The organism is Mesorhizobium sp. P2_A12 (assembly GCF_056405075.1).
In genome coordinates this window covers 1-55,610 of record NZ_JBFUCU010000013.1, presented here as the reverse complement: position 1 = coordinate 55,610, position 55,610 = coordinate 1, and the positions used below count along the sequence as shown (strand labels likewise).

Genomic DNA, 55,610 nt, shown 5'->3' with positions numbered 1-55,610 from the left:
CTCGACATCGCCGCCATGGATGCCGTGACGGTCTTCGATTTCGGTGTACATGCCGGCCGGGCGGCCAAAGCGCTGCCAGCTGGTCTTCACCGCCAGCATGTTTTCGCGCACACGCAGTTCGCGCGTGACGATGCCCATGATCTCTTCATTGCCGCCATGCGAATTGACGACGATCAGCTTTCGCACGCCCGCCCGCGCGATCGACAGGCCAAGTTCGGTCCAGGCCTCGACCAGCGTCGTTGCCGGCAGGGTGAGCGTGCCCGGTGCGTGAAGATGCTCGTTCGACTTGCCCACCTCCTGCACCGGCACGATGCGGATGTCGAGATCGTCGGGCAGGCGGGCAATCACCGTGTCGAGCATGCCGTTCATGATCGAGGTGTCGGTCGAGACCGGCAGATGCGGACCATGCTGCTCGATCGCCGCCAGCGGCAGCACGGCGATCGTCGCCTCCGGGTCGATCGATGCGTATTCGGTCGTGCGGTAGTCGCCCCACCACACGCGTCTTTTTGCAACGGTCATGTCACGCCTCTTCGATAATAGGTCAGACCTAGCGCGGCAAGCGCGGCCTGTCGATCACCCAGCCGCGATGGCCTCGACCTCGACCTTGAATTCAGGCCGGGCGAAACCGGAGACGATCATCAGCGTCGAGGCCGGCGCCGGGCTGGAAAACAGCCGGTCGCGGACATCCATATAGGGCCGCAGATGTGCGCGGTCGGTGACGTAGGCGTTGATGCGGACGATATCCTGCAGCCCCAGACCGGCCTCTCCGAGCACTGCCGCGATGTTGCGGAAGCAGAGCTCGGCCTGCGCGCCGGCATCTTCGGGTATCTGGTCGTCCGCCGTGATGGCGACCTGGCCCGAGCACAGCACCAGCCGCTTGCCGGCGGGCACCTCGACGCCGTGGCTGTAGCGGGCAAAGGGCGGCTTGATCGACTTCGGGGTGAGGAACTTGAACATGGCAATCTCCGGTTCGTCGGTAGCCTAAGACCGGATGCACCGTACCTTCAAGATGGCGGTGCATGTCGCTGGGGCGATTGTGGACAGGCGTTCAAAAAATAGGCACGATGCCTCTGGTGCAGCACGACCCGTCCGGCTTCGCAGATGGCTGTGGTGCAAGCGGGCGGTCCCGGCGCAAGACGCCGGTGGCATGTGTCTTGCTTCTTGAATCTCTGGTGTCGAGCCTGGCGCGTGGCGTGCCGGAGCAAACAAAGGGTGATGTTGATGTACGGAAAACAGAAGATCTCGGTGGCGGTGGTGGCCCTGCTTGCGGCCAGCACGCTCGGTGCCGCGGCGAATGAAAAAGTCACCTTCGGCACCAACTGGTTGGCCGAGCCGGAGCATGGCGGATATTATCAGGCGGTGGCTGACGGCACCTACGCCGCCTGCGGCCTCGACGTCACCATCATGCAGGGCGGTCCGCAGGTCAGCGGCCGGCCGATGCTGCTTGCCGGCAAGATCGATTTCTACATGGGCGGCAATCTGCTGTCGGCGTTCGATGCCGTCCAGCAAGGCATTCCGATGCGCGTGGTGGCGGCGGATTTCCAGAAGGACCCGCAGGTCATCATGTCCCACCCCGGCGAGGGGCTCGACAAATGGGAGGATCTGAAGAACGCCGACCAGTATATATTGGGCGACGAGGGCGTGCAGACCTTCTTCCAATGGATGGTCATCGAACTCGGCTTCGATGCCGCCAAGCGCGCGCCCTACACCTACAACACCGCCCCATTCCTCGCCAACAAGAAGTCGATCCAGCAGGGCTATGTCACCTCCGAGCCATTCGCGGTCAAGAAGGAAGGCGGCTTCGTACCGAACCAGTTCCTGCTTGCCGACTATGGCTGGGATACCTACTCGACGACGATCGAAGTGATGCAGGACACGATCGACAAGAAGCCGGAAGTGGTCCAGTGCTTCGTCGATGGCTCGGCCAAGGGCTGGTACAAATATCTCTACGGCGACAACAAGGCCGCCAACGACATGATCAAGAAAGACAATCCTGACATGAGCGACGAGCAGATCGCCTTCTCGATCGAGCAGATGAAGAAGTTCGGCCTCGCCGATTCAGGCGACACCGAAAAACTCGGCATCGGTGCCATGACCGACACGCGCATCCAGAGCTTCTACGACAAGATGGTCAAGGCCAAGGTCACGCCAGCCGGCATCGACATCAAGAAGGCCTACACGCTGACCTTCGTCAACAAGGGCGTCGGGCTCGAGCTGAAGAAGTAGGCCGTTCCGGCATGATGCAGGAGAATGTGGCGCAAGCGCCAGCGAGCGCGTCGGATGTCGCTCCGACATTGCTGGCGCTGCGTGGCGTCGGCAAGGCCTTTTCCAACGGCGTGACGGCGCTCAGCGATGTCGATCTGACGATCCGGGAAGGCGATTTCCTCAGCCTGCTCGGACCGTCCGGTTGCGGCAAGTCGACGGCGCTACGGCTGATCGCCGGCCTGTCGACGCCGACCTCCGGCGTGCTCGACTGGCGCGGCGGCGGCTCGCTTGACCGCTCGAACATCGGCTTCGTCTTCCAGGAGCCGACGCTGCTGCCCTGGGCCAGCGTCTTCGACAATGTCTGGCTGCCGCTCAGGCTGAAAGGCGTTTCCCGCGCCAAGGCGGCGCCGGCGGTGACGGAAATGCTGGCGCGGGTTCACCTGACCGGCTTCGAAGACGCAGTGCCGCGCGAACTGTCCGGCGGCATGAAGATGCGCGTCTCGATCGCGCGCGCCATGGTGACGAAACCGCGGGTGCTGTTGATGGACGAACCGTTCGCCGCGCTCGATGAGATTACCCGCTTCAAGCTCAACAACGATCTTCTGGAGTTGTGGCAGGACGAGCGCTTCACCGTCGTCTTCGTCACCCACAGCGTCTTCGAAAGCGTCTTTCTCTCCAACCGTGTCGTCGTCATGGCGGCGCGGCCGGGCAGGGTGTTCGACGAACTCGCAATCGAGGCAGCCTATCCGCGCGACGAGGCGTTCCGGACCTCGCCCGACTATGCGGCGTTGTGCCGGCAGGCCTCCGACGTGTTGGTCAAGGCCATCAATTCAACAGCAGGCGCGCACCATGACGGCCATTGACGAGGGCGTGCTTAAGCTCGATCCCGAGGAAGCGCGCCGCGTGCGCCAGGAGCGGCTCGAACGGATCGGCCGTTGGGTGCTGCCGCTGGCGATCATGATCCTGGCGATCTGGCTGTGGGATCGCATCTGTGTGTGGAATGCAATCCCGCAATACATCCTGCCGCGCCCCGGCGTGGTGCTATGGACGCTCTACAACGATGCCGGCCTGCTGTTTTCCGCGCTGCTGGTGACCTTGCGCATCACCTTCCTCAGCCTGGCCTTGGCCGTCATCGGCGGTGTCGGGCTGGCGGTGCTGTTCGCGCAATCGAAATGGGTCGAGATGTCGTTCTTCCCGTTCGCCATCGTTCTGCAGGTGACACCGATCGTGGCGATCTTTCCGCTGATCAACATCTATGTCGACAACCAGACGACGAAGCTTCTGCTCTGCGCCTGGATCGTCGCCTTCTTTCCGATCCTGTCCAACACCACGCTCGGCCTCAACTCGGTCGACCGCAACCTGCGCGACATGTTCAAGCTCAATGGCGCGACGCGCTGGCAGCAGTTGCGCTATCTCAGATTGCCGGCGGCGATGCCGTATTTCCTGGGCGGGTTGAAGATCGCCGGCGGCTTGTCGCTAATCGGCGCCGTGGTGGCCGAGTTCGTCGCCGGCGCCACCGGCCAGTCTTCGGGGCTTGCCTCACGCATCATCGAAGCCGGCTACCGGCTCAACGCGCCGCGGCTGTTCGCGGCGCTGTTCCTGATCTCGCTCACCGGCATCCTGATCTTCCTCGTGCTGTCGCTGATTTCGCATCTCATTCTAAGGCGCTGGCACGAAAGCGCGCTGAAGCAGGAGCGCTAGTTCCTTGGTACCGAACACAGGTTCCTATTGCCTCGCCAACGCGCGGCTTCACGCGTCCCTGACGCCGGGATTCACCGCTGTTTTCGACAGCGATGGCTTTGCGCTTGCGGACATCGCTGTCGCCGACGGCAAAATCGCAGGCATTGTCGCACATGGCCGTACAGCACTACCGGTGGACGCCGTCGACCTCGGCGGCCGCATCATCCTGCCGTGCTTCGTCGACTGCCATACACATATCGACAAGGGCCATATCTGGCCGCGAAAACCCAATCCCGACGGCACCTTCATGGGTGCGCTGAACGCCACCGGCGCCGACCGTGCTGCGCGCTGGAAGGCAGAGGACGTGGCACGGCGCATGGATTTCTCGCTACGCTCAGCCCATGCGCATGGCACCAGGGCGCTGCGTACTCATCTCGACAGCGTCGCCCCGCAAGAGGAGATCTCCTGGCCGGTGTTCGAGACGATGCGTGAGACATGGCGCGGCCGCATCGAGTTGCAGGGCGCGTGCCTGATCGGCATCGAGGGCGTGCGCGACAAAAAATGGTTCGACAGGCTGGCAAAAAGGGTTGCCGCGGCCAAGGGTGTTCTCGGTGTCGTCACCTATATGGTGCCGGACCTGGAAGAGCTGCTCGACCATGTCTTCGCGCAAGCGATCGCGCATGGGCTCGATCTCGATTTCCATGCCGACGAGACCGACGACATCGCCGCGATCTCGCTGAAGAAGATCGCCGAGGCGGCACTGTGGAACGGCTTCGAGGGCAACATCCTCGTCGGCCATTGCTGCTCGCTGGCGCGCCAGCCCGACCTCGATGTGCTCGACACGCTGGACAAGGTGGCGAAGGCCGGGCTCGCGGTCGTGTCGCTGCCGATGTGCAACCTCTATCTGCAGGATCGGCGCGGCGACCTCACCACGCCGCGCTGGCGCGGCGTGACGCTGCTGCACGAGATGAAGGCGCGTGGCATTCCGGTCGCCGTTGCCTCCGACAACACGCGTGACCCGTTCTATGCCTATGGCGATCTCGACATGCTGGAGGTCTACCGCATGGCGACGCGCATCCTGCATTTCGATCATCCGGTCGCCGACTGGCCGCAAGCGGTCACCGCGACACCTGCCAGGGTGATGCGGCTCGACGGTTTCGGCACGCTTGTTGCCGACGGTGATGCCGACTTCATCGTGTTCAAGGGCAGGAGCTGGACGGAATTGCTGTCGCGGCCCGAATCGGATCGCATCGTCGTGCGCAGCGGGCGCGCGATCGACCGGCAATTGCCCGACTATGCCGAACTCGACGAACTGATGGTGGAATGATGGACGTTTCGGCGCTCAAACGCGATCTCGAAGGCCTGAAGCTCGACGACAATCCGGCCATCGTCCAGCAGAAGAGCCGCGACTTCTACTGGTACAGCCCGGTGCTGAAGCGGCAGCTCGACCATATCACCGGCGACCTGATCGTGACGCCGAAGAACGAGGCCGAGCTGATCCGCGTGCTTGCGGCCTGCCACAAGCATGGCGTGCCGGTGACGCCGCGCGGCAGCGGCACGGGCAACTACGGCCAGGCCATGCCGCTCTCCGGCGGCGTGGTGCTCAATCTTGCCGAGATGAACGAAATCAAGTCGATCGCGCCGGGCCGAGTGGTGACCGGACCGGGTGCGGTCCTGGCCGACATCGACAAGGCAACGCGGGCGCATTCCGGCCAGGAACTCCGGCTGTCGCCGTCCACCTACAACACCGCCTCGATCGGCGGTTTCATCGCCGGCGGCTCGGGCGGCGTCGGCTCGATCAATTTCGGCGGCTTGCGCGATTTCGGCAATGTCCTGCGGCTGCGCGTGGTGACCATGGAGGCCGAGCCGAAAGCGCTCGAACTCACCGGCGAGGATTTGCACAAGGTGACCCACGCCTATGGCACCAACGGCATCATCACCGAAGTCGAGATGCCGCTGACATCAGCCTATGACTGGGTCGATGTCATTGTCGGTTTCGACAGCTTCATGAAGGCGGCCCGCTATGGCAATGCGCTGGCTTGCCAGGACGGCATCCTGACCAAGCTGATCACGCCGATAGCGGCGCCCGTGCCGCAGCTCTATTTCAAGCGGCACCAGAAGTTCCTCAAGGAAGGGCAGAGCATCTGTGTGGTCATGGTGGCGCAGCATGGCCTCGACGCCTTCCTGGCCTTCACCCGCCGAGCCGGCGGCGAGGTGATCTTCAATGCCGCCACAGCGACGCCGGAGGACAAGAAGGGCCTGCCGCCCGCCTATGAGCTTGCCTGGAACCACACGACGCTCAGGGCGCTGCGCGTCGATCCCTCGATCACTTATCTGCAATCGCTCTATCCCTTTCCCAAGCAGCTGGCATTGGTCGAGAAGATGGACGCGATGTTTCCTGGCGAGGTTTTTTCGCATCTCGAATTCGTGCGGCTGGACGGCAACATCACCTGCTTCGGCCTGCCGCTGGTCAAGTTCACCACCGAAGCGCGGCTCGACGAAATCGTGCGCCTGCATGAGGAGAATGGCTGCCCGATCTTCAACCCGCACCGCTACACGAAGAGGGCGGCATGAAGCAGACGGATGCGGTGCAGCTTGCCTTCAAGCGCGAGACCGATCCGCAGGGCCTGCTCAACCCCGGCAAGATGATCGCCTGGGAGAACCCGGACTATGACTACCGTTCGGGCCGGACATTCCTGTTCAAGGGGCTGCAGAAAGCCGGCTGATGAACATCCTCGTCCTCCACGCCCATCCGGTCGAGACCAGCTTCAATGCCGGCCTGCACCGGATCATCGTCGAGCGGCTGGCGGCAGCGGGCCATGAGGTCGACGACTGCGATCTCTACGCCGAGGATTTCGATCCGCGGCTGACGCGCCAGGAGCGGCTGAACTACCACAATCAGCGCGGCCCGGCCGACCCTGCGGCCCCCTATGTCGAGCGCCTGCTGCGGGCCGAAGCGCTGGTTCTTTCCTATCCGGTCTGGAATTATGGCTTTCCGGCGGTCCTGAAAGGTTTCTTCGATCGCGTCTTCCTGCCTGGCGTGTCGTTCAAGCTGGTCAACGGCAAGGTGCAGCCGTCGCTGCACAACATAGTCAAGGTCGCGGCGGTGACCACCTATGGCGGCAGCCGGTTCCGCGCCATGCTGATGGGCGACCCGCCGCGCAAGCTGATCAAGCGCATGCTGCGCGCCACGGTAAAGCCCGGCGCGCCGGTGAGCTATCTCGCGCACTATGCGATGAACCTCTCGACCACTGAAACGCGCAGGGCCTTCATGGCGAAGGTCGCGGCCAGCATGGACGCCTTCTGATGCGGGCACTGGTGGTCTACTGCCATCCGGTGCCGGAGAGTTTTTGCGCGGCGATCCGCGACACGGCCGTCGAGGTGCTGAAGGCGCGAGGCTGGGAGGTGCGGCTGCTCGACCTCTATGCGGAAAAGTTCGACCCGGTGATGGGTTGCGACGAGCGGCGTTCCTACAACGACCAGGCGCCGCAAGACCCGGCGCTGAAGCCGCATTTCGAGCTGCTTAACTGGGCCGAGGCGATCCTGTTTGTCTATCCGACCTGGTGGTACGGGCTGCCGGCGATGCTGAAGGGCTGGCTCGACCGGGTGTGGGCGACGGACGTCGCCTTCAAGCTGCCGGCGGGCAAGGGGCGGATCAAGTCGCTGATGACGCATGTGACCAAGGTCGGTGTCATCACTACCTGCGGTGCACCGACCTGGTGGAGCGTCGTCGTCGGCCAGCCCGGACGCAAGACCCTGCTGCGCGGCATGCGGGCGCTGTGCGCGACGCGCTGCCGGACTTTCTTCCTGGCGCACTATCTGATGGATGCCTCGACGCCGGCGACGCGGGCAGCGTTTCTGCTCAAGGTGCGGGCGAAGCTGGAGCGGTTCTGAGGGATTAGCATCTTCTCCCCGTGAAACGGGGAGAAGGGTAAGACGCTACATCCTCGTCCGCTCCGACTTCGGATCATACATCGGCTTCAGCGATGCTTCCGCGGCGAAGCGTTCGCCGGCGATCTCGATCTCATAGGACGAACTCAGCACGTCAGCCTCACTCTCGCCCTGGCACGGCACATAGCCCAGCCCAACGGCGCCGCCGAGGTGATGACCGTAATTGCCCGAGGTTATCGGGCCGACAATCCTGCCGTCGCGCAGGATCGCCTCGTTGTGGAAGAGCAGGGGTTGCGGTTCCTTCAACCGGAACTGCAGCAGCCGGCGTGACAGGCCGGCCTCCTTCTTCCGCAGCACCGCATCGCGACCGATGAAGTCGCCCTTGGCCGTCTTCACGGCAAAGCCGAGGCCTGCTTCCAGCACATTGTCCTCATCGGTGATGTCGTGGCCGAAATGGCGGAAGGCTTTTTCGATGCGGCAGGAATCCAGCGTGTGCAGGCCGCAAAGCTTCAAGCCGACATCCGCACCCACATCGTCGATCGCCTCGAAGACATGGGCTGCCTGGTCGGTCGAGACATAGAGTTCCCAGCCGAGTTCTCCGACATAGGTGACGCGATGGGCGCGGGCCAGGCCCATGCCGATCTCGATCTCCTGGAACGTCCCAAACGGGTTGGCTTCGTTGGAGAAATCATTCGGGCTGACCTTCTGGACCAGCTTTCGTGAGTCCGGCCCCATCAGGCAAAGCACGGCTTCAGCGGCGGTGACATCGGCGACGACCACGAACTCGTCGGTCAGATGCTTGCGCAGCCAGGCGAGGTCTCGCTGCAGCGTCGCGCCGGGAACGACAAGGAAGAAAGCCGTTTCCGACAGCCGCGAGACGGTGAGGTCGCTTTCGATGCCGCCGCGCTGGTTGAGCATCTGTGTGTAGACGATCTTGCCCGGCGCCACGTCCATATCGTTGGCGCAGAGCTTTTGCAGGAAGGCGCAGGCATCGCGGCCCTCGACGCGGATTTTGCCGAACGAGGTCATGTCGAACAGGCCGACCTTGTTCCTGACCGCCAGATGCTCCTCGCGCTGGTTGTCGAACCAGTTCTGCCGCTTCCAGGAATAGCGGTATTCGCGCTCCTGGCCCTCGCGAGCGAACCAGTTGGCGCGCTCCCAGCCGGCGACCTCACCGAAGACGGCGCCACGCGCCTTGAGATGTTCATGCAGGGGCGAGCGACGGACATTGCGCGAGGTCGCCATCTGCCGATAGGGGAAATGATCGGCATAGAGCAGGCCGAGCGTTTCGGAGACGCGCTCCTTTAAATAGCGGCGGTTCTTCTGGAATGGCTGGGCGCGGCGAATGTCGACTTCCCACAGATCAAAGGGTGCTTCGCCGTCATTGATCCACTGCGCCAGCGCCATGCCGGCGCCACCGGAGGAGACGATGCCGATCGAGTTGTAGCCGGTCGCCATCCAGTAGCCGGACAGCTCCGGCGCCTCGCCGAGATAGTAGCGGTCATCCGGCGTAAAGCTCTCGGGACCGTTGAAGAAGGTGTGGATGCCGGCGGTCGCCAGCATCGGCATGCGGTTGACGCCCATTTCGAGGATCGGCTCGAAATGGTCCATGTCCTCGGGCAACTGGTCGAAGCAGAAATCCTCGCGGATGCCGTCCATGCCCCAGGGTTTTGCCACCGGCTCGAAGGCACCCAGCATCATCTTGCCGGCGTCTTCCTTGTAATAGGCGCACTCGTCCGGAACGCGCAGCACCGGCAGGCGGGTAAGGCCCGGGATGAGCTCGGTGACAAGGTAAAAGTGCTCGCAGGCGTGCAGCGGGATGGTGACGCCGTTCTGGGCGCCAAGCTCACGCGCCCACATGCCGGCGCAGTTGACGACGATGTCGGCTTCGATCGTGCCTTGTTCTTCACCTTGCACCCACGACACGCCGGTGACGCGGCCGGCCTTGGTATGGACCTTGGTGACTTTCACATTCTCGACGATGGTCGCGCCGCGCTGGCGCGCACCCTTGGCCAGTGCCATCGCAATGTTGGCGGGGTCGCACTGGCCGTCGAGCGGCAGATGCACGGCGCCGACGACGTCGGACACATTGAGATGCGGGTACATCTCCTTGACTTCATTGGGCGAAATCTCGCGCACGTCGACGTCGAACGCGCGGGCGAGAGACGCCTGCCGGTAGATTTCATGCTTGCGCTCTTCGGTCAGCGCCACGGTGATCGAGCCGACCTGGCGCATGCCGGTGCCGACCTCGGTCTCGGCTTCAAGCTTGACGTAGAGGTCGGCCGAGTATTTCGCCAGCCGGGTCATGTTCTGCGAGCCGCGCAACTGGCCGATCAGGCCGGCAGCGTGCCAGGTCGTGCCCGACGTCAGTTGCTTGCGCTCCAGGAGCACGATGTCGGTAAAGCCGAGCTTGGCCAGATGATAGGCGACAGAACAGCCGGAGACGCCGCCGCCGATGATGACAGCCCTTGCCTTGGTGGGGATGGCCTTGGCGGTCATGCGGCCTCGCGGCGATAGCTGGAAGCAAAACGGCGCAGCCGAAGCGCTGCTTCCTGCAGCACGGGCTCCGGCTGGCAGAGGCTGATGCGGATGTGGCCGGCGGCGGCCTCGCCGAAGCTGGAGCCGGGCATCACGCCGACCTTTTCCTTGTCGAGCAAAGCCCAGGCGAATTTCTCGTCGTCGGGTTCGACGGCCGATACGTCGAGCATGACGTACATGCCACCTTCAGAACCGCGCACGGTGACATCGTTCATGCCACGCACGGCGTCGAGCAGGATGGTGCGGCGCGCGGCGTAGCGTTCGGCGATTTCCTTGACGCCATAGCGGTTCTCGAGCGCTTCGGAGCAGGCAATCGAGATGAAGGCCGGCAAGCCATAGGTCGTCACCAGATTGAGATTGACCAGCAGCGAGATCATCTCTTGCGGGCCCGTCAGCCAGCCCATGCGCCAGCCGGTCATGCCGTGGCTCTTCGACATGGAATTGATGACCAGAGTGCGCTCGGCCATGCCGGGCAGCGAGCGTGGCGAGACGTGCTCGCCGCCGCCTAGTGTCCAGTAGACCTCGTCCGACAACAGCCAGAGGTCATGCTCCCTGCAGACCTCGGCCAGTTGTTCCAGCCGCTCGCGCGAATAGACCGCACCGGTCGGGTTGTTCGGCGTGTTGATCAGGATGGCGCGGGTGTTGGGCCGAAGTGCTGCGCGGATCATGTCGGCATGCGGCTGGAAGCCATCCTCGGCCGGCGTCTCGACTACGGTGAAGTTCGCGCCGGCGGCGCTGAACGTGTTGGGATAGGTGGCGTAGTAGGGCGCCACCACGATGGCATGATCGCCCTGGTCGAGAACGGCCTGCACGGCCGCATAGAGAGCGGCCTGGCCGCCCGGCGTGGCGATGACCTGGTCCGGTGTCGTCTCGACGCCGGTGCAGGCGCTCGATGCCGCCGCCATGGCCTTGCGCAGGCGCGGCAGGCCGGGAAGCGGGGTGTAGTGGTGATTGCTGCCGCGAACCGCTGCCACACAGGCTTCGATCGTTTCCGAGGGCGTATCGAAATCATGGTCGCCGACCGACAACATGATGATGTCCTCGCCGGCCTCCTTGCGGGTCCAGGCGGCGAAATGGACTTCCCAGCCATCCTTGCCCGAAGGCACGATGCCGGAGATGCGCGATGATGGTCTAGGCATGTATATCTCCCGAAATTTCATAGCCGGCCCGTTCGAGCCGGTCGCGCAGCGCCGCGATATGTGCCGGTCCGACTTCGCAGCAGCCGCCGACGATGTCCGCGCCGGCCTCCACCCAGCCGATCGCGTGGTCGGCATAGGCGTCCGGACCGAGGTCGTGGCGGGCATGCAGGACATCGACGGTGCCGCCGTGCTTGAGCGCTTCGGTGGAGGTGAAGCCATTGGCATAGGCGCCGACCGGGCCGCCCAGGTCGATCAGTTCAGGCAAAGCCGCGGCGATCGCTTCCGGCCGGCAGCAGTTGAGCAGCCGCGCGGCGACAGTCAGGCCGTCGAGCGCGCTTGCTGCGGTGGCTATTGTCTCGCCGCTGCGAAGGTGTGGCTTGCCGTGATCGGCCAGTGTCCAAGATACCCATATGGGTTTGCCGCTTTCCGACGCGGCTGTGACCGCCGCGCGCGCTTCCTCGGCCGACGCCATGGTCTCGCACAGGAACAGGTCGACGCCATCAGCCTGCTCGGCAACGATGCGGCGATAGATGTCGAGCGTATCCTGATATGAAATGGTCAGCGCGGGCGCGTAGCTGCCGAAAAGCGGCGACAGGCAGCCGGCGATCGCTGTATCGCCGGTCTGGTCGCGGGCCTGCTTAGCCAATTCGATGCCGCGCTTCTGCAAAGGCTTGAAGAGGTCTTCCGCACCCTCACGCGCCAGGCGTTCGGGTGTCGCCGAATAGGTGTTTATGGTGATGACGCGGGCGCCGGCACGGATAAATTCCGCGTGCAGGTCGCGCACGAGATCCGGCTCGTCGATCAGTACCCTGGCCGACCATAGTGGCGTCGGCTCGGATTTGCTGCGGCGGACCAATTCCTGGCCCATGCCGCCATCCGTGAGGATGATTTTCTTCACGCGCGCAGCCTCTCGTTCTTCGGATCCCACAAGGGCTCGTCTTTCTGCACGACCGCCTGAAAACGGTCGCCGAAGATTTCGACCTCGATCCTTGTTCCCGGTTCCGCCAGATCGGCGCGCAGCATGCCGAGCGCAATCGATTTGTCGATCCGATGACCCCAGCCGCCCGATGTCGTTTCGCCGACGATCTTGCCGTCGTGCCAGAGTGTGGAAACAGAAGGGGCGTCGCAGTCACCGGGGTTCTCGACGACCAGCGTGACGAAACGCTTCTTTACCCCTTGCTGCTTCTCGTTCAGCAGTGCCGCCTTGCCGCGGAAATCCGGCTTGTCCCATTTGACGAAGCGCTCCAATCCGCCTTGGAGGATCGAATAGTCGGTCGTCAGGTCACCCTTCCAGGTGCGGTAGCCTTTTTCGAGCCGCAGCGAATCCAGCGCGTACATGCCGAATGGTCTCAGGCCATGCTGCTCTCCGGCCGCACAGATGGCGTCAAAGATGGCCGCGGTGTCGTCGACCCTGGTGTGGATTTCCCAGCCGAGTTCGCCGGCGAAGGAGACGCGTATGAGTTTCGCCCAGCGTCCGGCGATCTTCGTCTCCTGATGCGTCAGCCACGGCAAAGTGAGGTCGGCCCCGCAGACATCGGCGAGGATTTTTCGCGAGTTCGGGCCGGCCAGGATCTGGGTGGAAAATTCCTCGGTGCGGTCGACCAGCCTGAACGGCGCGTCCTTGGGCATGCGCGATTTCAGCCATTCGAAATCATGCCATTGCGCGACCGCAGCGGTGATCAGCGTCATCAGGTTCTCGTCATGACGCACGACCGACATTTCGGTGACGATGCGGCCCTTGTCATCGGCGAAATAGACGAGGCCGATGCGGCCAGGCTTCGGCACCAGACCGGTGACCTGCAGGTTCAGCCATTCGGCGGCACCCGGGCCGTCGAGGTTGAAGCGCGAGAAGCCCGGCAGGTCCAGGATGCCGGCCGCGTCGCGAACGGCCAGACATTCCTCGCGGACGCGATGCTGCCACGGCCCTTCGCGACGGAAGGTCAGTGTCGCTTCCTCGGAGATGTCGTCGCCGTCTTTCGCGTACCAGGTGGCGCGTTCCCAGCCATTATAGGCATCGAAGCGGGCACCGAGCGCCTTGATGCGATCATGGATCGGCGACAGCTTGCGCTCGCGGCCTTCCGGCCAGGCATGGCGCGGGAACTGGATGGCGTATTCGTTGCCGTAGATCTCCAAACCCTTGGCGACGCAGTAGTCCGGCGCCGCGGCAAAGGAGGTGAAGCGGCGCGGATCGCATGACCACATGTCCCATTCGGTCTGGCCCTCTGTCACCCATTCGGCCAGCACCTTGCCGGCGCCGCCGCCCTGGGCGATGCCGAAGGTGAAGACGCAGGCCTCGAAGGCGTTGGGAACGCCGGGCATCGGCCCGATCAGCGGATTGCCGTCCGGCGTATAGGGGATCGGCCCGTTGATGACCTTGGACAGGCCGGCGGTGCCCAGGATCGGCACGCGGGCGACCGCATCGGCCAGATAATGCTCCAGCCGGTCGAGGTCGTCGGGGAACAACTGGAAGGAAAAGTCCTCGGGCATCTGATCATTGTGGGTCGCCCAATGCGCGCGGCAGTTGCGCTCATAGGGGCCGAGATTCATGCCGTTCTTTTCCTGGCGCAGATAGTAGGAGGTGTCGACGTCGCGCAGCAGCGGCAGTTTCTTGCCCTGTTCCTTCGACCATGCCGCCAGTTCGGGGATTTCCTCGAACAATATGTACTGATGGCTCATCACCATCATCGGCACCTCGCGGCCGAACATCTTGCCGACTTCGGCGGCGCGGTAGCCGGCGGCATTGACGACGATCTCGCAGCGGATTTCGCCTTGCGCGGTCTCGACCACCCATTCGTCATTCTCGCGGCGCACGCCGGTGACCGGGCAGAAGCGGATGATCCTGGCGCCCATGTCACGCGCGCCCTTGGCCAGCGCCTGGGTCAGCTGCGCCGGATCGATGTCGCCGTCGCTCGGATCGTAGAGTGCGCCTTTCAGATCATGCGTCTCGATGAAGGGGTAGCGGCGTCTGATCTCGTCGACGCCAACGACGTCGATGTCCATGCCCTGATAGCGGCCCATGCCCTTGGCGCGCTGGAACTCCTGCATGCGCTCGACCGAGTGGGCGAGGCGCAGCGACCCAGTGACGTGGTAGTTCATGGGATAGTCGACCGCTTCGGCCAGCCCGCGGTAAAGCTCGGTCGAATAGCGCTGCATGTTCATCAGCGACCAAGACGAGGAGAAGGTCGGCACATTGCCGGCGGCATGCCAGGTCGAGCCGGAGGTCAGCTCGTTCTTTTCGAGCAGCACGCAGTCGGTCCAACCCGCCTTGGCGAGATGATAGAGCGCGGACGTGCCGACGGCACCCCCTCCGATGATCACCACGCGTGCCGTGCTCGGCAAACCCGCCATGTTCTTCTCCCTGACAAACCCAAAGCGCGTTGCGCTTTCCATTTTTGTTTTTGATGCCTGTCGTTGTCCCAAACCGCTGCACGCTTTTGGGCGACATGCATTCAATAGACTGGCGGGGCAACCACCCAGATGACAACCGCCGGCTCGGTACCCGGATTGCGCCAGCGGTAGGGTTTGCCATCGAAGCGAAAGGAGTCGCCTTCGCCGAGCCGATGCCAGACGCCCGATATCTCGATGTCGAACAGTCCCGACGCGACGTATCCGGCCTCCTCGGTCGGCCGGCGCGCCTCGGTCTTCAGCTCCGCGCCCGGCGCGAAGACCGAACGCACCATCTCGAAGCTACCGCCGAGATCGGGCGACAGAAGCTCCTCCACCAGGCCGGATTCGCTTGTGCCAAGCGTGCGGCGCCTGCCGGCACGCACAACCACGCCACGCTCGCTTTCGACAGGCACCTCATGGCTGAAGAACAGGCTGATCGGCACGCCGAACAATTCAGCGAAGGCTCTGAGGTCGCTGAGCGATGGCGTCGAGAGGCCACGTTCGACCTGGCTGACCCAGCCGACCGAACGGCCAAGCTTCAGGCCGATCTCGGCAAGCGTCAGCCCGCGCGCCTTGCGCAGCGCCCTGATATCGCCGGCCAGAACGCGTTCGTCAGGTCCCTGCAATGTTCGTGCGATAGGTGAAGGCAAAACGCTCACTTCATGAAAATTTGCATCCGAATTTCATGAGAAATGAAGCTCATGAAAAAATCAAGTGGATTTTCACAGATGCTCAAGATTTGCTTGCAGGATTTTGGCGGTTCATGCAAAGGCTCGGGCACGAACGGCGAGTGGGGACGTCTGGTCGAGACGGGGGTTAAAGGACGGCCCATGCTTGAAAAGAACACCCGAATTGCGGACGAGGCCGAGATTGTCGACGAGGCGATCCTGTCGCGCCGCTCGGTGCGCGCATTCCTGCCCGACATGGTCGACGACGACACCATCCGCGCCATTCTGTCGGTTGCGGCGCGCGCTCCATCCGGCACCAACATGCAGCCGTGGAAGGTCTACGTCACCAAGGGCGAGACCAAGCAGCAGATCACCGACGCCATCCTCAACTCGGGCATCCGCGCCGAAAAGGCCGATTGGGACGAGTACCGCTACTATCCGACCCAGTTCTTCGAGCCCTATCTGACCCGACGGCGCGCCAACGGCTTCGGGCTCTATGGCGCGCTCGGCATCGGCCGCCGCGAGGTCGACAAGATGCGCGCCCAGCACGATCGCAACTTCGTCTTCTTCGATGCGCCGGTCGGCATGATCTTCACCATCGACCGCCGGCTCAACCAGGGTTCATGGATCGACTACGGCATGTTCCTGCAAAACATCATGGTCGCGGCGCGGGGCAGGGGTTTGCACACTTGCCCCCAAGCGGCGTTCGCCCCCTATCACCGGCAGATCAGGCCGGTGCTCAATATTCCCGACGAGGAGATCGTCGTCTGCGGCATGGCGCTTGGCCATGAGGACATTTCCAAACCCGAAAACGCCTTCCGCACTGACCGCGTACCGCTGGAAGAGTGGGTGACGTTCAGCGAGTAAGCCGGCCGCCTTGGCCAGAACCGGCCAACTGGGCGTCGAGCACTATTCCGTGTTCATCTGCGCGCCGTGGCCGCTGACATGGGCGCCGTCCTGCGGCGTCAGCTTGAGATAGGCGAGCAGCGCAGACAGCGTGATGACGCCCTCGATCACGAACAGGATCCGAAAATCGTTGGCGATCGCCGGACCGCCGCCGGCGAGAAACGACAGTGCCGCGGCGGCGAGGCCGACGCTGATCGCCACCGCGAGCTGCCACAGGATGTAATAGAGCGCGCTGAAGCGGGCGAGTTGCTCGGGTGCGATGTCGGAATAGGCGAGGTTGCCGGTCGACGCCCATTGCGCGGAGCGGAAGACGCCGAAGACGAAGATGTAGGCAAGCACGATCCAGACGGGTGTGGTTGCCTGCATCAAGGCAAAGCCGGCGACCATGGCTGCGACGATCGGCGTGTTGCAGACCAGCACGCGGCGGAAGCCGAAACGGTTGAGGACACGCGGCATGAAGAAGCGCATCGCCACCGAACCGACCGCGGCAACGAAAGTCAGCGATCCCGCCTGCACCGCGCTCATGCCGAAGCCGAGCTGGAACATCAGAGGCAGCAGGAAGACGACCGAGCTGAGGCCGATCGTGTCCAGGCCGCCGCCGGTCAGGAACGAGATGCGGAAGGTGCGGATGCGAAGGAGCTTGAGATCGAGCAGCGGATTGCGCACGCGCAGGCAGTAGAACGAGGCAATGGTCAGGATGACGAGCGCGAGCGCCAGTTCACCGGCGATGACGCTGCCGGCAGCGTCCTTGGCGGCAAGCGAGTCCATGCCGAACACTAGAAGCACCATGCCGCTGCCGACCAGCAGAAAGCCCGGAAAATCGAACGGCGTGCGCACCGGCTTGGTCACTGTCGGAAACAGCGAGGCGGCAAGGAGAGCCGCTGCCAGGGCGAATGGCACGTTGATGAAGAAGATCCAGCGCCAGGAAATGTAGGTGGTCAGCGCGCCGCCGACGAGCGGGCCAACCAGCGGCCCGGACTGGCCGGCCAGCGAGATGTACATGTTGATCTTCAGCGTGCGGCTGCGCGGAAAGGTCTGCAGGATGACGACCTGGCCGAGCGTGCCCATCAGCGCGCCGCCGAACCCTTGCAGCGCGCGGGCGCCGACCAGCATCCAGATGTTGTCGGACAACCCGCACAAGGCCGATGCGGTGGCGAACACCAGCAAGGCAAAGCAATAGACATTGCGCAGGCCGAAGCGATCGGCGGCCCAGCCTCCCAGCGGCATCGAGATGATCAAGCTGGCGACATAGACGGTGATCAACAGGCCGAGCTGGCTGGGCGGGCGGCCGAGGCTTTCGCCGATACCAGGCAGCGCCGTCACCACGACATTCTGGTCGAGGCTGGTCATGAAGACGCCGCAGGCAACCGTCAGTGGCAGCAGGAGCATGGCTCTGGCCGACACATCGGCGCGATCGGTGACGCCGGCGGATATTTCTGCGGTCATGGGGATGTTCGAACCAAACGAATGTGCCGAGTCTGAGACGGGATTCTCATATCCCTTGGGCCGGTCTGGCGGCCACGTTTCCCATCATGGCCACCCGCGGCGCGATTCTCTAGCGGCAGAACCGGCTGGCCTTGATGCCAGAAGCAGAGGCGTTGCGGCTATCCGGCCGCGCCGCCTACTGCACCTCGTAGCCGACTTCCTCGCTGGCATGGCAGAGCGCCTTCCAGAACGAGCGCGCGAACGAGCGAAAGACATAGATGTCGAACTGGTCGGAGCCGGTGCGCTGGATCTGGGCGAAGACATCGTGATGGGCGGTCGAGCGGCCGGCGCCGACCGGAAAGGCCGGCAGTGCGAAGTCGATGGCGAAGAACTTCGCCAGCACCCATTCGGCCTTCGGCCCGGCAATGCGAATGGCGGTGCGGCCATGCGACAGGTCGGTCACCGTGCCGATGGCCGGGGTGACCACCTTGGCAAAGGGGCCGGCCAGACCTTCGGCTTCATCGGCAACGGTGAACTTTCCCGGCGCGAAGCCGAAGACCGACTTCACGCCGTCGCTCAGGCCGCCGCCTGCGCCATCGGGTAGCGCAAGCCCGGTAACGGTGCGAATGGCGGCGATCAGCTTCTTCTCCTCGCCCGGCCAGGCTGCCAGCTGCACGATCGAACCGGGCCCGGTCTCGGTCAGGATGATCTCGACGCCATGTTCGAAATTGCCATGCGAGCCAACGTGAAACTCCGGCTCGAGCGGTGATTGACGCTCAACCATGCATGCGGCTCCCGTCAGGATCAAAGAAGTGGTTGGAGACGATCTCGACCGGCCCGAATCGGTTGCGCAACGGATCGGAGACATTCGCGCGCGTGCCGTGCCTTGCCTTGCCGCCCTTGACCAGCGCCAGCGCAATGTGTCTGCCGAGCGCCGGCGAATAGCAGCAGGCGGTGATGTGGCCGATCGAGCCGTGCGGATTGGCCTCATCGAGTTGCTCGACAATGTGCGCGCCGCCATTGAGTGGCCGGTTGTCGAGCGCGATCAGGCCGACGAGTTCCAGGCGGTCAGACGCGATCAGGCCCTCGCGGTCCATCATCGCCGAGCCGATGAACGGCTTTTTCTTCGACAGCATCCAGTCGAGGTGCAGGTCGCGGGCCGTGGTGCGGCCGTCGATCTCGGCGCCGGTGACATGGCCCTTTTCGATGCGCATCGTGCCCAGTGCCTCAAGCCCGTAGGTGACCAGCCCGAACGGCTTGCCGGCCTCGATCAGCGCCTCCCAGACATGGGTGCCATGGCCGGCACCGGAATAGACCTCGAAGGCCATTTCACCGGAGAAGGAGAGCCGGCAAATCATCACCGGGACACCCGATATCTCGCCGCGCACGATGCCCATGAAGGGCAAGGTAGCATTGTCGACCGATGTGCCGGTGACGCAAGCAGCGAGGATCTGCCTGGCCTTCGGTCCGCCGATCGCGGCGCCCGCCCATTCGTCGGTCACCGAGGTGACGTGCACCTTGAGCTCCGGCCAGATCACGTCGAGGAAATATTCCAGATGCTGCATCACCTTGCCGGCGTTGGCCGTCGTCGTGGTCATCAGGAAATCCTGCTCGCCCAGCCGCCAGGTGGTGCCGTCGTCGAAGGCTAGGCCGTCCTCGCGCAGCATCAGCCCGTAGCGCGCCTTGCCGACGGCCAGCGTCGAAAACATGTTGCTGTAGACGCGGTCGAGGAATGCGGCGGCGTCGGGCCCTTGCACGGCGATCTTGCCCAGTGTCGAGACATCGACGATGCCGGCGCTTTCGCGCGTCGCCTTGGCTTCGCGCACATAGGCCTGCTCGACCGTCTCTCCGGCATGGCCGTAGATCATCGGACGGTACCACAGGCCGGCCGAATACATCGTCGCGCCATTGGCGAGATGCCAGTCATGCATCGGCGTCAGCCGCTCGGGTTTCAGGTCACCGAAGCGCTCTGCCGCCAGCGAGCCGATCGATACCGGCGCAAAGGGCGGGCGGAAGCGTGTCGTGCCGACCTCGGGGATCGGCTTGCCCAGCGCCTCGGCCATGATGGCAAGGCCCGGAACATTGGAGCTCTTGCCCTGGTCGGTCGCCATGCCGAGCGTGGTGTAGCGCTTCAGGTGCTCGACCGAGACAAAGCCTTCGCGGTGTGCCAGCCGCACATCCTCCGCAGTCACGTCGTGCTGGAAATCGACAAAACTCTTGCCTTTGGCCCTGATCTCGAACACCGGCGCCGGATCGGGGTCGCCAGGAACGGCTTCGACAGTGGGCAACGCCGCCGGCGTGCTGGTTCCGCCGGCCGCGGCAAGGCCAGCGGCGCGGCCTTCGGCGATGGCTTCAGTGGTGGAAAAACTGCCGGTGAAGGCGCCGGCGCCGATCCAATGCTGAGTTGGCCCTTGCTGCGTCGGCTTCGGCGGCAGGAAGGCCTGCCGCGCGGCGTTCCATTCCGCCTTGGCGCCGGCCTGGCTGGCCAGATGGATGGTCGGCGACCAGCCGCCCGACATCAGCAGGCAATCGGCATGGATGCTGCGGGCGTCGCCGGTGAGCGAGCCGTTGGCCATGTCGAAGCGTTGCAGCTTGAGGCCGGTCAGCGCCTTGCCGCCCTCTGTGGCGACGACGGCATGACCGGCGAAGATCTCGGCCTCGGCCTCCGTGGCCAGCTTGCGCATTTCGGCTGAAGGCTCTGGCCGGACGTCGACGATGGCAACGACCGCCGCACCCGCCTTCTTCAGGGCGACGGCCGCTCGGTAGGCGCTGTCGTTGTTGGTGAACAGCGCGATCCGTTCGCCCGGCAGCACGCCGAACTCGTTGGCGTAGCGCTCGGCGGCATGCGCCAGCATCACGCCCGGCCTGTCATTGCCCGGGAATACCAGCGGCCGTTCGAATGCGCCGGTGGCGAGCACCACGGAGCGGGCGCGGATCGCCCAATAACGATGGCGCGGCTCGCCCTTGCCGGGCTGCTCCTTGTGGTCGCTGACCCGTTCGAGCGCGGCAAGGGTGTTGTTGTCGTAATAGCCCCAGACCGTGGTGCGCGGCAAAAGCCGGACATTGTCGCGGCCTTCGAGCTGGGCGACGGTGCGGCGGGCCCAGTCGGCGGCCGGTGCGCCATCGATGGTTTCGCCTGACCAGTTGGCAGCGCCGCCGAAACGCGGCTCGAGATCAGCCAGCATGACGCGGGCGCCCTGATCGGCAGCGGCCTTGGCGGCCATCAGCCCGGCCGGACCGGAGCCGACCACCAGCACGTCGCAAAAGGCGTTCATGCGCTCGTAGCGGGCCGGGTCCTTCGCCGATCCGGCGCTGCCAAGACCGGCGGCGCGGCGGATGAAATGTTCGCAGAACATCCAGAAGCGCGTGCCCTTGAGCGGACCGATCACCGGCCCCATGAAGGTCTTGTAGTAGAAGCCGGCCGACAGGATCTTGCCGCCAAGCTGGTTGACGGCGTTGACGTCCCAGGCAAGCGAGGGAAAGCGGTTCTGGCTGATGACGACCAGCCCGTCATGGATCTCGACCATGGTCGCCGGAATGTTGGGCTCGCGAACCTCGCCCTTCAGCACCGTCACCAGCGCGTTGGGCTCCTCGACGCCTGCGGTGAGCAGGCCGCGCGGGCGGTGATATTTGAATGAACGCCCGTAAAGGGTGACGCCCCTGGCCAGCAGCGCCGACGCCAGCGTGTCGCCGGCATGGCCGGTATAGGCCGCTCCGTCGAAGGTGAAGCGGACGGTTTTCAGCCGGTCTATGCGGCCGCCGGTGTCGGTGCGGCGCGGGCTCATGACTTGTCCTCCGCCTTGCGGCGCGCGGTCGAGGTGTGAGCGCCGCGCATGAAGGCGACGCTCAAAATCTCATGTGTCAGCGTGTTGCGCACGACCCTCAGATGCGCGCGGCAACCGCCGGAATGCTGCCAGATTTCGTTGTGGTCACCGGCCGGGTTCAGCCGGTCGTAGACATAGGCGTTCCATGCCTCGAAATTCTGCGAGGCGGGCTCGGGACGCTCGCGGTTGCCGTCACCTTGATAGGTAAATTCGACGACGTCGCGCGGGCCGCAATATGGACAGGTGATCAACATGGGACCTTACCTAATGCAGCCGCGGGTTTGCACCCTGGCCCTTGTCGTCGATCACCAGGCCGCGGTGGAAGCGGTCGAGCGTGAAGGGGGTGTTGAAGTCGTGCGGCTGATCCTTTGCGATGGTCCAGGCAAAGCACCAGCCCGAGGCCGGCGTCGCCTTGAAGCCGCCATAACACCAGCCGCAGTTGAGATACATGCCGGGCAGGGGGCCGGTGGTGATGATCGGCGAGCCGTCCATCGACATGTCGCAGACGCCGCCCCAGGAGCGCAGCATGCGCACGCGGGCAAGGCCCGGAAACAGCGCCAGCATCTCGCTCATCACCTCGTCGACGATGGGCAGGTTGCCGCGCTGGGCATAGCTATTGTAGCCGTCGATGTCGCCGCCATAGATGAGGCCGCCCTTGTCCGACTGCGACATGTAGAAATGGCCCATGCCGAAGGTGACCACGGTGTCGATGAAGGGTTTTAGCGATTCGGTGACGAAGGCCTGCAGCACGTGGCTTTCGATCGGCATCGTCGCGACGCCGGCCAACTGCATGACGCGCCCGGTGCTGCCGGCGACCGCTACGGCCACCTTCCTGGCGCGGATGTCGCCGCGCGAAGTCGTGACGCCGGTGACGCGGTCGCCGTCGCGCAGGAAGCCGGTGACCTCGCAATTCTCGATGATGTCGACGCCGCGCCGGTCGGCGCCACGCGCATAGCCCCAGGCCACCGCATCGTGGCGGGCGGTGCCGGCGCGCCGCTGCATCAGGCCGCCGACCACCGGGAAGCGTGCGCTGTCGGAGATATCGAGCGCCGGGATCAGGCGTTTGATCTGCGCTGGCGTCATCAATTCAGCATCGACGCCGAGATGGCGCATGGCGTTGCCGCGCCGTGCATAATCGTCGAACTGGGCCGGCGTGTGGGCCAGGTTCAGGCAGCCGCGCTGGGAGAACATGACATTGTAATTGAGGTCGTGCGACAGGTTCTCCCACATCTTCATCGAATGCTCGTAGAAGCGGGTGTTGGCGGGCAGCAGATAATTCGAGCGCACGGCCGTCGTGTTGCGGCCGACATTGCCGGAGCCGAGCCACCCCTTTTCCAGCACCGCGACATTGGTGATGCCATGTTCCTTGGCGAGATAGTAGGCCGTTGCCAGCCCGTGGCCGCCGCCGCCGATGATGATGACATCATAGGACGCCTTCGGATCCGGCTTGCGCCAGGCCGGCTTCCAGTCCTTGTTTCCCTTGAGCGCGTTCGCAAGCAGCGAAAAGGCCGAGTACTCTGCCATCATTGTCATCCGGTTCGGGCGATGCGGCAGACTATAGAGCAGGCCGCATCCGCAAAGCCAATATTGCGCCATCGCCTTTCGACTGGCCGACGCCCGCGATCGGATGAGTCGAGCGATCGGATGCGACGGCTTGCCCCATGATATGGCCGTCTTTATCAATGACAGGCTTTTTAGATGCCTTTGCCGCTCGTGAGTCGCCAACAAATCATGCTTTTCCGGTTGCTTCGCCTCATTTTGATCCTAGCGCTTGTCGTCTCGGCGCCGCCTTCGTTTGACGCGATGGCGCAAGCGCTCGGTCAGGGCGCTGCCGGATTGATCACCGATCAGCAGAAAGTCATCCAGGGCCTGACGGCCAAGACTGACGACCTCGAGAAGAAAATACAGCAGGACGGTGAGGACGATGCCTCACTTGTCGATATTCGTCTGCAACTGGAGGACGTGTCGCGTGCGGCACTTACCAGTGCGCTGGCGTTTCGTTCGCGCCTCACCGACATCAACAATCGGATCGAGGTGCTGGGCCCGCCACCCGCGGCGGGGCAGCCGCAGGAGCCCGACATAGTGACAGGCGAACGCCAGGCGTTGGCGTCGGAAAAGGCCGAGATCAACGCAGTCGTCGCCAGCGCGCAGAACCTGTCGATCCGCATCAGCGGGCTGGTCGACAAGATCGGCAACATGCGCAGCGCGCTGTTCCGCAACCTTTTGACCAAGCGCTACGTGCTGTCCGATGCCCTGAGCCCTGAGGTCTTCTCCGACGCCCATGACGAATACGCCAACCTGTACAAGGCGGTGTCGTCCTGGCTGATCTTCGCTTTCAAGTTCAAGTTCAAGGCCATCCTGGCAGCGACCTTCGTGGCGCTCGGACTTGCGCTGGTGCTGCTGGTCGGGGGCAGGCGGCTGTTCGGGCGGGTCTTCGAAGCCGACCCGACGGTCGAGGAACCGTCCTATCTCAGCCGTCTGTCGGTGGCGTTCTGGTCGACTTTGCTGCCGTCACTGGCGGTCAGCGTATTCCTGGCCTCCACGGTGTTCTTATTTAACTATTACAATGTGTTGCGCGGCGACATCGGGGTCTTCCTGAACGCGCTGGCGGCTGTCATCGCTGTGGTGTTCGGCGTCAACCGGCTGACCAATGCGGCGCTCGAGCCGCGGCTACCGAACTGGCGGCTCATTCCCGTCGAAACCGGCCCGGCGCGCTGGCTGGTGCGGCTGACAACCGCCATGGCAGTGGTCATCGGCGTCAACTATTTCCTGTCCATCGTCAACGACAAGATGGGCTCGCCGCTGTCGCTGACCATCGCCCGGAGTTTCGGCGCCACGATCATCTTTGGCGTGATCCTGATCCTGATGGCGATGCTGCGGCCGTTCAGGGCGCGTGATGGAAGCTGGCGGCCGTGGCCGGCATGGCTGCGCTACATGGCGCTCGCGCTCGGTCTGTTCACCATCGCTGCGGCCTTGCTCGGCTATATTGGCCTTGCCATCTTTGTCTCGGTGCAAGTGTTGGTCACCGGCACCATCCTCATCACTTCCTATATCGGCTTCCTGTCGGCGCGGGCGATCGGCGAGGAGGGCGCTTTCGCCGACACGTCCGTTGGGCGCTGGCTGTCCGCCAATTCGAGTTACGATGACGCCGCCCTCGATCAACTCGGCCTCGCCGTCAGCGTCGCCATCAACCTGATGATCGTGCTGGTGTTCCTGCCGCTGATCCTGTTGATGTGGGGCTTCCAGCCCGGCGACATCGAGGCCTGGGCCTACAAGCTGGCAACCGGAGTCACCATCGGCTCGGTGACGATTTCGGTCGTCGGCATCCTCTCCGGCATCGTCGTCTTCATCATCGGCTATTTCCTGACGCGCTGGTTCCAGGGCTGGCTCGACGGCTCGGTGATGGCGCGCGGCAAGGTCGATACCGGAGTACGCAATTCGATCCGGCTGGCGGTCGGCTATGCCGGCGTTGCGCTGGCGGCACTGGTCGGCATATCGGCTGCAGGCATCGACCTGTCCAGTCTTGCGCTGGTCGCAGGAGCGCTTTCCCTTGGTATCGGCTTTGGCTTGCAGAATGTGGTGTCCAATTTCGTCTCCGGCCTGATCCTTTTGGCCGAGCGGCCATTCAAGGTCGGTGACTGGATTGTCGCCGGCGATGTCAGCGGCACCGTCAAGAAGATCAGCGTGCGCGCCACCGAGATCGAGACGTTCCAGCGGCAGTCGGTGATCCTGCCCAATTCGAACCTGATCAACAACGCCGTCGGCAACTGGACGCATCGCAACAAGCTTGGCCGCGTCGACATCAAGGTCGGCGTCGCCTATGGCAGCGACGTCAAACAGGTTCACGCCATCCTGCTGGACATCGCACGCAGCCACCCCATGGTGCTGAAGAATCCGGAACCCTTCGTGCTGTTTTCCAATTTCGGCGCGGCAGCACTGGAATTCGAGATCCGCGTGTTCCTGGCCGATGTGATGAACGGCAATATCGCGCAGAACGACATCCGCTTTGCCGTGCTCGAGAAATTCAACGGCGAGCATATCGAGATTCCTTCGACGCCACGCGCTGTCGTCGAGGTCCGCAAGCCAGAGGCCTGGCCGACCGACGACGACAAGATCGAGGCCGACTTCGCTGAACAGGAGCAGGCCAAGGTGGAAGCCGCGGCCGAGGCGAAGCGGCTCGCCAAATCGGGACGCAAGGTGCGCAAGCCCGATCCCGACTAGGGGGTGCTGACAGTCAGCTGGCCCTCGCGCTCCCAACCAGCCAAAGCCAATTGCGGCATGAATGCGGCATTCAGTTGCGGTTCAGCTTCCATCTCATATAAGCTCCCATGCAAAGGCGAAAATGCCTTGCGAAATGCAACAGAGGCGGTGGGAACACCGATATTGCAACATGTGGAAGTCTCTCGTCGCTGCCGTCGCTTTGGCCGCTGCCATCGGCTCGACCCATGCCGCCAGCGCGGTCAACAAGGACGCCGAGACCCGCACGCTGATCGTGACGGAGGGCGGCAGCAAATCCGACCTTGCGCTGGCCGCTGGCGAAACCGTTGAATTCTGCCCGAACGGTTGCTTCGTCACCTTGCCCAATGGTGATCTCGAAGCCCTCACTGGCTCGGAAACCGTCGAAATCTCGGGCGGCGTTGCCCGCATCAAGTAATTCCGGCGACATGACGAAAAAAGGCCGGGCATTTGCCCGGCCTTTTATTGTTCGCGGTAGCGTTTGCTTAACAATGACGCTGGAAATACCGCCGCGACAACCGCCTGCATCCGGGCGTTTTAACGTTCGCTATGCCGTTCCCGGCTATACCAGCTTCAAGACGCCGAAACGCGGCGCGCAACGAGGCTCCGGTTTTCCGGATCATACGGTGGCAGGGCAGGACGGGCTATGGATGCGCGGTCGGACAGGAACGCAATACCGTTTGCGGTCGATCTCGACGGCACGCTGATTGCTACCGACCTGTTGTGGGAAGGGCTGTTCATCCTTCTCAAGAAGAACCCGCTCTATATCTTCCTCGTGCCTTTCTGGGCCGCCCGAGGGCCGGCCCGGTTGAAGCAGGCGATCGCCCAGCGCATCGACATCGATCCGGCAACGCTGCCCTATCGCGAGGCGTTGCTCTGCCGTCTCCGGACCGAGCACGCCGAAGGCCGTAAGATCGTGCTGGCGACGGGCACGCCGCGCAAATTCGCCGATGCCATCGCTGCCCATCTCGGAATTTTCGACCGGGTGCTGGCCACCGACGGTTTCGACAATCTCACCTCCGGCAAGAAGCGCGCCTCACTGATCGCGGCCTATGGCGACGGCGGCTTCGATTATGCCGGCAACAGCCGACACGACCTCCAGGTCTTCGACTCGGCGCGTACGGCAATCGTCGTAGCGCCCGACCGTCATGCCGCGCGCTGGCAGGCAGCCCACGGCGCCGAGACGATGCCGACGCCGAAGCCGACATTGCGGACCGTCGTCAAGATGTTGCGGGTGCATCAGTGGCTCAAAAACTCGCTGATCGCCGTGCCGATGGTGCTGTCGCATGAATATTTCAACACCGACATGATCTGGGAATGCCTGCTGGCATTCGTTTCGTTCAGCGCCGTGGCCTCGGCCATCTACATCCTCAACGATTTCTTCGACCTTGCGCTCGACCGCAAGCACGCCACCAAGCGCAACCGGCCGTTCGCCAGTGGTGCGCTGTCGATCCCGTTCGGCCTTGGCGCGATCGCGGTGCTGCTGGCGATCGGCTTCGCCACCGGGTTGCTGTTGTCGCCCGAATTCCTGGCCGTGCTTGGCGGCTACATGGTGGTCACGACGGCCTATTCGCTGTCGTTCAAGCGCATGCTGCTTGTCGACGTGCTGACGCTTGCCGGCCTCTACACGATCCGTGTCCTGGCGGGTGCGGCCGCGACCGGTGTCGACGTCTCGTTCTGGCTGCTCGCTTTCTCGATCTTCTTCTTCCTGTCGCTGGCGCTGGTGAAGCGCTTCGTCGAACTGCGCACCACCGCCAATCCGCCCGGCGAACGCATTGCCGGCCGCGGCTATCGCACCGAAGACCAGGAGATCGTCGCCCAGGCCGGCATGGCTTCGGCCTTCTCCTCGGCGCTGGTTCTGGCGCTCTACATGGACAGCGTCGCGGTGCGCGAGCTTTATCCGCATCCGTGGCTGATCTGGCCGCTGGCGCCGATCGTGCTTTATCTCACCATGCGCGTCTGGATCCTGGCGCGCCGCGACGAGATGCATGACGACCCGGTCGTCTTCATCATCCGCGACTGGCGCAGCCAGATCGTTGTGCTGATCGGCGCGGTGATGCTGGTCATCGGGGGCTGGTAGGGGATGGCCGAACGCTTCCAGAGCTTTGGTCTTGCCACGCCGCCGGCGCCACGAGCGATCGGTGCAGATGACGGCATTGCCTTGCTGAAGGGCGGCCAACCCAAGCCGGCGTCGCTGCTCGCCTATGGCAACGGGCGTTCCTACGGCGATTCCTGCCAGAACGAGGCCGGCACGGTCGTCGACATGCGGTCTTTGAACACCATCCGCGCCTTCAATGCCGAGACAGGCCTTCTTGAAGCCGATGCCGGCGTGCTGCTGTCCGACATCATCGCACACGCTGCCCCTTACGGCTTCTTCCCGGCGGTTGTTCCAGGCACGCAATTCGTCACGCTCGGCGGCGCGATCGCCAATGACGTGCATGGCAAGAACCATCATCGGCGCGGCACCTTCGGCTGCCATGTCGAGACCTTGACGCTGCTCAGGTCCGACGGAAAGACCCGTCACTGTTCGACGACCGACAATGCGCGGCTGTTTCGGGCGACGATCGGCGGAATGGGGCTGACCGGCCTCATCGTGTCGGCCTCGATCCGGCTGATGCGAGTGCCTTCGCTCGACATCGTCGAGAGGGCGACGCCGTTTCGCGATCTCGGCGAATTTTTCGGTCTGGCCGAGGCGGCCGACCAGGCCAATGAATATGCGGTCGCCTGGATCGACCAGTTGGCCAGCGGCCGCAACAGTGGTCGCGGCCTGCTGTTCACGGGCAATCACGCCGAGCACGGCTCGCATGCCGCCGCGCGCGCCGGCGGCACGCTATCGGTGCCGGTCCAGCCGCCTTTCAATGTCCTTAACCGGCCGTTCCTGACCGCCTTCAACGCCGTCTATCGGTGGACGAAGCGCCGGTCCGCGGCGCCGCGCCAGGTTGGATACCAGGGCTTCTTCTTTCCGCTTGATGGCGTACGCGACTGGAACCGGCTTTACGGACCGAAGGGACTTTTCCAGCACCAGAGCGTGATGCCGGAAGAGACAGCGCGCGAAGCGGTGCCGGCGCTGCTGGCGGCTGCAAGGCAGGGCGGGCAGGGGTCGTTCCTCACGGTGCTGAAGCGGTTCGGCTCGATCCGCTCGCCGGCACTGCTGTCGTTCCCGCGTCCCGGCTATACGCTGACGTTGGATTTCCCCAACAGAGGAGCGGCAACGCTTGCGCTGCTTCGGGAACTCGACCGCATCGCGGTCGAGGCCGGCGGCGCGGTCAACCCCTATAAGGATGCCCGCATGGGCGCCGACATCTTCGCTTCGTCCTTTCCCGAATGGCAGCGGCTGGAAGCGTTGCGCGATCCCGCCTTCATGTCGTCATTCTGGGCTCGGACGGCAAGGAAACTCGATACGCGGCGCGGTACGGTCGAGGCGGCGGAATAGATAAAACTTGAGTAATTCTTGGTTATCAAATCGTTAAATTGACGATTCACTCAAAACATTTTCGTGGCTTCACGAAATATTTGCGGGTTTGTAATAGGAAGCGTGAAGGGGTGGTTGGGAACACATGAAATACATCGTCTTCATTCTCTTTACGGTCATGACCAATGCCGCTGCGCAGCTGATGCTGAAGCAAGGTATGATGTCGCTGGGGCCGATCTCGTTCGAGGGCGTCAATCCCCTGGTCAAGCTGTTGCAGATCGTCTTCAGCCCCTGGGTGTTCCTTGGCCTGTGCACCTTCGTCATCTCGATGGCCTCGCACCTCTATGTGCTGTCCAAGGTCGAGCTTTCCTTCGCCTATCCGTTCCTCAGCCTCGCCTATGTCGCTGTTGCCATCTTCGCCTATTTCGTCTTCCGCGAGGACCTCAATGGCTGGCGCATCGCCGGCATCGCCTGCATTTGCGTCGGCACGGTGCTGATCGCGCAAAGCGGGCGCGGGCATGAGGCGCAAACGGCTTCGCTTTCCTCCGACAAGATTCACAGCGAGACTATCCAATGAGACATGTGATTTTCGGTGGCGACGGTTTCGTCGGTCGCCATCTTGCCCCGAAGCTTGTCGCCGATGGTGAAGAGGTTGTCGTCGCCGACATCGTCAGGAGCGACCTGCCGCATTACCGCAATGTCCGCTTTATCAAGTGCGATGTCACCGATCCGGCCTCGGTCGCCGCGGTTGGGCTGAAGGCCGACGACATGGTCTACAATTTGTCGGCCAAGATGCTGTCGCCGATCCAGGTTCGCGCCAAGCGGCATGATTTCTTCTTCCCGGTCAATTTCCATGGCACCGAGCACATCATGCAGGCGATGGACAAGGCCGGCGCATCCAAGCTCGTCCATTATACCACCGACATGATCTACGGCCACACAGTCACCCAGCCGATGACGGAGGAGCATCCAGTCGCGCCGCTTGGCGAATATGGCTGGTCGAAGCAGAAAACCGAGGAACTGGCCGCCGAATGGCGCAAGCGTGGCATGTCGATCTCGCTGTTTCGCCCGCGCCTGATCATCGGTCCCGGCCGGCTCGGCATTCTGGAAAAACTGTTCAAGCTGATCGACTGGAGTTTTCCGGTGCCGATGATCGGTTCGGGCAGAAATCCCTACCAGTTCATCTCGGTGTTCGACTGCGCCGAGGGCGCGCGCGCCGCCTGGAAGGCCGGGGTGCCTGATGAGGCCTATAATCTGGGCTCGCTCAAGCCACCGCCGGTCAAGAAACTGCTCGGCGACCTGATCAGGCACGCCGGTTCGAAATCGATCCTGATCCCGACGCCGGGCTGGGCGGTGAAGCGCACGCTCGATTTGCTCGACCTCTTGAACATGCCGATCATGGATCCGGAGCAATATCTCATCGCCGACGAAGAGTGCGTCCTCGATGTCTCCAAGGCCGAGCGCCAGCTCGGCTGGGTGCCGCAATATCGCGACGAGGACATGCTGATCGCCGCCTACAGCGAGTACCGCGCCAAGAAGGCAGGTCACGCCGTCGCCACCAGACATGTGCCCGCCGAATAGCGGTTCGCAAAACAGCTTTCGTTGCGCACGATCCTGGTCATGCGCGCAGACAGGAGATTGAAATGACCGTCATTGCCAAGCCCGAACAGACGAGCGCGCGCACCATGGTCAGCGCGCCGGCGCTGTCGCCCGCCACCATCGCCAAGCCCGAGCTGATCAGCGTCGAGCAGGCCAAGGCGATGGACGTCGCTGCGATGACCGACCTGTTCAAGGCGCATCTCAACCCCGGGCAGCTACATTTCATGAAGCTGCTCGGCTTCCACAAGATCAAGATCGAGCGCGCCGAGGGCATGTTCTACATCGACCAGAACGGCCGCAAGATCCTCGACTTCTTCGGCGGTTTCGGTTCGCTGGCCTTCGGTCACAACCATCCGCGCATTCTGGAAGCGCGGAAAAAATTCCAGGAGGAGAAGCGCCAGGAGATCGCCATCGCCTTCATGTCGCAATATGCGGCGGCCCTGGCGCACAACATCGCCAAATGCTCACCGGGCGATCTCGACATGGTGTTCCTCGGCTCGTCAGGCTCCGAAGCGATGGAAGCGGCGGTCAAGCTCGCCGAGCGCGCCGCAGGCCCGAAGCGGCCGAAAATCGCCTATGCCGAGAATTCCTTCCACGGCAAGACCAAGGGCGTGCTGGGCATCACCGACGGCCAGCTTTATCGCGCCGACTTCAAGATGGCGGACAATACGGTCCGCGTCCCCTTTGCCGACATCGAAGCGGTCGAGCGTCTGTTCCGCTCCGACTCGGAGGTCGGCGTCATCGTGCTCGAAACCATCCAGGGCGGCGGCGGCATCATCCAGGCTCCGGCCGAATACTGGCAGAAGCTGCGCGCGTTGTGCGACCAATATGGGGTGCTGTGGGTCGCCGACGAAGTGCAGTGCGGCTATGGCCGCTCGGGCCGCTTCTATGCCTTCGAGCATTACGGCGTCATTCCTGACGTGACGGCGCTGGCCAAGTCGCTTGGTGCAGGCAAGGCGGCGGTCGGCGCGATGATTGCCCGGCGCGAGGTCTACATGAAGGCCTACGGCACGCCGAAGACGGCGATGATCCATGCGATGGCGACCTTCGGCGGCATGGGCGAGGCCTGCGTCACCTCGATCGAGGGGCTCAACGTGCTCTATGACGAGGGGCTGATCGACAACGCTGCGGTCACCGGCGATTACCTGCTGCAGCGGCTGCAGGCGCTCAAGGACAAATATCCCAAGATCATCAAGGACGTGCGCGGCAAGGGCTTCATGGTCGGGCTGGAGTTCCACGACTTCTCGCAGACCTTGCCGATGGTGCTGCGGCCGATCGTCAGCGTGCTCGACGACAGGCTGAAAGGCTCGCTGTCGGGCTTCATCGGCGCGCTCTTGCTGCGTGACTACGACGTGCTCGTCGCCTTCACCGAATACAATCGCAACGTCATCCGGCTCGAGCCGCCGCTGATCTGCCAGCGCGAGCATGTCGACCGTTTCGTCGATGCCTTCGACAGCCTGGTTTCGCGCGGCATCGTGTCGATCGTCAAGGATTTCGTCAAAAGCCAAGTCCGGTAAAGCGAAGGTCGCTGAGCAAAATCATGCTGACCAAGTCTCCCTTTGCGAAAAACCCACTCGACCGGCTCACCGAGGCCGGCCTGACGTGGGGCGAGGGGACCTATGCGCGTTTGGCGGCACCTATCGGCGCGGCGGCTTTCGCGCTCTACATCCTGCTGACGGCGTTCACGGCATGGGTGATGCCGGACGCCAACTGGGACATGCTGCCCTATCTCGCCATCGCCGAGGAAGGCACCTATCCCGATGCGCAGGCGCTGCATGACTATGCTTACATCACCGTCAAGGCCGGCGTGTCGGCGGGCGACTACAAGATGCTGACCGATGATGGCGGCGGCTTCCGCAGTCACATGGCGGAGAATGCCGCCGACTTCCATTCGCTGCTCGGCATGTACCGGATCAAGTTCCTCTATGCCGAGATCTTGTCGACGATGAGCTCGGTGATGTCGCCAGTCGAGGCGATGCGGCTCGTCTCGGTGTTCTCCGTGCTGTTGTTCGGCGCGATCGCACTGCTCTGGCTGCGCTCGGAGCGGGCACTGGCGCTGGCGCCTCTGGTCGGCGCGGTGCTGATCATGGCCGACTTCGGCGACGCGGCGCGTGCCTCGACGCCTGACCTGTTGTGCTCGGCGCTGTTCCTCGGCGGGCTTTACGCCTATGTCCGCGGCCGCGAGGCGGCAACGGCGATCCTGCTCTTCCTTGCCTTCATGGCGCGGCCGGACAACATTGTTTTCCTTGCCATTTTCGCTGTGTTGCTGGTCGTGTTCAGGCAGAAGGCGTGGGGTGCTCTGGCCGGCTTTGTGGCGTCCTTCGTCGCCTATTTCGCCATTTCGCACTGGGCCCATCACCCCGGCTGGTGGCCGCATCTGTGGTTCTCCAGCATCGAGCAGCACTACAATATGAACGGGTTCGAGCCGCCCTTCTCGATCACTGCCTATCTGCGGGCGTTTGCCACGTCGCTGTTGCGCGCCGTCAGCCTGAACAGCTGGGTCGGCGTGTCGGTGCTGGCTTTGGCCGGCTGGTACGCGGCAAGCCGCGCCGGCTTTCGCCTCGAGCGTCGCGCCGGCATCCTTTTTGCAGCACTGGTGCTCGGCGTGCTGGCGAAATTCGCCGTGTTTCCGATCCACGACACCCGCATCTATTTCCCCAATCTGATCCCGCCGTTCCTGCTGCTGGCGACGCCGCTGATGGCGCTGTGGGCGACAGTGGCGCGTGGCCAGCATCGCGCCGCCCTGCACGTCATTCCCGGAGACAAGTCATGAGTTCCGTATCCAGCCTGGCGCGCATTGCCCTGTCGCTCGGTCTTCCCGTTGGACTTCTCGATCGCGGGCCATCGCTGCGCGGCACGAAATTCCTGGCCAAGGCGGCGCTGAAGGCGCGCTTCGGCGGATCAGGGCGCCCGTTCCAGATGGTCAATGTCGGCGCCTGCGACGGTGCGCTGTTCGATGACGTCACGCCGTGGCTGCACCGCATAGCTGGTGCACGCGCCATGCTGGTCGAGCCGATCCCGTACAATCAGAAGCGGTTGCGCGCCAACTATCCCGACACGAGCCGGTTCATCATCGAGCCGGTGGCTGTCACCAAGACGAAGGGCACGATCACCGTCCACACCTTCGATGCCGCGGCACTCGAGGCCGGCACGTTGCCGATCGAGTTCATAGGCTGCTCGTCGGTGACCGACACCAATCTGATGTCGGGCAAGAATGCCTGGGACGAAGCCGACGCCAACTTCAACAAGTTCGCGCCCCATCTGAGAGACATCGAAGTGCCGTCGGAAACGCTGCAGACCCTGCTCGACCGCAACGACATCAGCCACATCGATGCCTTCCTCGTCGATTGCGAGGGCGCCGACTGGGTCGTCTTCGAACAACTCGACCTCAAGCGCTATCGCCCAGGCATGATCAAGGTCGAGGTCGGTGCGCTGCCGGCGGCCGAGATCGGCCAGGTCGTGGTCAAGCTGAAGACAGCAGGCTATCAGGTCGGCATCCAGGCCGAGGATGTGTGGGCCTTCGCTTGAGCTGATCTTCCGGCAGAAATAGAAAACCGCCCTAGGCGCTTGATGTGAACCATTCGGTCGTCTGGTCGCTCGGCTTTTTGCCAATGTCGCAAACAGGCTTCATCAGCGCCACCGCTCCGCCCTATAGTCCGCCCGCTTTATCACTTTGGAGTCGCGGGCAATGGCAGAGTTTCCGAAAAAGGCGAAGGTCGTCATCGTTGGCCTGGGCGGCATTGTCGGTGCATCGATCGCCCATCACCTGATCGAACGCGGCTGGGACGATATTGTCGGCATCGACAAGTCCGGCATCCCGACCGACATCGGCTCGACCGCGCATGCCTCCGACTTCTGCTACACCACCAGCCATGATTTCCTGTCGTGCTGGACGACGCTGTACTCAATCGATTTCTACGAGAGGATGGGCCACTACGCGCGCATCGGCGGCCTCGAAGTGGCTCGCGTTGGCGACGACAGCCGCATGGACGAGATCAAGCGCAAGATCGCCTCGGCCAAGGCCTTTGGCACGCGCGCGCGCCTGATCGAACCTGCCGAGATCAAGGAAAAATTTCCGCTGATCGAAGAAGGCATGGTGCAGGGCGGCCTGTGGGATCCGGATGCCGGTCTTGTCATCCCGCGTTCGCAGACCGTCGCCGGCAAGCTGGTCGACCAGGCGGAAGCCTCCGGCAAGCTCAAATCCTTCGCCAACACTCCGGCAAAGTCGCTCATCGTCAAAGACGGCCGCATCGCCGGCGTGGTGACCGATCGCGGCACCATCGAGGCCGATTATGTCGTGGTCTGTGCCGGCATCTGGGGCCGGCTGATCGCGGAGATGGTCGGCGAGGATCTGCCTGTCATGCCGATCGACCATCCGCTCACCTTCTTCGGCCCGTATAACGAGTTCGCCGGCACCGGCAAGGAGATCGGCTGGCCGCTGCTGCGTGATCAGGGCAATTCGGCGTACATGCGTGACACCGGCGATCCCAAGACCGCCGAGGGCGGGCAGATCGAATGGGGCTATTACGAAGAGACCAATCCGCGCCTTTGCCATCCGCGCGACCTGCTGGAGAAGGACCAGGCCCGGCTTTCGCCTTCGCAGCGCGATCTCGACATGGAGCAGATCCTGGGACCGCTCGAACGCGCCATGGAACTGACGCCGATCCTGGGCGAACTCGGCTACAACGAGAGCCATTCCTTCAATGGTCTCTTACAGGTGACGGCGGATGGCGGCCCGTCGATGGGCGAAAGCCAGAAGGTGAGGGGCCTGTGGTATGCCGTCGCCATCTGGGTCAAGGACGGGCCCGGCATGGGCAAGCTGATCGCCGACTGGATGACAGACGGCCGCACGGCGATCGACCATCACGCCATCGATTATGCGCGTTTCTATCCGCACCAGACGAAGGAGCAGTTCATCTGGGACCGCTGCACCGAGACGGCGATGAAGGTCTACAATCCGGCGGTGCATCCCCGCGAACCCTTCTCCAAGGCCCGCAACATCAGGCGCTCGCCGTTCTGGCAGCGCGAAAAGGAACTCGGCGGCTATTTCATGGAACTCGGCGGCTGGGAGCGCGCCCACGGCTATGCCGCCAACGAGCATCTTCTGGAAAAATACGGGAACCGGGTGCCGGTGCGCGAGAACGAGTGGGACAATCGCCATTTCTGGCGCGTCTCCAATGCCGAACATCTCGCCATGAGCGAGGATTGCGGCATCGTCAACCTGTCGCACTTCTCGATGTATGACATCGAAGGGCCGGACCATGTCGCGTTGCTAGAATGGCTGTGCGCGGCCAAGATCGGCGGCGACAACAACATCGGCAAGGGCATCTACACCCACTTCCTCGACGAGGAAGGCATGGTGCGCGCCGACTTCACCGTCATCCGCATGGCCGACCGCTGTCGTTTGATCGACGGGGCGGACGCCGGCCCGCGCGACTTCCAGTACATGCGCCGTACGGCGCAGGACAAAGGTTTCGACGTCACGATCACCGACGTGACCGAGAAATACGTCACCATTGGCATCTGGGGTCCGAATGCCCGGGCGACCTTGCAGAAGGTGGTCGAGAATCCGGACGGGCTCTCGCTTGAAAACTTCCCGTTCGCGGCGATCAAGCCGGTCCGGATCGGCGGCAAGGACGTCACCGCCTTCCGCATCTCCTATGTCGGCGAGCAGGGCTGGGAATTGCATATGCGCTACGAGGATGGTCTCGCGGTCTGGGACGCGCTGCGCTCGACCGGCGTGATGCCCTTTGGCGTCGAAACCTATGCCAACACGCGCCGCATGGAAAAGAGCCTGCGCCTGCAGAATGCCGACCTGCTGACCGAGTACAATCTGCTCGAAGCCGATCTAGCCCGTCCGAAGGTCAAGGAGAACGATTTCTGCGGCAAGGCCAAGCATGTCGAGTACCGCGCGCGCGAGCACCAGCCGGCCACGCTTTGCACGCTGGTGATGACCGAGAATGTCGATTCGAAAGGCGTTGCCCGCTATCCCGTCGGCACGATGCCGGTGATGGACCCGAAGACGGGTGAAACGCTGGTCGACGAACTCGGCCGCCGGTCGTTCACGACCTCGATGGCCTATGGGCCGACCTTCGGCAAGAACATCGGTCTCGCCTATCTGCCGTGGGCGTTTGCCCAGGAAGGCCGCAAGCTCACCATCGAGTATTTTGGTGAGACCTATCCGGTCGAAGTCGCCGCGGTCGGCTACAAGCCGCTCTACGATCCGGAAAACCTCAAGCCGCGCAGCTGAGTACCGGCAAGCGCGAAACAGCGTGAAGCCCGGCTCTTGGCCGGGCTTTTCACTTTTTTATCGGACGATTCTCGCTTACCGTTGCGGCATGTCTGCTTTTTCAGGTGCAAGACATGTCTTGTCGGGCAGCGCCGCGATCGCAATGATGCTCTGGCTGACGCCGGTGTCCACCGCGGATGAACCGGTCGATGTCGAGCTGGTGCTGGCCGTCGATGTTTCCCTGTCGATGTCGCCCGATGAACTTGAGATCCAGCGGCACGGCTACGCGGCGGCGCTGACGCACGACAACGTGCTGCAGGCGATCGCCGACGGCGCTCATGGGAAGATCGCCGTCACCTATGTCGAGTGGGCCGGCACCACCTGGCAGCGCGTCATCGTGCCGTGGACGGTGATCGCCAATCGCGCCGACGCGGATCGTGTGGTTGCGCAATTGTCGGCCCACCCGCCCGGCAGCGCGCGGCGCACCTCGATCTCCGGCGCGCTGGAGTTCGGCAGCGATCTTTTTGCTGAAAGCGGCTACCAGGGAGACAAGCGGGTCATCGACATTTCGGGTGACGGTCCCAACAACCAGGGCGCGCCGGTCAACCTCACCCGCGACGGGCTGGTCAAGCAAGGCATCGTCATCAACGGGCTGCCGCTGATGACCCGAGGCGGCTTTTCCGGCGCCTACGACGTCAACAATCTCGATCGCTACTACAGTGATTGCGTTATCGGCGGTCCTGGGGCCTTCATGATCCCGGTCAACGACTGGACGCAATTTCCCGAAGCCATCCGCCGCAAGCTGGTGCTGGAGCTTGCCGGCCCGGCCTCACCGCAATGGGCGGCGGAAGAAGCCGCGCATCCACCAGTTGTGTTGGCGCAGGACGCGCCCGCCAGCGACTGCCTGGTCGGGGAGAAAATGTGGCGCAACCGCAGCTGGATGTTCGACAGCCGCTAGGCTTGCCTCTCCGGCGGAAGCAATGGCAAACTGGCGAAGCCGCGCGATCCTGCGGCGGGGGCGCCGCGGTCAGAACCGAGGAAAACATCAGATGAAACGTCTTGCCATCCTGACTGCCGTCGCATCCGTGCTTTTTGCTGACGGCGCCAGCGCCCAATACAATGATGAGCCCGCCTGCATCATGTTCGAGCACGCAAATTTTCGCGGGCGATCTATCGGCATGGGGTCCGACGATTCCGTGAATTTTCGCGGCGGTCAGTTCTGGAACGACCGTGTGTCGTCGGTGATCGTCCGTCGGGGTTGCACGCTCGTTGCCTATGAGGACTCGCGGATGGGCGGCCGTTCGATCGAGATCAAGCGCAGGGTCCGTAATTTCGGCGGCAGCGAGTGGAACGACCGCATCTCGTCGGCGGAGTGTTATTGCGACGACTACTGAAGGCATGCCGGATTTCTGGGGGCTGATGCCGTTTCGGCGGCGGGCGGGCGATCCAGTGGGGCTATCGGCGCCGGCCCGCATTGCACCTCACCATCTGTTCATTGACAAGCCGATTGGCCTCTGTGACACAATTTCCTCAGAGAAAACAAAAGGGGAACTGACATGACCAGGATCGCCGTTCTTGCCGCAACATTGACCTTTGCCGCCGGCTTGTCCGCACCGGCGATGGCTGCCACATCTGTCACCATCGGCATCAGCGGCTGGACCGGCTTCGCGCCGCTGACGCTTGCCAAACAGGCAGGCCTGTTCGAGAAGCACGGCCTCGACGTGACCTTGAAGAAGGTGCCGCAAGCGAGCCGGCCGCTCGCCATCGCCAGCGGCGACCTGCAATGCGCCGCCACCACGGTCGAGACCTGGCTGGTCTGGAATGCCAGCGGCGTCACCACCAAGCAGATCTTCCAGCTCGACAAGTCCTATGGCGCCGACGGCATCGTCGTCCGCAACGACATCAAGACCGTCGCCGATCTCAAGGGCAAGAATGTCGCGTCCTCGGCACCGGGCACGTCGCCCTACTTCATGCTCGCCTGGGTGCTGAACAAGAACGGCATGTCGACCAAGGATGTGACCGTCGTCAACCTGGAGCCGGACGCGGCGGCGCAGGCCTTCCTCGCCGGTCAGAACGACGCCGCCGTCACCTATGATCCGTTCATCTCGGCGGTGCGAGGCAAATCCGACCAGGGCCATATCCTGGCGACGACGCTCGACTACCCGATGGTGCTCGACACGGTCGGCTGCACGCCCGAATTCCTTAAGGCCAATCCCGATGCCGCCAAGGCACTTGCCGACAGCTATTTCGAAGCGCTCGACCTGATCAAGAGCGATCCGCAGAAATCCTACGAGATCATGGGCGCCGACGTGAAGCAGTCGGCCAAGGAGTTCGAGGATTCGGCGAAGTACCTGAAATGGGCCGACAAGGCCGAGAACAAGCAGTTCTTCACCAAGGAATTCCAGGACTTTTCCAAGACCGCCGGCGATCTTCTGCTGCAGATGGGGCTGATCAAGGAAGCGCCCGACGTCACCACGCTGGCCGACACCAGCGCGGTGTCGAACTGACAGTCCGGCCTTCGGCCATCTCGCGGCGGCGCTCGGCGCCGCCGTTTTCTCCTGGACAAGTGACGATTTGAAGATGGGGACGATTTGAAGATGCGCCCCTTGCATCCAGTCTCGCCGGGCATCCGAACCGTGCTCGGCATCTCCTTCTTCGTGCTGTTCGTTGCCTTCTGGGCGTGGATCACGCTTGGCGGCCACGTCAATCGCATCTTCCTCGCCGATCCGCTGTCGATGCTGCGGGATGGCTGGCGGCTGCTGGTCGAGGATCGCTTCTGGCTCGACATACTGATCACCATCTGGCGCGTCTTCGGCGGCTTCCTGCTGGCCTCGGTCGTCGCGGTGCCGCTCGGCATCGCGATGGGCGCCTGGAAGCCGGTGGAGGCGTTCCTGGAGCCTTTCGTCTCCTTTGCCCGTTACCTGCCGGCCTCGGCCTTCATTCCGCTGCTCATCCTGTGGGCCGGCATTGGCGAACTGGAAAAACTGCTCGTCATCTTCGTCGGCTCGGTGTTCCAGATCATCCTGATCATCGCGGTCAAGGTCGGCGGCACGCGCCGCGACCTGGTCGAGGCTGCCTATACGCTGGGCTCCACCAACAACGGCATCGTCAGCCGTGTGATCATGCCGGCCAATGCGCCGGAGATCGCCGAGACGTTGCGGCTGGTGCTCGGCTGGGCCTGGACCTATGTCATCGTCGCCGAGCTGATCGGCTCGTCCTCCGGCATCGGCTACATGATCATCAACAGCCAGTCGCGGCTGGCGACGGGGCAGATCATCTTCGGTATCATCGTCATCGGGCTGATCGGACTGTTGTCCGATTTCGCTTTCAAGGCCTTCAACCGCTGGCTCTTTCCGTGGAGCCTGGCGTGAGCAAGCTTCTCATCGAGGGCGTTTCGCGAACGTTCGCCGGCGTGCGCGGCGGGGAGCCGGTCAAGGCGCTGATGCCGGTCGACCTGGCGGTCGCGGCCAACGACTTCATCACCATCCTGGGTCCATCGGGCTGCGGAAAGTCGACATTGCTCAGAATTGTCGCCGGCCTGGAAGCGCCAAGCGAAGGCCGGGTGCTGCTCGACGGCAAGGCGGTGACCCGGCCTGGGCCAGATCGCGGCATGGTCTTCCAGTCCTACACGCTGTTTCCCTGGCTGACGGTGGCCGAGAACATCGCCTTCGGCCTGCGCGAACGCGGCATGCCCGAAAGGGAGCGTGACGGGATCGTTGCTTCCTATATCGATCTCGTCGGGCTGAAAGGGTTTGAGAGCCATTGGCCGAAGCAGCTTTCCGGCGGCATGCAGCAGCGCACGGCTATAGCCCGCGCGCTGGCCAACGATCCCGAGATCCTGTTGCTCGACGAGCCGTTCGGCGCGCTCGACAACCAGACGCGCGGGTTGATGCAGGAGCTGCTGCTCGGCATCTGGGAGCGTCGCAAGAAAACGGTGCTGTTCGTCACCCACGACATCGAAGAGGCGATCTTCATGGCGTCGCGCGTGATCGTGATGACGGCCCGGCCCGGCCGCATCAAGTCGGATGTCGCCATCGACCTGCCGCATCCGCGCCACTACACGCTGAAGACCAGCCCGGAATTCTCGGCGCTGAAGGCACGGCTGACCGAGGATATCCGCGTCGAAGCGATGCGCACGGCGCAGGCGCAGAGCGCCTAGGCAACCTTGATCCGCCGGCTCAGGCCGCCAGCAACTGCTTGCGGTCGACGCGCTCCTGCTGCGGCGAGCGGGCATAGAGCTCGCGATAGCATTTGGAGAAATGCGAGGCCGAGACGAAGCCGCAGGCGACCGCCACCTCGACCACCGGCATCGACGACTGGATCAGCAGGTGCCTGGCGCGGTCGAGCCGGATTTCCAGATAGTAGCGGGCAGGGGAGCGTCCCATCTCGGTGCGGAACAGCCGCTCGATCTGGCGGCGCGACAGGTCGACATGGTCGGCGATCTCGATCAGCGACAGCGGTTCGGACAGGTTCGCCTCCATCAGTTCGATGATGGTCAGCACCTTCGAGTTCTGTACGCCGAGGCGGGCGCGTAGCGGCAGGCGCTGGCGGTCAGTCGGGCTGCGCACGCGGTCGGTCAGCACCTGCTCGCAGACGCGGTTGACGAGGTTTTCGTCGAAATCGTCGCCGATCAGCTTCAGCATCATGTCGAGTGCCGCGGTGCCGCCGGCGCAGGTGTAGATATTCTGATCGATCTCGAAGAGGTCGGCAAAAACATTGGCCTTCGGGAACGCCTCGGAAAAGCCCGGCAGGTTCTCCCAGTGGATGGCGCAGCGCTTATTGGACAGCAGGCCCGCGGCGGCAAGGATATGCGCGCCGGTGCACAGGCCGCCAACGGCGACGCCGCGATTGTACTCCTCGCGCAGCCAGGCGAAGGCCGACTTGTTCTGATAGCGCTCGACATTGACGCCGCTGCAGACGATGGCCATGTTCGGCCGGTCAGGGCCCGCCATCTTCTTGCGCTCTTCCTCCAGCGAGGTGTTGACCGCGCATTCGACCCCGTTCGAAGCGCGCACCGGTTTGCCGTCGATGCTGGCGAGGCGCCAGCGATAGGCCTCATAGCCAAGCATGCGGTTGGCCGAGCGCAACGGGTCGAGCGCGGTCGCAAACGCGATCATGGTGAAATCGGGAATAAGAAAGAATACAAACGATCGCTTGATCGGATGCTTTACGGCGTTCAAGGGAACCTCACGCAGCCATGACGCGAACAGGATGTCGCGATTAGCATAGCGACATCAGGAAAAACCATGTCTGTCAATCGGCTACGCGGCCAGGACACGATTAAATTTGCGACATGGGTCGCAAATGGGCAATCGGGTGTTCAGCGAGGCCTGCACGAGACGCCCAACTGTTCAGGAACAGCCAGATCACGCCTTGCGGCGGAAACAAAAACGCCGCCTTGGGAGGAACCAGGCGGCGTTGCAGTTTTAAAGCAGCGGCAGGGAAGCGCTGCCTGCAAAAAAGTTCAGGCGACGAAGCCGAGGCGCGCCGCAGCCATCGCGCCGGTCTGGCCGGGCATGGTGTTGGCGAGGCGCTGACGCTCGAGAGCGGTGGTCAGGTTCATTTCGCGGCGGGCGAAGAGGCGGGCAAAAAGCTTCATGATCATCTCCATTCGGTTGCTCAGACGGGTCGCCTTCGCTTGATGGAGTGGGGCAGCTCGTTTGCTGACGCTGATATAGGCTTGTGCTGCGTAAAACTAAATCGCAAAAGCGAAGCGCTTGTTATGAAATGCGACGCCGATTGCGACAAATTTGGGCAACATGCTCGAAATTTGCGATTGTTTACAATGGACTAATTGGGAAACTGGGTCGCTATGCGGCTTTCTCATATGCGTCATGCGCTGGCGACATGGCTCCAAAACTCGTTTGAATACAAATAAAACAGAGAAGGCCTGCCGGGCGGGCCGCGCGGCAGGCCTTCAGCACATGGTACACACGATTTACTTTGCTCCAGCCCAGGATCCGACGCCGTTGCGAATGCCGGTCTTGGTGTCGGCAGCTTCAGGCCAACCGATGTCCTTCTGCAGTTCGATCGGCAGAGAGTGGATAGCGCGTTCGGTCTGGTAGCGGGCGCGGGCTGCGCTGAATTCGGTCGCGATCCGACCGATGGACGACAGGATAGACATTTCTTTCTCCTTTGGTGCTGGCGGATGCCAGACGGTGACACGGTTACGTCGCTTTTGTTTCAACCGCATTTCATGTCGATTGCAGGTTTGTGTCGTGGTCGTTTCGGGGCCACTTCCAATGCGTCCTGCCTCGATGGTGTTGACTATCGTCCCAATCTGATGTTCAATCAAACGAAATGGAATGATCCTTTGTATCAGAAAAATTGAAGGTCGCTTCCCATGAACGCCCCACTCAATCACCCACTGCCACTGCTCGATCTCGACGTTTTGCGCACTTTCGTGGCGATTGCCGAGACAGGCAGCTTCACCACCGCCGCCAATGCCGTCTTCCGCACGCCGTCGGCCGTCTCCATGCAGATCAAGAAGCTGGAGGACATTCTGGGCCGCTCGGTGTTCGCGCGCGACGCACGCTCGGTGTCTCTCACCACGGATGGCGAAATGCTGCTCGGCTATGCCCGCAGGCTGCTGTCGATCAACCGCGAGGTGGTGTCGAAATTCATCATTCCCGAGATTGTCGGCGTTGTCCGGCTCGGCTCGCCGGATGACTATGGCGAGCGCGTGCTGCCGCATGTGCTGAAGCGTTTCGCGCAATCGCATCCGTCGATCGCCGTCGATGTCACCATCGACCAGAGCAGCAATCTGCGCCGGCGCATGGACGACCGCGCGCTCGACATCACGCTCTTGACCAACTCCTACAAGACCAGTGCGCTCGGCGCCGAGGTTCTGCTCACCGAGCCGATCGTCTGGGCCGGTGCCAAGGGCGGCTGCGCACATCTGCGCGAACCCTTGCCGGTATCGCTCTGGGAAGAGGGCTGCGCCTGGCGGGCCGGCGCACTTGAGGCGCTTGGACGCGAAGGCCGCAACTACCGCATCGCCTATATGAGTGCGCACACCGCCGGCCAGCGCGCCGCGATCATGTCCGATCTCGCAGTGGCGCCGCTGCCGAAGTCATTCCTCGGCAACGACATGGTCGAACTCTGCCCGAAGGACGGCATGCCCGACATCGGCACTTACAATCTGGCGATGGTGGTGGCGCCGGACGCCAGCGCGCCGGTCAAGGCCGTCGCCGACCATATCCGCGCGACCTTCGAAGTGTTCCGGGAAACCGGCAAGTTCTGATGCGCCGGCTGTGAACCGGGTTTCAGTGCTCAGCGACCTTATCACATGTGGCAAGCCGATTGATGTTCTGGCTGCAAACGTAAGCGACCTGGGTTGGTCCGAGACGCCAGTGGTCGTCCTGACCACTTATCATATTTTGAGTGTGCTCCGACGGTTCCAGGAAGGAGAGCTCACCTCTGCGGACGTGGAGGCTTGGGCAGATCTGATCGAATGCAGGGAAGATATCGACTACCAGCCAGAGCGAGATGAAGACATAGTGGAAGCAATTTTCGTGCTGGCCAATCCGGTGTTGAATGGTTCGCTAGATGAAGCCTTGACCGACCAGGTGATCGCCTCGATCTCGGCTTGACCAAAGGTTTTTTCCCCGGCCAGGAAGGTCACGATGCTGTCGCGCGCCCGCCGTGCTTCAGGCATGTCGATCAGTGGCCAAACGTGGAACATACCTTCCTCGTAGACGACCTCGACCTCGACGCCTGCGGCGCGCGCCTTTTGCGCGAAGATCAGATTGTCAGGACTGAGGAGGTCGTGCGAGCCGGTTAGGAGCAGCGTTTTCGGCAGCACCGAGAGGTCGCCATAGAGCGGGCTGATGTGCCAGTCGCTGCGATCGTACCCGGCGCTGTAGAGCCGGACAGCCTCCATCCCGCCCGAAATGCCCAGCCAGGGGTCGCGGCGTTCGGCCTCGAACACTTCGGGGTTGGAAAGCGACATGTCGAGGCCGGGCGAAATCAGCACATGGCGCGACGGCAGGGGCAGGGCCTGTTCCGCGGCCATCATGGTCAGCACGACGGCCATGTTGCCGCCGGCGGAATCGCCCATGAAGACGATATCCTCGGCCTCCGTCTCGTCGAGCATCTGGCGGTAGACGTCGCCGACCATACCGAACATGGCGTGGAAATCGTGTTCGGGGGCGATAGGATAGATCGGCACGGTGATGCCGTAGCCCAGCCGGTCGGCCATGTCGGCGATCAGGTGCCAGTGATAGGGCGTGATTTCAAAGACATAGGCGCCGCCGTGCAGATAGAGCATCCGCTTCTGCTCGCCGGCCTTGGGGGCGATTTCATAGACAGGGAAGCCATCGACCGTATGCATCTGGATGTCGAGACGCTGATGCAGTAAGGCGGGAGGTTGGTGGTTCTCGGTCTTGCGCGCGGCAGCGATCCAGCGCTGCAGGTTTTCCGGGCTGGAAAACGCCTTCTTGCGGCTGTACCGGAGCACGAAGGACACAACGTGGCTTTTCAAACTTGGCATGGCGGATACACGAACTTCGGCGGCAGCCGACTAAGAGAATTCCCCTCTCTTGCGAACATCGTGCCGTGGCCGAAAATGTCAAGTTATACGCTATGTCTACACGGTGGTGTGATCCGCGCCGTGGTGCTTGCGCCGACGATCAACGCCGCAGCAGAAGCGCGGCGCGCAGCCTAGTGTTGCCAGGCGCCGAGGCCGCATGGGGGCTCCGACGCCTGACGAGCAGCTTGCATTTGTCGGCGAATGTCATCAGCGTGCCGTACCCAGAAGCAGCGAGATGAGCGCGGCCTGCGGGTCGTTCGGCGGCGATGCCGGCCAACCAATGTCCTTCTGGACATGCGGCGGCAGGCTGTTCATGGCCCGGATCGACTTCTTCCTGTCGTGGGCAAACTTGATGGCCGCACCATAGCGGCCGAGGCTTTCGAACATCGACATTTTGGTTTCCTCCGGAAGGTCACTGCGGCAGGAAGACATTTCCGGCCGGCCTTCGACGCCGGCTTAAATGCGCCGCGCATGTTTCCAGCGGATTTCACGAAAACAACACTTCGGTTTCCGAACAGGCAGATCCGGAAACATTTGCATACAAATGAGTTGGAGAGGCTGGCGACCTGGGCGCGCCCGCTTATTCCCGGCCGCGCCGGGCGGCGTGGCCCTCGCGCGAACGCCGGCGCGGAGCGGCGTCGCCGGCGACACCGTCCTCGCTGACCGTCTTGCGCGGCGGCAGTTTCACCGCCGCCGACAGTTTCGGGAACGGATCGACCTTGTTGGGCAGCGCCATGGCGTAGACGAAATGCTCCTGGAATTTCGGTTCCAGCGCGGTCTCGATCTTCTCGATCTTGCTGACAGTGTCCTCGATCTCGCGGCGATAGCCGCGGTTGAGCAGCGCCATGCGCGCACCGGCGCCGGCGGCGTTGCCGACAGCCGAGACCTTGTCGAGATCGCAATCCGGGATCAGGCCCAGCACCATGGCGTATTTCGGATCGATGAAGGAGCCGAAGGCGCCGGCGAAATGGATGCGGTCGACATGGTCGGTGTTCTGCTTTTCCATCAACAGCTTTGTGCCGGCGTAAAGCGCTGCCTTGGCGAGCTGGATGGCTCGCACGTCGGTCTGGGTGATGGTGATCTTCGGCTCGCCTTCCTTCAGCACGTAGGAGAAGGTGCGGCCATTGGCGGTGACGCGCGGCGAGCGGGCGGCAAGTCCGCCATCGATGACGCCGTCCTCGGAGATGATGCCGGAGAGATACATTTCCGCCACAACCTCGATGATGCCGGAGCCGCAGATGCCGGTGACGCCGGTCGCCTGCACGCTGTCGAGGAAGCCCGGCTCGTCGGACCACAATTCCGAGCCGATGACGCGATATTTCGGCTCCAGCGTGTCGGGGTCGATGCGCACGCGCTCGATGGCACCGGGGGCGGCGCGCTGGCCGCCGGAGATTTCCGCGCCCTCGAAAGCGGGGCCGGTGGGCGAGGAGGCGGCGACGACGCGCGTGCGGTTGCCAAGCACGATCTCGGCATTGGTGCCGACGTCGACGATCAGCATCATCTCGTCCTGGCGATGTGGGCCTTCCGACAGCGTCACCGCTGCCGCATCGGCGCCGACATGGCCGGCGATGCAAGGCAGCATGTAGAGCCGGGCACCCTGGTTGAGCTTCAGGCCGATGTCGGATGCCTTGACGTGCACCGCGCCTGAAACCGCTAGTGCGAAAGGCGCGCCGCCAAGCTCGGTCGGGTCGATGCCGAGGAACAGATGGTGCATGATCGGATTGCCGACGAAGACGGAATCCAGGATGTCGTTGCGGTGGACATTGCCTTCGGCGCAGACCTTGTCGACCAGGCCGGAGATCGCTTCGCGCACGGCGACCGTCATGCCTTCACGACCGTCGGGGTTCATCATCACGTAGGAGACCCGGCTCATCAGGTCCTCGCCGAAGCGGATCTGCGGGTTCGACGTGCCCGACGAGGCGGCGACGCGGCCCGACAGCAGCGACACCAGATGCATGGCAATGGTGGTCGAGCCGATATCGCAGGCCAACCCATAGGCTTCGTTCTTAAGGCCCGGCCACAAAGCGATGACGCGTGCGGTCTCCGAGTCGGCATCCTTGTAGATGGCAGCGGTGGCGGTCCAGCTGCCCTTGCGCAGAATGCCTTGCACTTGCGGCAAGAGATAAAAATCGAAGTCCAGGCTCTTGAGGTTCCAGTCCTTCATCAGGGCGATCTTGAGGCGGTCGAGATCCCCGAGCGGCTTATGCATGTCGGGCTCTTCGATCTCGACATAGCACATGCGGATCGCCGCATCGCGGGCGATCACCCTGGTGTCGGCATCCTTGCGGATGGTTTGCGCGTTGATGACCGTGTCCTGCGGCACGTCGATGACGAGGTCGCCGAGAATCTGCGCCGAGCAGGACAGGCGCCGCCGTTCGGGCAGGCCGCGCACGCGCTCATAGCGTTCTTCCTTGGCGCCCTTGGGCGTGATGTGGTCGTTGGAGGAGACGATCTTGTGCTTGGCGAAATTGCCTTCCTGCACTTCGATCTGGCAGCGCCCACAGGTGGCGCGACCGCCGCAGACGCTTTCGACATAGACGCCGAGCTGGCGCGCGGCATCGAGCACCGGCGTGCCGACAGGAAACCGGCCACGCTTGCCCGACGGCATGAACAGCACGAGCGGATCGGTGATGTTGGCAGGTGAATTCATGCTTGCACGCGTCTCGATGACGATTGTCGATGCCGTTTAACGGATCGTTTGACTAATGGGCGGAGTGATTGATGGTCCAGAGGCCAATCATGTCCGATCTCCTCCTGTCCGCCATAATAACCGCTTTTACCATGGTGCGCCTGCTGCGCGGCCCATGGCTGCGCAATCCGCAATATCTGGCGTCCGGTATCGTCGGCGCGATTGTCGGAGCCCTGCTGCTCCATGGGTTCTGGCCGGCCGCCGACGACGACTTCATTGTCGGCGGGCTGACCGGCATTTTCGGATCGTGGGCGGGAATGGTGCTGTTCGACGCCATTTTGGGCACGGCCTGACCGAAACGCACACCGTCCCGACGGCATCAACTGCACGATCGGTTCGGTGAGGTTTGCAGGACAGTCCACGATTGCGCGCTTATCCCCGACCCATCCGGGCTTCACGGCCGCCACGGCGGCGTCCACCATTGCCGGCGCCTTCGCCCGGCGCATTGACTTGCGTCGGGGCGGCCACCGCCTGGCCGCCTTCGGCCGGCTTGTAGTCCTTGTAGGTGCGAATCCAGTTGGTGCAGTTCTCGTCGGTGCCGTTGAGCACATTGGCGCCGCGCACGGCTTCCATTTCTTGCGGACGCACCGGGTTCATTATGGCTGATGTCATGCCGGCGCCGATCACCATCGGGATGAAAGCGGCATTGATGCCGTGGCGATGCGGCAGGCCGAAGGAGATGTTGGACAGGCCGCAGGTGGTGTTGACCTTCAGCTCTTCGCGCAGCCGGCGCAGCAGCGCGAACACCTGGCGGCCGGCATCGCCGAGCGCGCCGATCGGCATCACCAGCGGGTCGACGACGACGTCATGCGCGGGAATGCCGAAATCGGCGCAGCGCTGCACGATCTTCTTGGCAACGGCGAAACGCACATCCGGATCCATCGAAATGCCGGTCTCGTCGTTGGAGATCGCGACGACAGGGACGTTGTACTTCTTGACCAGCGGCAGGATGGCCTCGAGCTTTTCTTCCTCGCCGGTGACGGAGTTGACCAGCGGCCGGCCCTTGGCGACCTTCAGCGCGGCCTCGATCGCGGCGGTGACCGACGAGTCGATCGACAGTGGCAGGTCGACCAGGCCCTGGACGATCTCCAGCGTCTGCACCAGCAGGCCGGGTTCGGTCTCGTTCGGGTTGACCGAGGTAACGCCGGCATTGACGTCGAGCATGGTGGCGCCACAGGCTGCCTGCTCGAGCGCATCCCTGATGACCGTCTCGAAATTGCCCACGATCATCTCGGCGGCCAGCTTCTTGCGGCCGGTCGGATTGATGCGTTCGCCAATCACGCAGAACGGCTGGTCGAAGCCGATGATGATTTCTCGTGTCGCCGAGGCGACGATGGTTCGGGTCATGAATTCACTCCGCCGTGATATAAAGATTTCTTTATATCGTTGTCTGGTTTCGTTCAAGCGAACGGGTGGTCGTCCGCGCCGTCAGTGCGCGGTCTTCACCATGTCCACCTGCGTTTCGGTAATGTCGTCGTGCAGTATGTGCTCGAGCCGGTCGGCGACCATCTGGTCGTCGCGACGGATTTCGCGTTTCCATGGCTGGCGGCCCTTCAGCACGCCCGATTCATCGACGATCTCGGCGACATATTCCTCCTGGCGATAGGCCATGACATGGACGCCGGAGACGCCGGAGATTTCCTTCACCTCATTGATGATGTCGATGCAGAGCTGCTTGCCTTCCTTCTTCTGGTCCTGCGCGCCCTCAAGCCGCTTGATGACCGAATCGGGGATGTGAATGCCCGGCACGTTGGAGCGGATCCACTTGGCCGTCTTGGCCGAGGCCAGCGGTCCGACGCCAACCAGGATGAAGCACTGTTCGGTGTAGCCGAGGTCGCGCACCTTCTGCATGTAGGTGCGGAACATCGGCACATCGAAACAATACTGGCTCTGCACGAATTGCGCGCCGGCGGCGATCTTCTTGCCCAGCCGATGCGGGCGGAAGTCGATCGGCGGTGCGAACGGATTGATCGCCGCTCCAAGGAAAAGCTGCGGTGGCGTCGTCAGCTTGCGGCCGGACAGGAACTTGCCGTTGTCACGCATGATGCGGCAGGTTTCCAGGAGCGACATGCAGTCGAGGTCGAAGACCGGCTTGGCGCCCGGCTGGTCGCCGGCCTGCACGCCATCGCCGGTCAGGCACAGCATGTTGGCGACGCCCATCGCAGCCCCGCCCAGCACGTCGCCCTGGATGGCGATACGGTTCTTGTCGCGGCAAGCGATCTGCATGATCGGCGCATAGCCCATGCGGGTCAAAAGCGCACAGATGCCGACCGACGACATGTGGCAGTTGGCGCCCGAGGCGTCGACGGCGTTGATCGCATCGACCCAGCCGTCGAAGATCTTCGCGCGGTTGTAGACGTCTTCCGGGTCGGCGCTGTCGGGCGGGTTGAGCTCGGTCGTGACCGCGAATTCACCACGCCGCAGGACACGTTCCAGCCGGCCGCGCGAGGTGTGGCCGGGCAGGGGGTCGAGCGGCAGATGGATGCCGGCCGGGTTCTCGTCGCGCTGGCTTCCGATCATGCCGATGCCCCGGTGTTTGCCGCCCCATTCTTGGCGGCAGCGGCGGCTTCGCGCGCGGCGGCCGCCTGCGCGGTGACCCGCAGCCAGGCCGAGGTTTCGCGCAGCGACTGATCGACCGGCTTCTGCACGGTCAGGATCCTGTCGTTGTGGACCATGTTCTGCGAGCCTTCCCAGGCCTTGACCCAGACGCAGGGCATATCAGGCTCGACCTCGCAATTGCCGTTGGCGCGCACGCCGCCGCACGGGCCGTTGCGCAATTGCTTGGGGCAGTTCATCGGGCACGACATGCCGGTCGAGGACAATATGCATTGGCCGCACATGCGGCAGTCGAACATGAAGCCCTTGACGCGCTTTTCGACAAATTTGACCGGCCCTTCGACGCGACCGTAGCCGATGCCCTTCCACAAGGGGTGGAGGAGCAGGAACATGTCGGCGAATCTGGCATAGAACCATTCGAGCAATCGCGAGTGGCGCACCGACCACAATCTGACCGCGAACGAACGCTGCACGCGGCGCTGCGGCGACACGTCGGCCGGCTTATAGTCGGATTTCGGCGCTGCCTTCTTGACCAGGGTGGCCTGGGTAACCGTTGGCTGGGTGTCAGACATTTTCTTTGCCGCCCGCCTTGACCAGAGCGACCAGCCGCTCACGGTCGTATGTCGTGTCGATGTCCTGGAACGCCTTCTCGACCTCGGCTTCGAGGTCGTCGCCGACCGGAACAGGATCAGCCTTGCGCCATTCGGCCAGATAGTCGTCGGTGCCGCCGGCGCCGGTGCGCATGGCGCACATGTCGATCGCTTCGGTGAAGCGCAGCGGCAGTTCGCGCTTGGCGTTCTGCCGACCCTTCTTGACGATGACCTGGGCAGGGATGTCGCGCCAGTAGACGACGATCAGATCGGCCATGAATTCTCACTCCTCGATGGAGCGAGCATTGCCGGAAGCGCAGTTGGGCCGCTTGTTATGGGACGACGCGCGCGCATTCAAAAGCGACGCATTCGGATGTCGTAAAATGAAAGGTGCGTTTATTCGTTCGCGGGGCGCACCGGCGGCAGGGTCGGCGTGCCGAAAAGCCGTCTGGCCTTGTCCGGCTCCGGGCTGACGAGACCTACCAGATTCCGGTTCTGAGGCCGGTCCAGACGTAGAACCAGATCGTCGGGTGATACCACTGTTTCGAGGGCAGGCCGGGATCGATCGTCGTGAGTTTTCCCGCCAGCGCATCGCTGACGGCCTCAATGCAGATGTCGCGCGAGAATGCCGCCTGGCGGAGCGCGTGACTTGAGATGGTGTCGCCTTTTTTCGGTCTGCCGCGCGCCTGCTTCAGCACGCCGCCAGTGTCGACGCCAGCGTCGACGAGGTGGACAGTCGTGCCGAAATTCTGCGCATCACCTGATGCCAGAGCCCAATAGCCGCCATTCATGCCGCGATATTTCGGCGTGATGCCCGCATGGTAGTTGAGCACCGGGCAGGGCATTTTGCGCAGCATCTCGGCCGAGATCAGTCGACAACCGTTGAGCAGCACGACGCCTGGCTGGATCTTTTGGATCGCCTGCAGGCACTCATGCCCATTGGCCGAGGCCACCTGGATAATCTCCTGGCCTGGTCGCGGCTCAACCTCCAGTCTCTCCTCGGCGATCAATCGCGCGCCATGGCGAGCCAGCAGCCGCTTGCCCACCCTGCTCAGCACCATCGTGCCAAGCTGGCCCATGGCCGAGACCCAACCCTGGCGGCGAGCCCGACCACGCAGCAATTGCTTTTTGGATTCAGGGGTTTCGAGGATGACGCTGACAGGACCGACGCGATCGGCGATTGCGTTGATCATGGCCCAGACATGCTGGCCGCCGCCGGTCACGACGACGATCGACGCACTGGTTCCAACCGGTGAAGACATGGTCGCTTTCCTGCCTTGCACGCGGCCGGCTGCCGCATGCTGGCCGGATTTGTGCCGGAATGGAGTTAAATCTTGATGACTACGCTCAGCGCTTGAATTCGAGGATGTCGAGCTTCGATTCGTAGTAGGGCGCGGGAAGTTCGATGCGCCATTCGCCGGCACCGGTGCGGAAGGCATAGCCGACCTGGTCGGTCTGTGGGCCGTTGCCATAAGGCTTTGGCCGATCGTTGTTGACGGAGCCGGAGCCGAGATAGATGGCGCGCTTCTCGCCATCGTCGAAAAAGCGGCCCTGGGTTCGCTGCGAGCCGCTGATCTTTTCAAGCCGCCAGCCGGAACCGTCGTCGGTCACCTTGCATTTGAACCAGCCATAGATGACGAGCGGGCTCAAACCGCCTGCCTTGATGGTGCGGCACTGCCAGTTGCCGGTCAGGTCCTTGTCGGAAAACGCCACCATCGGTTTTGCCAGCAAGGCGTCGAGCTGCTTGACCTCGGCGGGATCTCCCGCTTTCGCTTCGGCCAGCGCCGCCTTGCGGGTCTCGCCATATTTGTCGAGCCGTGTCTTGTCGGCGGCGGTGATCAGTTTCTGCACCTCACCATCGGCAAGGGCGGGAAGGGTGAAGCAGAGCAGACCGACAGCGGCGAGCAATGGACGAAGGATCATAGGAGGCCTCCCGGTTGATGTCTCGAGCAGCGCCGCTGCTGACCTGGTGCATAACTTACCGGGTCGCTGGCGCCCGTCATCCGTGCTTAACAGCGTCACGGTCAAAAATCATGGTGTGACGAATGCGAATCTTGCTCACGGGATCGTCGGGTTGGCTGGGCAGCGCGCTGGCGCCGCGCCTGCGGGCCCTTGGCCACGATGTCACCGGCCTCGATCCTGTTCCATCGAGGGAGACCCGGATTGTCGGCTCGATCGCCGATCGTGATTTGGTCCTACGCACTGTCCGCGACAAACAGATCGAGGCGATCATCCACAGCGGTGCGCTGCACAAGCCCAATATCGAGAACCGCGCCAACAGCGATTTTGTCGCGACCAACGTGCAAGGCACGTTGAACCTGCTCGATGCAGCGGTGGTGTCTGGCGTGGAGCGTTTCATCTTCACGTCGACGACGTCGCTGATGATTTCGCAGGCGATACGCGACGGGTTCAAAGGTGGGGCGCGCAAGGCCGCCTGGCTGACGGAGGCGATGTCACCCGAGCCGCGCAACATCTACGGCGTCACCAAGCTTTCGGCCGAACATCTCTGCCGCCTCTATCATATCCAGCATGGGCTGCCGGTGGTGGTGTTGCGCACCGCCCGCTTCTTTCCCGAAGCCGACGACATGGCACATGCGATCGAACAGTCGGATGCCAACACCAAGGCCAATGAACTGCTGTTTCGCCGGTTGACGGTGGAGGACGCGGCCGCTGCCCACATCCTTGCCCTCGAAAAGGCGCCGCAGCTGGGTCTCGACATTTTCATCGTGTCGGCGCCGACGCCTTTCCGGCCCGATGATTGCGCGGCACTGATCGCCGACGCCCCGTCGGTCGTCGCGCGCTATTTTCCGGATTTTGCGGCGCTCTATGCGCGAAAAGGCTGGACGATGTTTTCCTCCATCGACCGCGTCTATGATGCCTCGCGGGCAAGAGACAGGCTGGGATTCGTCTGCAGGACGAGCTTTGCCGATGTGCTTGCCGAGCTGCGGGCGGAAGTGGGAACTGCCTAGCCGGCGTGTAGCGCGGCCTGTGCCATTCCGGCCGGCAGGTCGCCATAGCCGGTTGCGCGGCGCTCATAGGCGAGGCCGAGCAGTTTTGCGGCTTTTTCCGCCACCTTGTCCAACTCCGGATCGTCGGTCTGGGCGAGGTAGATCAGCTTCTCGTAATTGCCGAAATAGTCCTTGATCAACTCCGGGTGCTTGTCGAGGCCGAGCGGCTTCATGAAGAAGGCGTCGAACTGACGGCACAGGAAATCGGTCATGTAGAAGGACATCATGTCGTCGTCGGCGACTTTCGCATAGGCCTCCATGCCTTGATAGAAGGCAAAGCAATGCGGGCCGGCCATGCGCTCGACGCCGTGCTTCTCGCAGATCTGGTCGAGCAGGCCACCGGTGCCACAATCGGCATAGCCGACGAAGATGTGTTCGTAGCCGTCCGCCTTGGCCTTCTCGATGGCCTTGTCCATGGCCGGCGCGATGCGATCCGGATAGAAATGAAATTCCGCCGGCAAGCAGGTTAGATCGAGGTGATCCAGTCCGAGCTGTTCCTTGACGGCCAGAACTTCGCGCGCAATCATCCCGCAGGCGATGACGAGCAGCCTGTCGTCTTGATTCGGTTTCGTTTTTTGTATCTTGGCCATGGAACCAGTCGAGCCGGCCTTCGTTGCTGCGGGGCTAATTTATCTATTGAGGGAGACACCGTCCATGAAACTGTTACGCATCGCGCCGATAGCCATCCTTGCCTGCGCCCTGGCCCTTACGGCATGTGCGAACACCGTCCGCGGCGTCGGCAAAGATGTCAAATCGACGGCCAGGGCGGTCAAGGACACCGTCACCAAGCCCTGATCCGCACTTAGCATTCCAATCACTTGGGAACAAAAAAGCCGCGCTGCAAGGCGCGGCTTTTTCTATGGTCCATGCCGGATTGGCCAATCACGCCGAAGCGCGCACGTTATGCTTGCGCTTCATGAAGTCCTTGGCGGTCTCGACCGCCACCGCGGCGTCGCGGCAATAAGCGTCGGCGCCGACGGCCTTGCCGAATTCCTCGTTCAGTGGCGCACCGCCGACCAGCACGACATAGTCGTCGCGGATGCCCTTTTCCTTCATCGTGTCGATGACGACCTTCATGTAGGGCATGGTCGTGGTCAG

The 55,610-nt window shown here is 63.1% G+C and carries 51 protein-coding genes and 2 pseudogenes (1 of these 53 running past the window's edge); 27 read left to right on the top strand and 26 right to left on the bottom strand.

The window, feature by feature from the left end:
* Positions 1-519: the 5' portion of a creatininase family protein gene (locus tag AC1DZU_RS25120; RefSeq protein WP_477289326.1), read on the bottom strand. The gene continues 285 nt to the left of window position 1, outside the view; 519 of the gene's 804 nt are visible here — the first part of the coding sequence; the start codon lies at positions 517-519; its stop codon lies beyond the left edge, outside the window.
* Between the two features lie 54 nt (positions 520-573).
* Positions 574-957, bottom strand: a complete 384-nt coding sequence (locus tag AC1DZU_RS25115) for a RidA family protein (protein WP_140778289.1) — start codon at positions 955-957, stop codon at positions 574-576.
* 264 nt (positions 958-1,221) lie between these two features.
* On the opposite strand from AC1DZU_RS25115, the gene AC1DZU_RS25110 reads away from it, so the two are divergent.
* From AC1DZU_RS25110 to AC1DZU_RS25080, 7 genes and pseudogenes are all read left to right on the top strand, one after another.
* Positions 1,222-2,226 carry an ABC transporter substrate-binding protein gene (locus AC1DZU_RS25110; protein WP_477289324.1) on the top strand — a complete coding sequence of 335 codons (1,005 nt, stop codon included), beginning with the start codon at positions 1,222-1,224 and terminating at the stop codon, positions 2,224-2,226.
* Positions 2,227-2,237: 11 nt separating this feature from the next.
* A complete protein-coding gene (locus tag AC1DZU_RS25105) occupies positions 2,238-3,068 on the top strand; it encodes an ABC transporter ATP-binding protein (RefSeq protein WP_477289322.1) in 831 nt (276 codons plus the stop codon).
* Positions 3,055-3,906 carry an ABC transporter permease gene (locus tag AC1DZU_RS25100; protein ID WP_477289320.1) on the top strand — a complete coding sequence of 284 codons (852 nt, stop codon included), beginning with the start codon at positions 3,055-3,057 and terminating at the stop codon, positions 3,904-3,906. Before AC1DZU_RS25105 ends, AC1DZU_RS25100 begins: the two co-directional genes overlap by 14 nt.
* A 4-nt stretch (positions 3,907-3,910) precedes the next feature.
* On the top strand, positions 3,911-5,212 hold the full coding sequence (locus AC1DZU_RS25095; protein WP_477289318.1) for a cytosine deaminase: 1,302 nt from the start codon (positions 3,911-3,913) through the stop codon (positions 5,210-5,212).
* Positions 5,212-6,611: pseudogene (locus AC1DZU_RS25090) on the top strand (FAD-binding oxidoreductase). The gene AC1DZU_RS25095 and the pseudogene AC1DZU_RS25090 overlap by 1 nt, the downstream one beginning before the upstream one ends.
* Positions 6,611-7,192 carry an NAD(P)H-dependent oxidoreductase gene (locus AC1DZU_RS25085; RefSeq protein WP_477289316.1) on the top strand — a complete coding sequence of 194 codons (582 nt, stop codon included), beginning with the start codon at positions 6,611-6,613 and terminating at the stop codon, positions 7,190-7,192. Before AC1DZU_RS25090 ends, AC1DZU_RS25085 begins: the two are co-directional and overlap by 1 nt.
* Positions 7,192-7,779: an NAD(P)H-dependent oxidoreductase gene (locus AC1DZU_RS25080; protein WP_477289314.1), complete on the top strand. Its 588-nt coding sequence runs from the start codon at positions 7,192-7,194 to the stop codon at positions 7,777-7,779. Before AC1DZU_RS25085 ends, AC1DZU_RS25080 begins: the two co-directional genes overlap by 1 nt.
* Positions 7,780-7,824: 45 nt before the next feature.
* Here AC1DZU_RS25080 and AC1DZU_RS25075 read toward each other — a convergent pair whose 3' ends face one another.
* From AC1DZU_RS25075 to AC1DZU_RS25055, 5 genes are all read right to left on the bottom strand, one after another.
* Complete coding sequence (locus tag AC1DZU_RS25075) at positions 7,825-10,275, bottom strand: GcvT family protein (protein ID WP_477289312.1); 2,451 nt, start codon at positions 10,273-10,275, stop codon at positions 7,825-7,827.
* Positions 10,272-11,453, bottom strand: a complete 1,182-nt coding sequence (locus AC1DZU_RS25070) for a pyridoxal phosphate-dependent aminotransferase (protein WP_477289310.1) — start codon at positions 11,451-11,453, stop codon at positions 10,272-10,274. The genes AC1DZU_RS25075 and AC1DZU_RS25070 overlap by 4 nt, the downstream gene beginning before the upstream one ends.
* The gene (locus AC1DZU_RS25065) at positions 11,446-12,351 is read right to left on the bottom strand and encodes a homocysteine S-methyltransferase family protein (protein WP_477289308.1); all 906 of its coding nucleotides are present in this window, start codon (positions 12,349-12,351) and stop codon (positions 11,446-11,448) included. Before AC1DZU_RS25065 ends, AC1DZU_RS25070 begins: the two co-directional genes overlap by 8 nt.
* The gene (locus AC1DZU_RS25060; protein WP_477289306.1) at positions 12,348-14,801 is read right to left on the bottom strand and encodes a GcvT family protein; all 2,454 of its coding nucleotides are present in this window, start codon (positions 14,799-14,801) and stop codon (positions 12,348-12,350) included. Before AC1DZU_RS25060 ends, AC1DZU_RS25065 begins: the two co-directional genes overlap by 4 nt.
* 101 nt (positions 14,802-14,902) lie before the next feature.
* On the bottom strand, positions 14,903-15,499 hold the full coding sequence (locus AC1DZU_RS25055; protein ID WP_477289304.1) for a helix-turn-helix domain-containing protein: 597 nt from the start codon (positions 15,497-15,499) through the stop codon (positions 14,903-14,905).
* A 171-nt stretch (positions 15,500-15,670) separates the two neighbouring features.
* On the opposite strand from AC1DZU_RS25055, the gene AC1DZU_RS25050 reads away from it, so the two are divergent.
* A complete protein-coding gene (locus tag AC1DZU_RS25050) occupies positions 15,671-16,375 on the top strand; it encodes a nitroreductase (protein ID WP_457150426.1) in 705 nt (234 codons plus the stop codon).
* Positions 16,376-16,417: 42 nt separating this feature from the next.
* Here the strand turns inward: AC1DZU_RS25050 and AC1DZU_RS25045 are convergent, their stop codons facing one another.
* The 5 genes from AC1DZU_RS25045 to AC1DZU_RS25025 all read right to left on the bottom strand — a co-directional run bounded on the left by AC1DZU_RS25045 (position 16,418) and on the right by AC1DZU_RS25025 (position 23,187).
* Positions 16,418-17,860 (bottom strand): MFS transporter, encoded by a 1,443-nt coding sequence (locus tag AC1DZU_RS25045; RefSeq protein ID WP_477289301.1) that lies wholly within the window; start codon positions 17,858-17,860, stop codon positions 16,418-16,420.
* 175 nt (positions 17,861-18,035) lie between these two features.
* Positions 18,036-18,623 carry a sarcosine oxidase subunit gamma gene (locus AC1DZU_RS25040; RefSeq protein ID WP_477289299.1) on the bottom strand — a complete coding sequence of 196 codons (588 nt, stop codon included), beginning with the start codon at positions 18,621-18,623 and terminating at the stop codon, positions 18,036-18,038.
* Positions 18,616-21,624, bottom strand: coding sequence for a sarcosine oxidase subunit alpha (locus AC1DZU_RS25035; protein WP_477289297.1), 3,009 nt, complete (start codon positions 21,622-21,624; stop codon positions 18,616-18,618). Before AC1DZU_RS25035 ends, AC1DZU_RS25040 begins: the two co-directional genes overlap by 8 nt.
* Complete coding sequence (locus AC1DZU_RS25030; RefSeq protein ID WP_477289295.1) at positions 21,621-21,917, bottom strand: sarcosine oxidase subunit delta; 297 nt, start codon at positions 21,915-21,917, stop codon at positions 21,621-21,623. The genes AC1DZU_RS25035 and AC1DZU_RS25030 overlap by 4 nt, the downstream gene beginning before the upstream one ends.
* Before the next feature lie 10 nt (positions 21,918-21,927).
* Complete coding sequence (locus tag AC1DZU_RS25025; RefSeq protein WP_477289293.1) at positions 21,928-23,187, bottom strand: sarcosine oxidase subunit beta; 1,260 nt, start codon at positions 23,185-23,187, stop codon at positions 21,928-21,930.
* 207 nt (positions 23,188-23,394) lie between these two features.
* On the opposite strand from AC1DZU_RS25025, the gene AC1DZU_RS25020 reads away from it, so the two are divergent.
* The 15 genes from AC1DZU_RS25020 (at position 23,395) to AC1DZU_RS24950 (ending at position 41,298) form a co-directional block, all read left to right on the top strand.
* A complete protein-coding gene (locus AC1DZU_RS25020; RefSeq protein ID WP_477289291.1) occupies positions 23,395-25,884 on the top strand; it encodes a mechanosensitive ion channel family protein in 2,490 nt (829 codons plus the stop codon).
* Positions 25,885-26,053: 169 nt separating this feature from the next.
* On the top strand, positions 26,054-26,317 hold the full coding sequence (locus AC1DZU_RS25015; protein WP_167392187.1) for a hypothetical protein: 264 nt from the start codon (positions 26,054-26,056) through the stop codon (positions 26,315-26,317).
* Positions 26,318-26,545: 228 nt separating this feature from the next.
* Positions 26,546-27,979 carry a UbiA family prenyltransferase gene (locus AC1DZU_RS25010; RefSeq protein WP_477289289.1) on the top strand — a complete coding sequence of 478 codons (1,434 nt, stop codon included), beginning with the start codon at positions 26,546-26,548 and terminating at the stop codon, positions 27,977-27,979.
* A 3-nt stretch (positions 27,980-27,982) separates the two neighbouring features.
* Entirely contained in the window at positions 27,983-29,332 is a 1,350-nt protein-coding gene (locus AC1DZU_RS25005) for an FAD-binding oxidoreductase (RefSeq protein ID WP_477289287.1), read from the top strand.
* A 124-nt stretch (positions 29,333-29,456) separates the two neighbouring features.
* On the top strand, positions 29,457-29,888 hold the full coding sequence (locus tag AC1DZU_RS25000) for an EamA family transporter (RefSeq protein ID WP_095087322.1): 432 nt from the start codon (positions 29,457-29,459) through the stop codon (positions 29,886-29,888).
* Positions 29,885-30,892 (top strand): NAD-dependent epimerase/dehydratase family protein, encoded by a 1,008-nt coding sequence (locus AC1DZU_RS24995; RefSeq protein WP_477289285.1) that lies wholly within the window; start codon positions 29,885-29,887, stop codon positions 30,890-30,892. Before AC1DZU_RS25000 ends, AC1DZU_RS24995 begins: the two co-directional genes overlap by 4 nt.
* Before the next feature lie 104 nt (positions 30,893-30,996).
* The gene (locus AC1DZU_RS24990; RefSeq protein WP_477289470.1) at positions 30,997-32,427 is read left to right on the top strand and encodes an aspartate aminotransferase family protein; all 1,431 of its coding nucleotides are present in this window, start codon (positions 30,997-30,999) and stop codon (positions 32,425-32,427) included.
* A 23-nt stretch (positions 32,428-32,450) separates the two neighbouring features.
* The gene (locus tag AC1DZU_RS24985; protein WP_477289283.1) at positions 32,451-33,683 is read left to right on the top strand and encodes a hypothetical protein; all 1,233 of its coding nucleotides are present in this window, start codon (positions 32,451-32,453) and stop codon (positions 33,681-33,683) included.
* Positions 33,680-34,438, top strand: coding sequence for an FkbM family methyltransferase (locus AC1DZU_RS24980; protein WP_477289281.1), 759 nt, complete (start codon positions 33,680-33,682; stop codon positions 34,436-34,438). The genes AC1DZU_RS24985 and AC1DZU_RS24980 overlap by 4 nt, the downstream gene beginning before the upstream one ends.
* Positions 34,439-34,598: 160 nt before the next feature.
* A complete protein-coding gene (locus AC1DZU_RS24975; RefSeq protein ID WP_477289279.1) occupies positions 34,599-37,160 on the top strand; it encodes a GcvT family protein in 2,562 nt (853 codons plus the stop codon).
* An 88-nt stretch (positions 37,161-37,248) separates the two neighbouring features.
* Positions 37,249-38,097, top strand: coding sequence for a DUF1194 domain-containing protein (locus tag AC1DZU_RS24970; RefSeq protein ID WP_477289278.1), 849 nt, complete (start codon positions 37,249-37,251; stop codon positions 38,095-38,097).
* A 91-nt stretch (positions 38,098-38,188) separates the two neighbouring features.
* Positions 38,189-38,533 (top strand): peptidase inhibitor family I36 protein, encoded by a 345-nt coding sequence (locus tag AC1DZU_RS24965; RefSeq protein WP_477289276.1) that lies wholly within the window; start codon positions 38,189-38,191, stop codon positions 38,531-38,533.
* 162 nt (positions 38,534-38,695) lie between these two features.
* On the top strand, positions 38,696-39,646 hold the full coding sequence (locus AC1DZU_RS24960; protein WP_477289274.1) for an ABC transporter substrate-binding protein: 951 nt from the start codon (positions 38,696-38,698) through the stop codon (positions 39,644-39,646).
* Positions 39,647-39,736: 90 nt separating this feature from the next.
* Positions 39,737-40,510 (top strand): ABC transporter permease, encoded by a 774-nt coding sequence (locus tag AC1DZU_RS24955; RefSeq protein WP_477289272.1) that lies wholly within the window; start codon positions 39,737-39,739, stop codon positions 40,508-40,510.
* Positions 40,507-41,298, top strand: a complete 792-nt coding sequence (locus AC1DZU_RS24950; RefSeq protein ID WP_477289270.1) for an ABC transporter ATP-binding protein — start codon at positions 40,507-40,509, stop codon at positions 41,296-41,298. The genes AC1DZU_RS24955 and AC1DZU_RS24950 overlap by 4 nt, the downstream gene beginning before the upstream one ends.
* Positions 41,299-41,317: 19 nt before the next feature.
* Here AC1DZU_RS24950 and AC1DZU_RS24945 read toward each other — a convergent pair whose 3' ends face one another.
* From AC1DZU_RS24945 to AC1DZU_RS24935, 3 genes are all read right to left on the bottom strand, one after another.
* Entirely contained in the window at positions 41,318-42,256 is a 939-nt protein-coding gene (locus AC1DZU_RS24945; RefSeq protein WP_425352300.1) for a GlxA family transcriptional regulator, read from the bottom strand.
* Positions 42,257-42,603: 347 nt separating this feature from the next.
* The gene (locus AC1DZU_RS24940; RefSeq protein ID WP_013894968.1) at positions 42,604-42,738 is read right to left on the bottom strand and encodes a hypothetical protein; all 135 of its coding nucleotides are present in this window, start codon (positions 42,736-42,738) and stop codon (positions 42,604-42,606) included.
* Between the two features lie 339 nt (positions 42,739-43,077).
* On the bottom strand, positions 43,078-43,263 hold the full coding sequence (locus AC1DZU_RS24935; protein ID WP_184874366.1) for a hypothetical protein: 186 nt from the start codon (positions 43,261-43,263) through the stop codon (positions 43,078-43,080).
* A gap of 219 nt (positions 43,264-43,482) precedes the next feature.
* On the opposite strand from AC1DZU_RS24935, the gene AC1DZU_RS24930 reads away from it, so the two are divergent.
* Positions 43,483-44,382, top strand: coding sequence for a LysR substrate-binding domain-containing protein (locus AC1DZU_RS24930; protein ID WP_095087339.1), 900 nt, complete (start codon positions 43,483-43,485; stop codon positions 44,380-44,382).
* 228 nt (positions 44,383-44,610) lie between these two features.
* Here the strand turns inward: AC1DZU_RS24930 and AC1DZU_RS24925 are convergent, their stop codons facing one another.
* From AC1DZU_RS24925 to AC1DZU_RS24915, 3 genes are all read right to left on the bottom strand, one after another.
* Positions 44,611-45,630, bottom strand: a complete 1,020-nt coding sequence (locus tag AC1DZU_RS24925; protein WP_477289267.1) for an alpha/beta hydrolase fold domain-containing protein — start codon at positions 45,628-45,630, stop codon at positions 44,611-44,613.
* Positions 45,631-45,876: 246 nt separating this feature from the next.
* Entirely contained in the window at positions 45,877-46,062 is a 186-nt protein-coding gene (locus AC1DZU_RS24920; RefSeq protein WP_184873525.1) for a hypothetical protein, read from the bottom strand.
* A gap of 187 nt (positions 46,063-46,249) precedes the next feature.
* Positions 46,250-48,319 (bottom strand): ASKHA domain-containing protein, encoded by a 2,070-nt coding sequence (locus AC1DZU_RS24915; RefSeq protein ID WP_477289265.1) that lies wholly within the window; start codon positions 48,317-48,319, stop codon positions 46,250-46,252.
* A gap of 89 nt (positions 48,320-48,408) precedes the next feature.
* Here AC1DZU_RS24915 and AC1DZU_RS24910 point away from each other — a divergent pair, with 89 nt between their 5' ends.
* Complete coding sequence (locus tag AC1DZU_RS24910) at positions 48,409-48,651, top strand: hypothetical protein (protein ID WP_477289263.1); 243 nt, start codon at positions 48,409-48,411, stop codon at positions 48,649-48,651.
* A gap of 79 nt (positions 48,652-48,730) precedes the next feature.
* Here the strand turns inward: AC1DZU_RS24910 and AC1DZU_RS24905 are convergent, their stop codons facing one another.
* From AC1DZU_RS24905 to AC1DZU_RS24880, 6 genes are all read right to left on the bottom strand, one after another.
* Positions 48,731-49,705 carry a methyltetrahydrofolate cobalamin methyltransferase gene (locus AC1DZU_RS24905; protein ID WP_184873528.1) on the bottom strand — a complete coding sequence of 325 codons (975 nt, stop codon included), beginning with the start codon at positions 49,703-49,705 and terminating at the stop codon, positions 48,731-48,733.
* Between the two features lie 81 nt (positions 49,706-49,786).
* Positions 49,787-50,878, bottom strand: a complete 1,092-nt coding sequence (locus AC1DZU_RS24900) for a methylenetetrahydrofolate reductase (protein ID WP_477289260.1) — start codon at positions 50,876-50,878, stop codon at positions 49,787-49,789.
* A complete protein-coding gene (locus AC1DZU_RS24895) occupies positions 50,875-51,486 on the bottom strand; it encodes a methylenetetrahydrofolate reductase C-terminal domain-containing protein (protein ID WP_184873530.1) in 612 nt (203 codons plus the stop codon). The genes AC1DZU_RS24900 and AC1DZU_RS24895 overlap by 4 nt, the downstream gene beginning before the upstream one ends.
* Positions 51,479-51,781 (bottom strand): virulence factor, encoded by a 303-nt coding sequence (locus tag AC1DZU_RS24890; protein WP_477289258.1) that lies wholly within the window; start codon positions 51,779-51,781, stop codon positions 51,479-51,481. Before AC1DZU_RS24890 ends, AC1DZU_RS24895 begins: the two co-directional genes overlap by 8 nt.
* A gap of 202 nt (positions 51,782-51,983) precedes the next feature.
* Positions 51,984-52,766 (bottom strand): formyl transferase, encoded by a 783-nt coding sequence (locus AC1DZU_RS24885; RefSeq protein ID WP_477289256.1) that lies wholly within the window; start codon positions 52,764-52,766, stop codon positions 51,984-51,986.
* A gap of 85 nt (positions 52,767-52,851) precedes the next feature.
* Positions 52,852-53,427 (bottom strand): DUF4893 domain-containing protein, encoded by a 576-nt coding sequence (locus AC1DZU_RS24880; RefSeq protein ID WP_477289254.1) that lies wholly within the window; start codon positions 53,425-53,427, stop codon positions 52,852-52,854.
* Positions 53,428-53,549: 122 nt separating this feature from the next.
* Between AC1DZU_RS24880 and AC1DZU_RS24875 the strand changes: the two genes are divergently transcribed.
* A complete protein-coding gene (locus AC1DZU_RS24875) occupies positions 53,550-54,473 on the top strand; it encodes an NAD-dependent epimerase/dehydratase family protein (protein ID WP_477289252.1) in 924 nt (307 codons plus the stop codon).
* On the opposite strand, the gene AC1DZU_RS24870 is transcribed toward AC1DZU_RS24875, so the two are convergent.
* Entirely contained in the window at positions 54,470-55,102 is a 633-nt protein-coding gene (locus tag AC1DZU_RS24870; protein ID WP_477289251.1) for a DUF1638 domain-containing protein, read from the bottom strand. The two genes, AC1DZU_RS24875 and AC1DZU_RS24870, sit on opposite strands and share 4 nt — an antisense overlap.
* Positions 55,103-55,166: 64 nt before the next feature.
* Between AC1DZU_RS24870 and AC1DZU_RS24865 the strand changes: the two genes are divergently transcribed.
* The gene (locus AC1DZU_RS24865) at positions 55,167-55,307 is read left to right on the top strand and encodes an EncA/B family entericidin (RefSeq protein WP_214470471.1); all 141 of its coding nucleotides are present in this window, start codon (positions 55,167-55,169) and stop codon (positions 55,305-55,307) included.
* Between the two features lie 87 nt (positions 55,308-55,394).
* On the opposite strand, the pseudogene AC1DZU_RS24860 reads toward AC1DZU_RS24865, so the two are convergent.
* Positions 55,395-55,610, bottom strand: a pseudogene (locus tag AC1DZU_RS24860) (cobalamin-binding protein); the annotation flags it as partial.

What these genes read in the sequence shown, in the direction of transcription:
- AC1DZU_RS25115 (WP_140778289.1), bottom strand. Translation starts at nt 957, where the DNA reads ATGTTCAAGTTCCTCACCCCGAAGTCGATCAAGCCGCCCTTTGCCCGC.
- AC1DZU_RS25110 (WP_477289324.1), top strand. Translation starts at nt 1,222, where the DNA reads ATGTACGGAAAACAGAAGATCTCGGTGGCGGTGGTGGCCCTGCTTGCG.
- AC1DZU_RS25105 (WP_477289322.1), top strand. Translation starts at nt 2,238, where the DNA reads ATGATGCAGGAGAATGTGGCGCAAGCGCCAGCGAGCGCGTCGGATGTC.
- AC1DZU_RS25100 (WP_477289320.1), top strand. Translation starts at nt 3,055, where the DNA reads ATGACGGCCATTGACGAGGGCGTGCTTAAGCTCGATCCCGAGGAAGCG.
- AC1DZU_RS25085 (WP_477289316.1), top strand. Translation starts at nt 6,611, where the DNA reads ATGAACATCCTCGTCCTCCACGCCCATCCGGTCGAGACCAGCTTCAAT.
- AC1DZU_RS25080 (WP_477289314.1), top strand. Translation starts at nt 7,192, where the DNA reads ATGCGGGCACTGGTGGTCTACTGCCATCCGGTGCCGGAGAGTTTTTGC.
- AC1DZU_RS25075 (WP_477289312.1), bottom strand. Translation starts at nt 10,275, where the DNA reads ATGACCGCCAAGGCCATCCCCACCAAGGCAAGGGCTGTCATCATCGGC.
- AC1DZU_RS25070 (WP_477289310.1), bottom strand. Translation starts at nt 11,453, where the DNA reads ATGCCTAGACCATCATCGCGCATCTCCGGCATCGTGCCTTCGGGCAAG.
- AC1DZU_RS25060 (WP_477289306.1), bottom strand. Translation starts at nt 14,801, where the DNA reads ATGGCGGGTTTGCCGAGCACGGCACGCGTGGTGATCATCGGAGGGGGT.
- AC1DZU_RS25050 (WP_457150426.1), top strand. Translation starts at nt 15,671, where the DNA reads ATGCTTGAAAAGAACACCCGAATTGCGGACGAGGCCGAGATTGTCGAC.
- AC1DZU_RS25045 (WP_477289301.1), bottom strand. Translation starts at nt 17,860, where the DNA reads ATGACCGCAGAAATATCCGCCGGCGTCACCGATCGCGCCGATGTGTCG.
- AC1DZU_RS25040 (WP_477289299.1), bottom strand. Translation starts at nt 18,623, where the DNA reads ATGGTTGAGCGTCAATCACCGCTCGAGCCGGAGTTTCACGTTGGCTCG.
- AC1DZU_RS25035 (WP_477289297.1), bottom strand. Translation starts at nt 21,624, where the DNA reads ATGAGCCCGCGCCGCACCGACACCGGCGGCCGCATAGACCGGCTGAAA.
- AC1DZU_RS25030 (WP_477289295.1), bottom strand. Translation starts at nt 21,917, where the DNA reads ATGTTGATCACCTGTCCATATTGCGGCCCGCGCGACGTCGTCGAATTT.
- AC1DZU_RS25025 (WP_477289293.1), bottom strand. Translation starts at nt 23,187, where the DNA reads ATGGCAGAGTACTCGGCCTTTTCGCTGCTTGCGAACGCGCTCAAGGGA.
- AC1DZU_RS25020 (WP_477289291.1), top strand. Translation starts at nt 23,395, where the DNA reads ATGCTTTTCCGGTTGCTTCGCCTCATTTTGATCCTAGCGCTTGTCGTC.
- AC1DZU_RS25015 (WP_167392187.1), top strand. Translation starts at nt 26,054, where the DNA reads ATGTGGAAGTCTCTCGTCGCTGCCGTCGCTTTGGCCGCTGCCATCGGC.
- AC1DZU_RS25010 (WP_477289289.1), top strand. Translation starts at nt 26,546, where the DNA reads ATGGATGCGCGGTCGGACAGGAACGCAATACCGTTTGCGGTCGATCTC.
- AC1DZU_RS25005 (WP_477289287.1), top strand. Translation starts at nt 27,983, where the DNA reads ATGGCCGAACGCTTCCAGAGCTTTGGTCTTGCCACGCCGCCGGCGCCA.
- AC1DZU_RS25000 (WP_095087322.1), top strand. Translation starts at nt 29,457, where the DNA reads ATGAAATACATCGTCTTCATTCTCTTTACGGTCATGACCAATGCCGCT.
- AC1DZU_RS24995 (WP_477289285.1), top strand. Translation starts at nt 29,885, where the DNA reads ATGAGACATGTGATTTTCGGTGGCGACGGTTTCGTCGGTCGCCATCTT.
- AC1DZU_RS24990 (WP_477289470.1), top strand. Translation starts at nt 30,997, where the DNA reads ATGGTCAGCGCGCCGGCGCTGTCGCCCGCCACCATCGCCAAGCCCGAG.
- AC1DZU_RS24985 (WP_477289283.1), top strand. Translation starts at nt 32,451, where the DNA reads ATGCTGACCAAGTCTCCCTTTGCGAAAAACCCACTCGACCGGCTCACC.
- AC1DZU_RS24980 (WP_477289281.1), top strand. Translation starts at nt 33,680, where the DNA reads ATGAGTTCCGTATCCAGCCTGGCGCGCATTGCCCTGTCGCTCGGTCTT.
- AC1DZU_RS24975 (WP_477289279.1), top strand. Translation starts at nt 34,599, where the DNA reads ATGGCAGAGTTTCCGAAAAAGGCGAAGGTCGTCATCGTTGGCCTGGGC.
- AC1DZU_RS24970 (WP_477289278.1), top strand. Translation starts at nt 37,249, where the DNA reads ATGTCTGCTTTTTCAGGTGCAAGACATGTCTTGTCGGGCAGCGCCGCG.
- AC1DZU_RS24965 (WP_477289276.1), top strand. Translation starts at nt 38,189, where the DNA reads ATGAAACGTCTTGCCATCCTGACTGCCGTCGCATCCGTGCTTTTTGCT.
- AC1DZU_RS24960 (WP_477289274.1), top strand. Translation starts at nt 38,696, where the DNA reads ATGACCAGGATCGCCGTTCTTGCCGCAACATTGACCTTTGCCGCCGGC.
- AC1DZU_RS24955 (WP_477289272.1), top strand. Translation starts at nt 39,737, where the DNA reads ATGCGCCCCTTGCATCCAGTCTCGCCGGGCATCCGAACCGTGCTCGGC.
- AC1DZU_RS24945 (WP_425352300.1), bottom strand. Translation starts at nt 42,256, where the DNA reads ATGATCGCGTTTGCGACCGCGCTCGACCCGTTGCGCTCGGCCAACCGC.
- AC1DZU_RS24940 (WP_013894968.1), bottom strand. Translation starts at nt 42,738, where the DNA reads ATGAAGCTTTTTGCCCGCCTCTTCGCCCGCCGCGAAATGAACCTGACC.
- AC1DZU_RS24935 (WP_184874366.1), bottom strand. Translation starts at nt 43,263, where the DNA reads ATGTCTATCCTGTCGTCCATCGGTCGGATCGCGACCGAATTCAGCGCA.
- AC1DZU_RS24930 (WP_095087339.1), top strand. Translation starts at nt 43,483, where the DNA reads ATGAACGCCCCACTCAATCACCCACTGCCACTGCTCGATCTCGACGTT.
- AC1DZU_RS24925 (WP_477289267.1), bottom strand. Translation starts at nt 45,630, where the DNA reads ATGCCAAGTTTGAAAAGCCACGTTGTGTCCTTCGTGCTCCGGTACAGC.
- AC1DZU_RS24920 (WP_184873525.1), bottom strand. Translation starts at nt 46,062, where the DNA reads ATGTCGATGTTCGAAAGCCTCGGCCGCTATGGTGCGGCCATCAAGTTT.
- AC1DZU_RS24915 (WP_477289265.1), bottom strand. Translation starts at nt 48,319, where the DNA reads ATGAATTCACCTGCCAACATCACCGATCCGCTCGTGCTGTTCATGCCG.
- AC1DZU_RS24910 (WP_477289263.1), top strand. Translation starts at nt 48,409, where the DNA reads ATGTCCGATCTCCTCCTGTCCGCCATAATAACCGCTTTTACCATGGTG.
- AC1DZU_RS24905 (WP_184873528.1), bottom strand. Translation starts at nt 49,705, where the DNA reads ATGACCCGAACCATCGTCGCCTCGGCGACACGAGAAATCATCATCGGC.
- AC1DZU_RS24900 (WP_477289260.1), bottom strand. Translation starts at nt 50,878, where the DNA reads ATGATCGGAAGCCAGCGCGACGAGAACCCGGCCGGCATCCATCTGCCG.
- AC1DZU_RS24895 (WP_184873530.1), bottom strand. Translation starts at nt 51,486, where the DNA reads ATGTCTGACACCCAGCCAACGGTTACCCAGGCCACCCTGGTCAAGAAG.
- AC1DZU_RS24890 (WP_477289258.1), bottom strand. Translation starts at nt 51,781, where the DNA reads ATGGCCGATCTGATCGTCGTCTACTGGCGCGACATCCCTGCCCAGGTC.
- AC1DZU_RS24885 (WP_477289256.1), bottom strand. Translation starts at nt 52,766, where the DNA reads ATGTCTTCACCGGTTGGAACCAGTGCGTCGATCGTCGTCGTGACCGGC.
- AC1DZU_RS24880 (WP_477289254.1), bottom strand. Translation starts at nt 53,427, where the DNA reads ATGATCCTTCGTCCATTGCTCGCCGCTGTCGGTCTGCTCTGCTTCACC.
- AC1DZU_RS24875 (WP_477289252.1), top strand. Translation starts at nt 53,550, where the DNA reads ATGCGAATCTTGCTCACGGGATCGTCGGGTTGGCTGGGCAGCGCGCTG.
- AC1DZU_RS24870 (WP_477289251.1), bottom strand. Translation starts at nt 55,102, where the DNA reads ATGGCCAAGATACAAAAAACGAAACCGAATCAAGACGACAGGCTGCTC.
- AC1DZU_RS24865 (WP_214470471.1), top strand. Translation starts at nt 55,167, where the DNA reads ATGAAACTGTTACGCATCGCGCCGATAGCCATCCTTGCCTGCGCCCTG.